Here is a 57671-nt window from a genome sequence, read left to right as displayed (position 1 = left end):
AATGTTTCCCCTTCACAAATAAAGGTGTCCAATGCATTGATAAGACTTGGTAACACATTCAATCTTATTTGAAAATTGCTATCACAACCTGCTTTACTGATTAAATTTATTGAATAAGTTCCCGTTTGATTAAATACCTGATTTCCTATTTGCAGTGAATTACCACCACAAAAACTAGTATCAATCAATCGATTGTAAACTGGATTGATTCCAAGATTAAGAATTAAAGTACTATCACAACCATGGCTGGATAATAAGTTAAACGGATAGCTGCCTGCTTGATCAAGAACTTGATTTCCTACTGCAAGATTTTGGCCATCGCAAATCGCAGTGTCCAGTATAATTGAACTTTTTTTAAAAACGCTTACCTGTATTTTGACCGTGCTATCACATCCGATAGCGGAGGACAGTATTTTTGAATAGCTGCCCGCATTTCTAATTGTGTCTTTTTCAAATAAATAATAGTTGCCTTCGCAAATGGCAATGTCCAAATTACTTTGAATTGGGTCAATGACTTGTAAATTTAAGGTTGTCAAACTATCACAACCATAGGACGTTTGTGTATGAATCGGATAGGTTCCGTTGGAATCATAGTCCTGATTGTTGATTCTGATTTTATCGCCTTTGCATATTGCGGAATCAATGGTAAATGTTTTTGGTTTGATTACAGTCAATTCCAGATTTACCAAACTGTCGCAGCCTTTATTGGTTTTTAATTGAACCTGATAAGTGCCAGAACTATCGAAGAAATTAGTTCCGACCTGAATGTGATCTCCAAAACAAATTTGTCTTTTAAGGTCGGTATTAAACGTATCAATTTTATATAAATAACTATTGCTTAATTCACAGTCATTTCCATCAGAAGCTCTTAAAACATAACGACCTTGTTGACCGGGAGGAATGATAAAATTTGGATCATTTGCACCTACAAGTGCTATTCCATCTTTATACCATTGGTATTTAATTTGGGTAACCAAACTTTTAGGCGATGCTAAGTGGATGGTATCTGCACAAGGATTGCCTGTGATGGCCAATTGAAGTGAATCAAATTTTGTTGTTTCTTCTAATAGTAACTCATCAATAAAAAAATAATATAATCCATCTGCCCGGGTACAACCAGGTCCAACAACTAATGCCTCTATGTTTTGGTTTGGTTTAAGCTTTAACTTCACTTTGACCCATTTACGGGTTCCGCTGGCTGTTACGGTCGTAAGTTGAAACCAGTTTGGATAATTTGTTGGGCAAAGCCACCCATTCGCTCCTCCAAAAGGCAGGTTCGCACATTTTGTTGTGCCAAAAATTCCTAAAGTCGTTATGGCCCTTGGCCCATAAGAATTTCCAGGATTCCCAAAACCAATCCAAAAACTGAGTGTGTACTCTTTCCCTGCCTGCATGATATTATTTAGACAAGCTCCGACATATTCTTTGTAAGTGGAGTTGCGTAAAGGATGATTCATCAAATCCAAAAAACCAACATATCCATTCCCTGCCGGCAATGGTTGAGGTGGACTGCCCCGCATTGGATCTTGTGAAAAACCGCAAGTATGAAAATAGTCTGATGTAGCAGCTGAAGCCTGAATCCAGTTTTTGGAACAATTCAATTGCATCAATCCCGTTGGGCAGCAATTATACTCTTCAAAAGAAGGATTGGGGATCAAAGAAGATGGAACAAACAGAGTGTCTTTAATTCCTTTGCATTTACAATCTGGATCGTTGAGATCAATAAATCCATCTAAATCGTCATCCAGGCCATTTGCACAATCCTCGGGAGCAAATTGGGAAAAGCCAGGCATGGCAATTGCCAGAAAGTAACTAATCAAAAGAAAGCTTTTAATCATTTGTGACGGATTCTTACAAATTTAAGAATTTTATTGAGCTTGAAACGATATTCTTAATTTGAACTATGGCCAAAGAGATTAATTGTAAGCAGTTTGATATATTTGCAAAAACCCTAATTTGAAAGTTTTTTCTACCATCCTTCTGTTAATTGTAGCAAATGTGTTTATGACCATTGCCTGGTATGGGCATTTGAAAATTAAAGAATTTCCCTGGGCGCAATCTTTTGGATTAGTCCAGATCATTTTGTTGAGTTGGGGAATCGCATTTTTTGAATATTGCATTCAGGTTCCTGCAAATCGATACGGTTATACCGGAAATTATGGACCTTTCAGTTTGGTCCAGCTCAAAGTACTTCAAGAAGCAATTACCTTGGTTGTTTTTTTTGTGTTTGCATTTATCTTTTTCAAACAAGAACGTTTTCAATGGAATCATCTGATCAGCGCTTGTTTTTTAGTTGGTGCCGTTTATTTTGCGTTTAAGAAGTAAGAATAAATGTTTAACCAATCACCAATTAAAAGATACGCTGAACTCATTTTTCCGCTTTCCGTAGCAGGTACGTTTACTTATGCCATACCGGAGGAGCTAGTGCCTGACTTAAAAGTAGGCTGTCGTGTTGAAGTTGAATTTGGCAAGAAAAAACACTATGCAGCATTGGTAAAAGTAATTCATGATACTCCAGCTTGGAATAAAACAAAATCAATCATAGCAATTATAGATCAGGAGCCTATCGTACGTTCAAAACAATTGGAATTCTGGGAATGGTTAAGTACATATTATGTGTGCAGTCTAGGAGAACTGATGACAGCTGCTCTGCCTTCCTTATTTAAATTAGCTTCAGAAACCCGGATATATAAATTAATAGAGGAATCAGACTATCCAGAATTCCTGGAAGATGATGAATACTTGATCCTGGAAGCGCTGGATGTGCGAAATGAGTTGAGTATTTCAGAAGTTCAACAAATTATTCAGAAGCAGTCCATTTTAAAATTGATCAACAGCATGGTGGATCGACGTTGGATTGCTGCGCGGGAAAAATTGGAAGACAAATCTGAGATCCCAACCATTTCATGGATTCGCATTCCAAATCAATTAAAGGAAGATCAGAATTTATTAAATGAGCTGCTCAATCAGATTCAGAAATCGGAACGACAATCCCGTTCGTTTTTGAATTATTTGCAAATTAAAAAGAATTACGATTGGATCAAGCGAGTGGAATTGCAACGAATCAGTGCCACAGATAAAAGCGTGACCGACGCTTTGATCAAGAAAGGTTTATACGAAGAATGTGTTTTGGAAAAATATGTGTATCCAAACCAGGATCAAGCATTTGTTCCACTGGAACTGAGTGAAAATCAAAACAATTGTCAATTAGAAATTAAAGCACATTGGATCAAACATCAAACCTGCTTATTACATGGCGTAACCGGAAGCGGAAAAACCATGATCTATATAAAGTTAATTCAGGAATATCTCGATAAAGGATTACAAGTTTTGTACCTGGTCCCAGAAATTGCATTGACGACCCAATTGGTGAGTCGATTAAAGTATTATTTTGGAGAACAGCTGTTGGAATATCATTCTGATTTAGGTTTAAAAACAAAATTTGCGGTTTGGAATGCAGCCATGAAACATACACAGGTTTTTATTGGTGCAAGGTCTTCCATCTTTTTACCATTTGATCGATTGGGATTGATCATTGTCGATGAAGAACATGATGCATCCTACAAGCAAAACGATTCGGCACCAAGATATCAAGCACGGGATTCTGCCATAATTCTGGCAAAATTATTTAATGCTAAAGTGCTTTTAGGTTCAGCGACCCCTTCCATTGAGTCCTATTACAATGCAAAGCAAAATAAATATGGTTATACTTTTTTAGATCAACGATTTGGAGAAAGTGAACTGCCTGACGTGACTACAATTTCTTTAAAAGAAGCCCAACAATTTGGCAGAATGAAAGGCTTGTTTTCTGAACAATTACTAAAAGAAATTCAACTCAACTTAGATCAGAAAAAACAAGTCATTTTATTTAGAAACCGAAGAGGCTACAGTCCTTTGTTGCAATGCGCCAACTGCAATTGGGAAGCAAGTTGCGAGCGGTGCGATGTACGAATGACTCTGCATAAACAACAAGAGAAATTAAAATGTCATATCTGTGGAAATTTTAAACCCATTCCAGTACGTTGTCCGGATTGTGGACAGGCAACTCTAAAAATACTTGGCTTTGGAACAGAAAAAATAGAGGAAGAATTGCAAACAAATTTTCCTGATCATATCATCAAGCGATTGGATCTGGATATTGCACGCACCCGTAAAATGCAACAAAAGATCATTGAAGAATTTCAAGATCGTGAAGTGGATATACTTGTAGGAACGCAAATGGTAACCAAGGGCCTCGATTTTGATGGGGTGAATTTAGTTGCAGTGGTTCAGGTAGATCAAATGTTGTTTTATCCGGATTTTCGAGCACAGGAACGTGCGTTTCAACTACTTACACAAGTGGGAGGTAGGGCAGGACGAAGGAAAGAAAAAGGCCAGGTTTTAATCCAGGGTTTTCAGATTTTTCATCCCGTAATTCATTTTGTGGTGAATCATGATTTGCAAAGTTTTTATACTCAAGAATTGTTTGAACGAAAAAAGTTTCATTATCCGCCGTATGTGCGTTTGATAAAAATTCAATTTTTACACACTCGATTGCCGGTGTTAGAAGATGCGATTGATGTTTTTTGCAAGCAACTTAAAGTCTTGTATGGAAAGCGGATTTTGGGTCCGGCCGAACCAAATTTATCTAAAATTAAAGGTTACTTCGTACGCGAGTTATTAATTAAAATAGAAAAGGAGTCTAAACAGATCACAACAATTAAAAAGGAAATCCTATTGAAAATTCAGGAACTTAAATCAAAAGCAGGCATGTCTAGCCTGCGAATTCAGATAGATGTAGACCCATAAAGCTACACGTGTTTTTAGCTTAATTGGACTGAATGACCTTTGCCAATTCATTGGCAGAAAGTACACCGATTGCCGCCATTTGACCTGACCATTTTTGAAGAGAATGAAGGTCGGGACCCCTTGAATTTTATAGGTTATGGCCGCTTGTGGATTCTTGTCCACATCAATTTTAAGGATTCGTGCCTGATCTCCAATTTTGGATTTTAATTCTTCTAAAATGGGTTTCATCATTTTGCAAGGGCCGCACCATTCAGCTGAAAAATCAACTAATACAGGCGTGTCGCTATTTATTAATTCTGAAAATGTTTGTTTCATTTGTTATTATTAATGAGTGTTCACAAATAATTGGTGCATTAACTACACATTTATTTTCCCTTTACTTCTTCGTATTTAATTTCTTCAATCAGGTTTTTTGAATCGCGATTGTTTTCCGGTTGACTCATTGCACCAAAGCAATTGCCGGAAGCACAACCAAATCCAAATAAACCCATCGATGCAAAATAAATACCCAGTGCCAAGCCGAGCCACTGATGGTCTAAGATGGATTGAACGACAATGTATCCACCAAAAAGCAGATAGATAAATCGTATGAAAGTCCAACCGCTTTGAATCCGTTTTAACATTTTACTTATTTTTAAATTTAAGAAACAACTTCAATCGTCGGGTTCATGGTAATTTTTGATTTAATGGAATTTGAGATCAGACATGCAGCTTCTGACTTTAACAAGATACGTTCTGCTTTTGCGCGATCTTGTTCGTTTTGAATGCTCACTTTTGGTTCCAGTAGTATTTCGCTCATGATGTATTTTCCATCAATCTGTTCTAGTTTCCCCTGGGATTTACAGCTAAAGCTTTTGAATTCAAGTTTGGAATTATCGGCTATTGCTAAAAAGGTAGTCATCAAGCAACTGCTGACGGCTGCTGTAAATAAATGTTCCGGTGACCATATACCAGGAATTCCTTTGGGAAATTCAGGTGGAGTGGCCACTTCAATGCAGCTAGCTGCATTTTTTATTAGTTCAGGAGAGCACATTACGCCTTTTCTGTCTGAACTCCAGTTGATATCTACATTATAAATATGTGCTTCCATCTTAGTTGATTTTATTTTGTAAACTCGTCCATCCACCACCATCATATACTTCTGTAAATCCTTTACTTACAAGAATGCTTTTTGCAGATGCACTACGCATTCCGGAAGCACAACACAAAATGATTGGTTTGCCTTTTTTGATTTTACTCGTTTGATTGGGCAATACTTGTAAGGGAATGTTTACAGATCCTTTGATATGTCCTTGTTGGAATTCTCCTGGTGTCCGAACATCAATAATTTGTGCTCCATTTTTATGCAATTTGTCAAATGCAGTTTGAGGAGCACTGCTAAATAATTTTTTTAGTGCGTTTAACATGTTGTTTTATTAATTGTGATTTAATGATTGTGCGTAATTGACATCCATCCAGGAACCCCCATTTAAGCAGTTGAATTCAAATTGACTTAAGAAGGTACAAGCCTGACTGCTTCGCATGCCAGAGGCACAACAAATTACTAAGGGTTGTTTTAGAGTTTTCAATTCTGCCATGCGTTGAGGTAATTCCTGAAGCGGAATATTTATAGATCCTGCAACATGTCCACCACTGAATTCAGCCGGTGTTCGGACATCGAGAATGCTTGCTTTTTGTTCTGATATAATTTTTGATAGATTCATGGATTTGATTTTTTAGTTTGAAACATGCTGATTAATAGCCAACCTACCACAGCTCCATAGAGCGAACTGTTTATTGGTCTGGATGTGATGATGCAACTGCCACTGGCACAACCAATAAAATGGTAGTATAAATAGCCAGCGAAGGCACCCAATCCAGTGCCGAGTATGCTTAATTTGTGATTTTGTATAAAGCTCATGATTGAAAATTTTTAACTGCGGTACTTAAATCATAGACTTCCGTTTGTGCGGGAATTAATGACCTGATGATGCTGCTTCCAACCGCACTTCTAAAGCCACCAGCACAATGCACCAGGATTGGTTTGTGGAGTGGAATTTCATTGGTGCGTTCTCTTAATTCGTACAGCGGAATGTGCATGGCATGTTCGAATATTGGTTTTGATTTTACTTCTCCCGGATTTCTAATATCAATGATGGTATAAGCATCTTCGTTTTTCTGTAAGGCGCTGCTATCAAAGAACTTAAAATTAGTATTGCCGGATTCCAGGGTGAAGGCCAATGCAATTTGATGTTCATATCCGATTTTTGCAATGCGGGCTATCAGCGTATTTAATTCCTGTTCGTTGGAAGCAATTAGATAAAAAGGTTCTTCCGGAAATACAATGCTGCCCAACCAGGTTTCAAATTTTGAATCGTTCATCAGGTTGTAGGCATTTTTTAAATGCGCCTGTTTAAACTGATCTTGTGGACGACTGTCGATTACTAAAACTGCCGGATCGTATGTTTTTATAAACTCCTCTGCTGAAATCTGAAGTTTGATTTGGATGTTTGAAATGGATTCGGCAAACGGAGCGGCTCCTTTTTTGTTTAAAGCCACATCGTAGGTAAAATACTTAGGAATAAAAGGTTGGTCAGAAAGCAATTCAGTTACAAAGTTTGCTTCACTTTGTTCCTGCAAGCTCCAATTGGTCAATTTTTCTTCACCCAGACTGCTGACACCCAGTTTGCTCAACTCTTTGCCACACAAACTTCCCGCTCCGTGTGCGGGATAGATTAATACCGTATCCGGCAAAACCATCAATTTCGTGCGCAAGGAATGGTACATTTGTTTGGCAAGGATTTCACGTGCAGCCGTAATAGCGCCAGCCTGTTCTCTTAAATCAGGTCTTCCGCAATCACCGATAAACAAAGTATCCCCTGAAAAGAGTGCGTGTTCTTTTCCTTGTTCATCGTAGGCAACAATGCTGATGCTATCCGGTGAATGGCCCGGTGTATTGAGCGCTTTCAAGCTTATTTTACCCAATACGATGGCATCTCCCTCGTCAAAGCCCGCATGTTCATATTCAGCGCCCAGTAGTTTGCTCACATAAATCGTTGCACCGGTATGTTGTTGAATTTCCAAATGACTGCTTACAAAATCAGCATGGGGATGGGTTTCAATGACTGCGGTAATTTTAGCTTGATGCTGTGCTGCAAAATCGTAATAATCCTGAGGATCTCTGGATGGATCAATGATGGCCATTTCGTGTCCACTCAAGATCGCGTAGGAATAATGTGCTAAATTCTTATCTTCAAATTGTTTAATAATCATAGTCTTGAATTCTAATGCAAAATTGCTACGAATCTCGCGTCAAAACGGTAACATTTGTTACACCCTGAATAGATTTTACTTAAATAATTGTTAATCGTCACGATTCCTTTAAATCGGAAGGTTTGGGATGGCCTGCTTGCATTATAGTTTGTCATTAGACTTTCTAGTGGAAAAACCGAAAGGCAAATACAATGGACAAAAACTAATGGTGCTGGTTATCAAAAATACAGCTCCAAGGATCAATAAGATTGTTGCCAGAAGCCCTGAAATCATATTGCCCAGATATAAGCCAACAATCAGTACAGCGATTACAATCCGAATCGTACGATCAATAAAACCCATGTTCTTTTTCATCTTTACTAGTTTGATTTGTTTAATTACCCAACAAAGATCCAACAGTAAGGATAAGCAATCTGTTACCAATGTTACACAAGGCAGGAAAAATTCTGCAATTCTGCGAAGCTACCATGTTGGAATGCTGCAACCTTGGAATACCAATGCCTCAATCCAGCTAATTTAATGCAATGCACTGTTTTTTCTTGCAACGCCTCAATTTTTTGGAGCCTGTGTATAACATCAAAAGCAGCCTAAAATGCGAACCTGACGATTTTAAATGCGGAATAGAGGAACTTGGGCCATGCTGAGATGTAAGTCCAGTAGAATCAACTATCTTCAATACAATAATTAATTTAATAAAATGTCAAGCTAATTAATGTAAGTACAACGGACAAATGCTCAATGAATAATGAGATTTTTCATTGAAAATTGCTCATTGAACATTAAAAAAACATACCTAGGAAAAATAATGCAACAAATAAAAAAAATCTAACATCATCATTACTTTCTTTAATTTAGTTAAAAAAGTCAAGTTATTTTAGGTGAGGACAATCTATCAACTACCAACTATCACCTATCAACGATCCTCTAATTCCCCAATCTTTCAGTATAGCTAAAGAATCTATTCTCCGTAGTTAGCAATAGGATCCCTCTAAGCTGAGCTTACAGGAAGCGGCTAGTATCCAAATTTTGATAGCCAGTCTGCCGGTATTTTACCCATTATGATGGGAATAACCCCGGGTCAGTATGGGGACAAGAGGGGGAGGGAAGGGGAATCACTCAGTGGTTAGAAATAAGTGGTCAGGAAACAGAGATGGAGGTTAAATTTAATTTTATTCTGACCGTCCCTCAAGTTTAAAGTTCGTATTTTTTAACTTAAATTCCAATGATTTATTAAATTAATTTATAGGGATTTTACTACTAAGAATTTAAATAACAATCATCTTGCAAACTGATTCTTAAGCCCTGATTTCTATTTTCTGAATCTGTCTGGTAGTTTAGTCGGTTTACCGGAATCATTAAATGATTTAAATAAATGGTTAAATTTGCAAAAAGGTGATGATTAGTTTCGCATAGCCTGACATTTTGATTTTAGAAAAGAAGTTTTTCAGCGGGTATAAACAACGTTAGTGGAGATTACATCAAATTTGCAATAAGTTTAAAAATAATACTAAAATATTTAAAATATTATACCTTTGTAATATGTCAACAACTGAAATCGTTTCAAGCATTTTAAAACTTTCAAATATAGAGAGACTAAAGATTATTGAATTAATTATTAAAACAATTCAAGATTCTGATAATGAGAAATTAGAGAAAGCAACATTATTAATGTTGGAGGACTATAAGCGCGATCAAAACCTTATAGATCTTACTGTATTAGACTTGGAAAATTTCTATGAGACGAGGGGAAATTTGGCTTCTTAGTCTTGATCCGACTGTTGGAGCAGAGATACAGAAAACTCGACCTTGTATAATAATAAGTATTGACCAACTTAACAAACTACCATTAAAAGTAATCATTCCAATAACTGAATGGAAAACTCATTATGAAGAAGTTCCATGGATGGTTAAACTTACTCCTGATGTCAATAATAATCTACAAAAAATGTCTGCAGTTGATTGTTTTCAGGTAAGATCTGTTTCAGAAATAAGAATTATTAAGAAAGTAGGATTAGTAAACATTGATCAGCTAGATAAAATTTGTACTGCATTAGCAATCGTCTTCGGTATAAATTGAAAGGAACGCAACCTCCACTAACATTGAACTTGCGATCATGCCGCCAAGCATTAGAAATTTTCACTTTTGGCTATTAATTGAAAAACTATTTCTTAATTTACGCATCCAGACAAGTGGCGGCACGTCGCAAGTACCGTCACTTGAACAAACCCTATAAGCATATTTGCATCAATTTGCATTTCTAAAAGCTTCACTCAAATTAATATGAAATAAATTGCAGCATTATTTCATCCCTTAAATTGAGTTCATATGAATTATTCTGAATCATTGTTGAGAGCGTATAATAATTTCATGGTATTAAGGAATTTTAGTCCTTGAACTTTTGCAACTCGTATGCAAATTGTGAAATGTTTTTTAAAATATTGTGACCTTTGCAGTCCTGTTTACTTCAGTGCATGAATCACTTCATACCAGCTTACAGCTTGCTAATACTTCCGGTCGTTACTCGGCGTAAAAGAGATTTTCACTCTTTAGATTTATTCTGTTTACTGCTAAACAATTTATTTGGATGAGAATAATTTATCTACTTCCGAAATATTAGATTTGAAAGAATACAACTTTCCCATTTTTGAAGACACCATTAAAACATTTCAAAACCCGACAGAACAAATTTTAGATTTTGCTGCCAAAATCAAATTGGCCGATGGAATTATAATTGGTACACCCGAATACAACGGTGGATTTCCTGCTAGTTTAAAAAATGTTATTGACCTTTTGTATGATGAATGGCACGGCAAACCAATATGCATATGCACGGTATCAGAAGGTATATTTGGTGGTTCGCAAGCATTGATTTCTTTACAATTTATACTTTGGAAAATAGGAGCATGGACAGTTACCAATATGTTTCCCGTTTCCAATGTTGCTAAATCTTTTGATGATAAAGGCAATGCTTTGGACAAAACAGCTACTGATAAATTAGCGAACGTTTTTTTGGCTGAATTATTTGAAAGTATTGAAGCCAACGCATTGTCCAATGCGGTTTTTAATTAATGTGATTCCCAACAAGTAAACTTATTTTATTGCGTCCCAAACGAACCAAACCCGCTGTTTCCATTTGTTTTAGTAAGCGAGAAATTACAACCCGCGCTGTGCCTAGTTCTTGAGCAAGTTGCTCGTGTGTGACATAAAGCGTCGAACTTTTTGTCAGTTCGCATTTTTTATTGATAAAGGAGAGCAGGCGTTCATCCATTTTCTTGAATGCAATCTCGTTGACTACATCCAGTAATTCTTCAAAACGTTTATGGTATAAACGAAATATATAATCAAGCCAGGCTGGATACTCTTTAATTAGTAAGCTAACTTTCTCAATAGGAATAAATAAAATGTCCGTCTCTTCTTCTGCAATGGCTTTTACTTTGCTGGTGTCATGATGCATGCCTCCTAAAAAGGACATGATGCAGCTTTCGCCGGCTTTGATATAATATAAGAACAATTCACGATCGTCTTCGTCATCGGTACGTATCACCCGGATGCTTCCACTGGTCACAATTGGAATCGACCGAATGTGTGCATTTTCATCCAATATGACAGCTCCTTCTGAAAAATGTTTGGCAATGCCATAAGCTGCAAGTTTTTCTTGCAATTCTTTAGATGACCTGAATTCCGATAAAGTATTTAAATCCATGGTGTTTTTGTTTCAAAGGAATTCATGATTACATCGGTATGAATTATTGTAAATCTTTATTTAGATGCTTCCTTTATTTAATGTGTGCGATCACATCCAAATTCCCTTTAACCAGTTGCTGAAGTTCCACCTTGATTTCTGCATTTAAAGGGAAATACAAATCCACCCGGGAACCAAATTTTATAAAACCAAAATCTTCCCCTTGTTTAGTGGAATCATTAAGTTGGGCATAGGAAACAATCCTTCGTGCCAATGCACCTGCAATTTGACGCATCAGAATTTGTGTACCAAATGCAGTTTCAATGACTACCGTGTTGCGTTCATTTTCTGTAGAAGATTTTGGATGCCAGGCAACTAAATATTTTCCGGGATGGTATTTTGTATAAACCACTTTGCCACTTACCGGATAGCGATTGCAATGTACGTTGAGTGGATTCATAAAAATACTCACCATTTTACGGGAGTCATTAAAATATTCAGGCTCAAAAACCTCTTCGATGACTACAATCTTTCCATCAGCAGCAGCATAGACCATGTGATCATCTGGTTGAGGAATTGTCCGAATTGGATTTCTGAAAAAATTGAGAATTAATAAGAATGGAATGCCTAAAAGAATGATCAGAATCCAATTGTATGCTGGAATGATATTTTGAAATAAAATGATCAACAGGATATAAACCAACAAGGATCCTATCACCCAAGCGCGTCCTTCTTTATGAATGTACATATTATTGATATTTAAATTGAGAGTACAAAAATACCTACAGGAATGATATAGAAAAAACTATCGAATCGGTCGAGGAAGCCACCGTGACCCGGCAATAAATTTCCACTGTCTTTAATGCCTGCAAGGCGTTTCATTTTAGATTCATACAAATCTCCGGTAATGCCTGCAATGCATACAGCCACGCCAAGTACAATTATTTTTTCAATAGGATAAGGCTGCTGAAACATATAGATATTAAGTAAATAAGCTGCCAGGATCCCAAAAGCAATGCCGCCTAAAGCTCCTTCAATTGTTTTTTTAGGTGAAATGGACGGAGCGAGGGGCGTTCTACCCAGCAACCTTCCAGTAAAATATGCAAAACTGTCATTACACCAATTGATAATTACCAATCCAAGAATAAGCCACCGGTTTGTCTCAAAATCCTGATTTAAAAAGTAGATTCCAGCAATCAGAGGAAAATAAATGTAAAAAATACCGCAATACCAGCTCTGTGTAAATTTCCAGTTTTTATTAAGGTATAAGGGAATTCCAAATAAACACAATAACAAAATTACACTTCCATTGAAATATGGGAGCCATTCATTTAGCTTATTTGAATAGCTTACCTGCTCGACAAAAATCAGAATGCAAAGACACACAAGAAAAAAAACAGTGTAAATGGTCTTGGTCAATTTTGATTCATTGATTAAAAAATTCTTTTGCCATTCTTGGTGTGAAAAAGCACAAATAATTACAAACAACATCAGACACGTAAAAAAGCTGTATAACATGCCAGATATCATAAACAAGCCTAAAACCAACCCGGTAAGGATACGTGTTTTCATTGTTCAGGAGTCGATTTTTTAAATAAATACCAGGCATTCAAAATGCATAAGACCGTGACAAGTAATACGAGACTTGCATGTGGTTTTTCCAGTTCACCACTCAGTTGTTTTTGAATTTCCTCTTGATTAAAATATGCCAGTAAAACCTGACTGCCATTATTAATTAGATGCAACAAGATGGGATACCAAAGGCTTTTTCCTATAAGATACACAAAACCTAAACTAAAGCCTAAGATAAATCTGGGTATAAACCCTTCAAATTGCATATGAATTCCGGAAAAGAGTGCAGCACTTAGAATCAAGCCAATCCATGGATTTTTAAGCCATCGAATCAAATAATTTTGGAGTATTCCTCTAAACACCCATTCCTCTGCAATTGCAGGAATAACTGCAATGACGATGAAAGCCATGATTAAATCTGAAAGCGAATTGAAGGTTAACAGTTTTTCAATAAATTGTTTAACCCGGTCTTCGTTTTGGATCATCCAATCAGGTAAAGGAATTAATTGATTGTAGTATGCAGAAAATCCAACCAGGGGTATGCTCAACAAAAAAAAACTTAAACAAAAGACAAATAGATTCAAGTTAAATTTCTTGGTTTGTAAAGCGGAAGCAAGTTCGGTATCCATTTTCATGTAAATCCAGGCAGGCAGGATCATGGAAAAAACCTGACTGCATAATTGCATAATCAATAATTCTGGTGCGCTCAATGCTTCAAAAAGACCGGGACCGTCCTCCAGAATAGAACTTAACTCAATGCCTTTAAGCCAAAAACCAAAAAACATCAATGCATAACTAAACAACAGGCCGCAAAGCACCAGGAGTACAAAATAAAATAAAAAGATCAGCTTACTTTTGGACATTTATCAAAATCATGGTGACCAGATTAAGTGTAAATATCAATAAAATTGCTTTAATCCGAAATTCCCGTAAAGGCAATTACCCCGATTTGATCAAGTTCGCACTGGATTGTGAGCGATTTGGAGCTGATGGAATCACGGTTCATCCACGACCAGACCAGCGACACATTGGGTTTGCCGATATTGGTGAATTAAAAAAAGTACTGAAGACCGAATTGAATATCGAGGGATTTCCTTCCACCCATTTTATTGATTTGGTCTGCACCCACAAACCTGCTCAGGTTACTTTAGTTCCTGATTCCCCTGAAGTCCTGACTTCCGATCAAGGTTGGAATATTGAAAGAAACCGCAAACTCCTTGAACATTGTATTGCTCAGTTTAAACGAGAAGGAATTCGGGTCTCTCTTTTCTTAGATCCTGATGTAGAAATGGTTCAACATGCCCGGGATGTAGGCTCAGATTGCATTGAATTGTACACAGGACCGTATTCCTGGACTTATACAAGCGATCGATTATCTCATATAAAATTGCATGAAGCAGCAGCAACAAAAGGCATCGAACTTGGCTTGGGGATTCATGCAGGACATGACCTGAATTTACAGAATTTAGCCTACTATAAATTGCAATTACCGCGTCTGGACGAGGTTTCTATTGGGCATGCACTCATTACAGATGCAATTTATTTTGGATTGGAAAATGCCATAGGGATGTATAAGAATTGTATCAAATAATTTAAAATCAACATAGTATAAATATTACTATTTGTAATATATAAATTTCTGAGAAATGCATTAAGAAATTAAGTGTTAAAATTTTTGGAATTTGTAAACAACACTATCTTTGGGGGTTAACAAAATATTAAGCAAACTAAATCTAACCAGATTATGAAGAAAGTTTTATTTGTTTTTCTGTCGCTTTTTTGCATTCTGGCTTCAGCGCAAGCACAGCGAATGGTAAAAGGTACAGTTACCGACAAGAAAGGTGATCCGGTTATTGGTGCAAACATTTTAGCCAAAGGCACCAATGTAGGAACCGTCACTGATCTAAATGGCAGTTACAGTTTAAATGTTCCGGCCGGGGTTTCAACCCTTGTAGTAAGTTATACCGGCTACAATACCCAGGAACTTACACTAGGCGTAAGCAATTTGCTTGACGTTTCTATGGACGAAGGTGTGTTATTAACGGAAACCGTTATTACCGCATTGGGAGTTAAAAGAAACAAAAGCGATGTAGTTTATGCCAATCAATCTGTTAATTCAGAGGATTTGAATTCATCTGCAAGTCGAAGCGTATTAAATGCTCTTCAAGGAAAGGTTGCAGGGGTTAAAATTGGCCAGGCTTCTGGAGCAGTTGGTGCTTCTACCCGGGTAGTTTTAAGAGGAGAAACTTCTTTGACCCAAGGGAATAATGCATTAATTGTTGTAGACGGAGTGCCAGTAAACAACAGCGCCACTTCAGGTGGAGGCGGTACCGGTAAAGATGGAGACCGTGATAATTATGTTGACTTTGGAAACAGAGGAAATGACATCAATCCCGATGACATTGAAAATGTTACAGTATTAAAAGGACCTGCAGCGACCACATTGTATGGTTCAAGAGGTGGATCCGGTGTAATCTTGATTACAACAAAAGCTGGAAGAAAATCAGAAAAACCAAATATTTCTTTCAACTCATCGTATAGTGCAGAACACGTATTGTTGCTTTATAAATATCAGGAACAATATGGTTCAGGATATGAATCTTGCAATGGTTGCGGAGGTGGAATTAATATTTTTATGGGAGAAAACTTTGCCTGGGGTTCTAAATTTGATGGACGTCTGATACCATGGACAGCAGCTCCTTTTGATGAAAATCACGAATTGATACCATTGTCTAATGGTAAACTCGAGCAATTGGTAAGGCCTTACAGTGCTGTAAAAGATAACGTTAAAAACTTTTTTGAAATCGGTCAAACCATCCGCAATAATTTTTCAATCAGTGGGGGTAGTGATAAATTTACCTATCTGTTATCTTATACCAATTTTAGCAATAAAGGAATTGTTTTAAATACCGAATTAAATAAACACAACATTCAATTGAATGTAGGTGCACAATTCTCTGATAAATGGAGGTCTGATTTTAAAATGAATTATTCCAAAATTAATCAAAGAGGTGCTACAGAAGGAGGTTACCCATTTGGATATTCCGCAGGAACTCCAGCAATGGCATTTGTTACGCAGACGCCATCCAACATTCCTTTTAATGAATTACGGGATTACAACAGTCCGTACCATGATTTCAAAGGTTTTTATGGACAATATTCTATCAATCCATATTACATCCTTGACAACCAGGATCTACGCAATTCAGTAGATAACGTGATTTCCAGTGCTTCCTTGACATATAAGCCAGCACCAAAATGGAGCTTTACAGGTCGTATCAGCACCAACTTTATTACAAGTTCAGTAACTGAAAAAGGACCAAAATTTGCTTACCATACTGCGTTTACTTGGGCAGATGGTGAATTATTGGATGGAGGAAGAACTCCTGAATCTGTATTCAGTTTGGGATCATACAAAGAATCATCAACAAGAATTACCGATCTTATCTATGATGCATATGGAAATTATGCTACCGGATTGGGTAAAGATTTTAAATTAAGCAGCACTTTGGGTTTGAATTCTATTGACTAGTCTTTGCGTCAAGTTTCTGGATCTACCGTGGGGGGGCTTGTAATCCCTGGATTTTATGACTTGTCTAACTCAACAGAACAAGCACGTGCAACCAGAAGAACAACTCAATACCGTCTTTATGGAATTTACTTTAATAATTCTTTGAGCTTCAGAGATTATGCAACGTTTGAATATTCTGCAAGACAAGATTATTCTTCAACCTTGCCAGTAGATAATAGAGGATTCTTTTATCAGGCAGTTGGATTTTCATTTGTTCCAACCTCGGTGGGTGATTGGAGTTTTGGTCCATTCAACTACTTGAAGTTAAGAGGAGGCATTGGTAGTGCTGGAAAAGATGCTCCATTGTACCGTCTAAATACGTATTACAATTTAAATCCATTGTTATTGGATTTAGGAGATGATTTCCAAGTGCGCTTTCCATTCAACGAACAAGCGGGTGCACAAAAAGGCAACAGCATTGGTAACCCAAGTTTAAAACCTGAGTTATCCATAACTTCAGAAGTAGGAGTTGATATTGGTTTATTAAAAGATCGTTTAGAATTAAACGCGACCGTTTATAAAATCAATTCTAAAAATCAAATCGTAGATGTAAACATTCCTTGGTCTTCAGGTTTTGCATTTGTTCCAGCTAACATTGGAAAGATGGAAAACAAAGGGGTTGAAATTGGTGCGACCATCACTCCGCTGCACACTAGAAATTTCACTTGGAAAATCAATGGTTCCTGGTCAAAGAATAAAAATAAAGTTATTGAAATCAATGACCCAAATATTGATGGGGAGGAATTAACTATTTACACCGGATTGGTGCACTTCACAGGCCATGGTTCATTAAACCTGGTTGCTGTAGAAGGACAACCATTTGGAACATTTAAAGGCACCGGATTTACTTATGACAACCAAGGACGTATCGTTGTAAATGCCAGTGGCAATCCACAAAAAAGTGCGGAGTTGGAATACTTAGGTAACTATCAACCTAATTTCCTTTATACAATTGGTACCGAATTTAAATTCTGGAATTTTACTTTAAATGCATTGCTTGATGGTAAAGACGGTGGTTTGTTTTATTCTGGTACTAAATTAAGTACCGAGTTTAACGGAACAGCCAGTACGACCTTGATCAATGATCGCAAAGCATTTGTTGTTGACAACAGTGTAACTTTAAATGGGGATGTAAATACAAAAGAAACCAGTGCTTATTCTTATTTCAGAGGTTTACCTGCAAGTGCTTATTTGTTGGATGCTTCTTATTTGAAATTCAGAGAATTGAGCTTGTTCTATAATTTCCCATCGTTTAAAGGTAAAAATGGATTCAGTTCACTTTCATTGGGAGTATTTGCCAAAAACCTAAAATTCTGGGTTGCAAAAGAAAATACGTTTGCAGATCCTGAAGTTGGTGGAGTAGGAGGAGCTTCTGATGCAGTGGGAATTGAAACAACCACTACACCTACAGCGAGAAGTATTGGAGCTGAATTAAGAGTAAGATTCTAATTAATTAGATTAAAATTTATAACTATGAATTTATTTAAAAACAAACATATACTTGCGACTATATTTTTTCTGAGTATATTTATTTCATCTTGTGACAATTATCTGGATGTCAATGTTGACCCAAATCAATCGGCAACATCTGATATCAATTTACAATTGAGTTCCGGACAATTATACACTGCTATTGGTTTTGGAGAACGCATATTTCCAATTATTGGAATTTGGGCCCAATACCATACAGGTGGACCTGGTGTATCCTTAGGCGATCCGGATCAACATATACTTTCATCTTCAGAAGGAAATCAAATATTTCGTTCTGTTTATCGGGCAGCAAATAATTTTAATTACATCATTAAAAATGCGCCTGAAGAAAAGTTTTATGTTGCCATTGCTAAAATCATGAAAGTGTATGGCATCCAGACTTGTGTGGATTTATTTGGAGACATTCCTTATACTGAAGCATTGAAAGGAGACATTTCAGATGGCTCTATCTTGCATCCAAAATACGATAATGCAAAGGATGTAATTTATCCAGCATTGGCAGCAGAATTAATTGAAGCTGCTAAAATATTACACGATGGAGGTTCTTTTAGAAAACCAGGTGCTGATGATTTGGTGTATGGAGGAGATTTGGCCAAATGGGAACAATTTGCAAATTCCTTATTGCTTAAATTGTATTTAAGACAAGGTGCTACTCAGAAAGTAAAAGATTTGGTAGCAGCAGATCCACCTTTCATTAGTGCCAATGCAGATGCAGCTAAGGTTGATTTCCCTGGAGGTTCTACAGGTAGCAATCCATTTTGGACAGCTGCAAGAAGTACCGCTTTGGGTAATTTTTATGTTGCCACTACAACTACTTTGGATTATTTGGAAAGTACCAACGATCCAAGAATTGATTATTTCTACGATCGCAACGATGCAGGTGACCATAAGGGAATTAATCCTGGAGATGTAGAAAACGCTCCAACAAGTTCTGCAACATTGTCAAAACCTGCAGGTGCTTTGAAAAAAGAAGGTGGATTAATTTTCAGTCCAACTGCACCCGTAGTTTTTATGACTGCATGGGAAACACATTTATTATTGGCTGAAGCTGCAGTATTAGGAGCTGCCGGCGATGCGAAAGCATCTTATGAAGCAGCAGTTAAAGCAAATTTTGCAGCTTTAGGTGTTACAGCTGGAGCAGATGCTACTTATTTAGCAGGTAAAGGTGCTTACGATGCAGCCAATCCAATGAAATCCATCGGGTTGCAAAAATGGGTTTGCATGAACGGAACACAACCAATTGAATCCTGGATTGAAACCAGAAGAATGGATAATGCAGGAAATCCAATATTTACAAGCGCAGGAGGGGGTATTCAAAAGCCCAACCAAAAATGCTTTAGGTAATGGAATCTATCCAAGCATTATGCCTTATCCGGAAAGTGAAGAAAGTTTAAATCAAAGCTTTATTGGTCAACATGCTCTTACAGCTAAAGTATTTTGGGATAACTAATTAAAACATACATCCAATTATGAAAAATATATTTTTTTATTTCGCTACGCTTCTATTTTTTGCACTTACTACAAACTCGTGCAAGGATGAAGCAATCGATTCAGTAGCAAAGCCAATTATTCTGCCTTTTATAGCAGAAAAATTGATGGCTGATTCTTATGTTTATGGTTTGGGCCAGGAAACCCTTCAAGCTGACTTGCCAAATGTAGTTGCCATTGCCGTAGATACTGTTTATGGAATGGTGGGAGGACATGGTGGCAAAACAGGTTTTGACTCTGTGGACATATTGAAATCAGAAGTATTAGCACTTCCAGATTTAACCGTGATAGGTGGATCCAGTATTTCATTTGAAAAATATAACAAAGGAGGTTATAAAGTTTCAACGAGCTCCAACATTGTAATAGCTGGACCGATTGCAAATCCCGGCCCGACTGCATTGGAAGGTAATTATGCCAGATTAAGCGCTACCACAGGTGCACCAACTGGTTACATTCTTGAAGTTAAAAAAGTGTTTAACGGAGTGTACATTATTGGTAATCCAGGAGGAGCAGCATCTGTTGCGTTCTTGCCTTATTTATTGTACAACTATGCAAATTCATCTGGAACTGATTCACTTGCATTTCCAATTCAAACAGATTTATGTGGAGGTGGACTCCGTTTAGTTTCACCAGCAGCTGCCGGTGGTCTAACTGCAGGGGAATACGATGCATTTCCTCCAAGTTTAACTTTAGGACCCAATACACTGAAATGGAAAGTGTTTGAGTTTCCTTCTGCAAATAATTCTGCCGTTCATCCAAATGAAGCCCTTTGCAACTGGGGTTTAGGGTTGAGGATTTTTGAGAAGCAATAAATAAACCTTGATTTAATTCAAATGAATTATAAAATAGCGGAATCTTTAATTCCGCTATTTTTTTTTAGTACTTGTAAATCCTGTTTTCTGTTATATCTTTGCATTCCAATTTTGATTAAATAAACCAAATTATGTTGATAATTGACGTCAAAGACGTAGAATCCATTGACCGGGCTCTTAAGAAATACAAAAAGAAGTTTGAACAATCACAAACTTTAAGACAATTAAGAAGCCGTAAGCATTTTACCAAACCTTCAGTGGAAAGACGTTCTGAAATTCTCAAAGCGATGTATCGCCAGGATTACATTTCAAAGAACGTATAATTTATTTCTCTAATATTTAACTAGTTTATTATCCATTCGTTAGATTTGTTCTAAGGATGGATAAGTTGGAATTATTTTCGCGTTATCTTCATACGCAAAAGAAGTACTCAATTCATACAATTGAGGCATACTCCCTTGATTTAAAGCAATTTAAAGAATTTCTAGCCCTTCAATACGAGCTAGATCTTAATCAGATTTTTGACATCTTGCATGTTAGGAGTTGGATGGCTTCAATGGGCAAAGCCGGTCTTGATAATCGGTCCATACGTAGAAAGCTTTCCAGTTTGAAGCATTTTTGTAAGTTTTTAATGCGGCGTAAGCTTTTGCTCGAAAACCCGATGATCAAGTTAATCAGCCCAAAAATTAAAAAGCGATTGCCGGTCGTATTGCGTGAGCAAGATCTAAACCGGCATCCCCAAACTGATTTCAACGGACTTGATTATAAAGAATGCTTGAAGGAAACCATTGTTTGGACCTTTTACGGATTGGGCTTAAGACGGAATGAATTGATTGAACTGAAGTTAAGCGATGTCCATTTTAAGGGAGCTCAGCTCAAAGTTTTAGGAAAAGGAAATAAAGAACGAATTCTTCCCTTTGGAAATGAACTAGCGGAAATTTTTCTGCGTTATTTAGAAGTGAGGAGTTTGTTCAAAATACCTGAAACTGAATATTTCTTTGTATTGCCAAACGGTAAAAAACTATATCCAAAAATGGTTTACTTGCTGGTAAACAATTGGTTAAAAGACAAAACCAGCATTTCGAAAAAAAGTCCGCATGTATTGCGACACAGTTTTGCTACCCACATCTCAAATCAAGGAGCGGATATTTATGCTGTAAAAGAACTTTTAGGACATTCTTCTTTGGCGGCAACGCAGATTTATACACACAATTCGATTGAACAACTTAAAAATGCATATCGCCTGGCTCATCCGCGAGCCGACAAATAAACATTATTTATAACCTTAATACCTAAATTTAACTTATGGTCACTACAATTCAATCAATCCACTTTAACGCAGATGAAAAATTGATAAACCTTATAGAAGGTAAGTTGAATCGATTAACCCATTATCTTCAAGATAAAGTGTTGGAAACCAAAGTAATTCTTAGATTAGAACAAGTGGGTCGTATTCAAGATAAGGTGGTAGAAGTAATCATTAATTTACCAGGACAACCCGTTGTAGCAAAATGTACAAGAAAGAGTTTTGAAGAAGCACTTTTGCAAGTAATAGCCAGTTTAAAAAAGCAGTTGCTACGTTATAAAGAAAAAATTCAGCAAAAACACAGCTAAATCCTAATGCTGATTTGAGCTATAGTCATATAAATCATTAACTGTCAGCGCATTATGATTTATTAAACAGATTAACAAATACTTGATATTTTTTTCAATCCATTTTTTTAAATAGTTATATCTTTGCAATCTCTTTTTTGGAGGGTATAACCGTATGCCCTTTTGTGTATTTTAAGCCAGTGTAGCTCAGTTGGTAGAGCAGCTGACTTGTAATCAGCTGGTCGGGGGTTCGAGTCCGTCCACTGGCTCGGTTGCTGTAGCAGGGGGGTGCGCCGGAGTGGGAGAGCCGGGCCAGACTGTAAATCTGGTGTCTTTGACTGAATGGGTTCGAATCCAATCACCCCCACAATTTTGCATGGGTTTGATAGGAAAAAACCTGTTAGAAATCCTAAAAATTGTGGGAAGACCTGTACAGTTATTCAATTTAAAATGCACAAAAATTGAATCCAAAAATGAAGAAATTAAATGTTAGAAAACGTTCTGACATTTTCAAACACACTGAAACACAATGTTCGAATTGCGGGAGTAGCTCAGTTGGTAGAGCATTAGCCTTCCAAGCTAAGGGTCGCGGGTTCGAGTCTCGTCTCCCGCTCAAAATTTTGAATTAGATTCAAGGATCGGACAGAAGTGTTAAGTCTAGGAAGAAAAAATTGATTTAAATTAAAACCAATTTGTTAATATGCTTTAGGCATTAAACTTATAGGTTTTAAGCGTTTCGGAATTTATAAACACCTGCAAACGAGTGGGATGTAATTAAGTACTGAAAGAATTTAGGAAGGTGTATTAAACTTGATCCTTCTATTTCTTAGCCAACGTAGCTCAGGGGTAGAGCACTTCCATGGTAAGGAAGGGGTCAAGGGTTCAATTCCCTTCTTTGGCTCATTAAAAATTGAAATTATCATTTAACCATAAAAGTAAAATTAGTCACCAATGGCAAAGGAAACATTTAATCGGTCGAAGCCTCACGTCAACATAGGAACCATCGGTCACGTTGACCACGGTAAAACAACATTGACTTCGGCTATAACATCCGTTCTGGCAGAACAAGGATTGGCTCAGAAAAAAGATTATGACTCAATCGACAACGCTCCAGAAGAAAAGGAGAGAGGTATTACCATTAATACTGCACACGTTGAGTACGAAACAAAAAACAGACACTATGCACACGTAGATTGTCCGGGTCACGCGGATTATGTTAAAAACATGGTTACGGGTGCTGCTCAAATGGACGGTGCGATTTTGGTGGTTGCTGCAACAGATGGTCCTATGCCACAAACCCGTGAGCACATTCTGTTAGCTCGTCAGGTAGGTGTACCTAGAATTGTGGTTTTTATGAATAAAGTGGACTTAGTAGATGATCCGGAGATGTTGGATTTAGTAGAAATGGAAGTACGCGAGTTATTAGATAAATACGAGTATAAAGGAGATATTTCTGTTATTAAAGGTTCGGCTTTAAAAGCATTGGAAGGAGAAGCATCCGGAAAACAAGCAATCTATGATTTAATGGATGCAGTAGATAAAGAAATTCCTGAGCCTGTGCGTTTGGTTGATCAACCATTTTTGATGCCTGTTGAAGACGTGTTTTCTATCACAGGTCGTGGTACTGTTGCCACTGGAAGAATTGAAAGAGGTGTTATTAAAGTAGGTGAAAACGTAGAAATTATCGGTATGATGCCTGCAGGTACTAAACCGTTAACTTCAACTTGTACAGGGGTGGAAATGTTCCGTAAATTATTGGATCGTGGAGAAGCAGGAGATAACGCAGGTATTTTATTAAGAGGTATAGAAAAAGATGATATCAGAAGAGGAATGGTTATTTGTGCTCCAAATTCAGTTAAGCCTCACATGAAATTTAAATGTGAAGTGTACGTATTATCAAAAGATGAAGGAGGGCGCCATACACCATTCTTTAAAGGTTACAGACCTCAGTTCTATTTTAGAACCACGGACGTAACTGGAGAATGTTTACTACCTGAAGGTGTAGAAATGGTTATGCCTGGTGATAATATTTCTTTGGATGTTACTTTAATTAACCCAATTGCGATGGAGAAAGGTCTTCGTTTTGCAATCAGGGAAGGTGGCCGTACCGTTGGTGCAGGTCAGGTAACAGAAATATTGGATTAAAATTATTGTAAAACTCAAATCAGGAAATTTCATTTGAATTTCTTGATTTGAGATTTACGGGCATAGCTCAACTGGCAGAGCGACGGTCTCCAAAACCGTAGGCTGAGGGTTCAAGTCCTTCTGCCCGTGCAAAAAGATGACAATGGATAAAATCTTATTGTATTTAAAAGAGAGTTACAATGAGCTAATGGAAAAAGTTTCCTGGCCCACAAGTCAAAACCTGGTAGATTCTGCTAAGGTAGTTGTGGTATCAGCACTTATGTTAGCCGTAGTTGTCTTTGCAATGGACTTTGTAGTAAACCAGATTCTGAGTTTTATCTACAGTTTATAAAACCAAAAGGATGAGCAACGATAAAAGGTGGTATTCCTTGCGGGTAATAAGCGGAAAAGAAAAGAAAATTCGCGAACGTTTAGAACTAGAAGTAAACCGTTCCGGATGGACTGAAATCATTTCGCAGGTAATAGTACCTTCGGAAAAAGTGTATAAGATCAGAAATGGCAAGAAAGTAATTATGGAACGCAATATTCTACCTGGCTATTTGTTGGTAGAAGCATTGCCTTCTAAATTAAGTGGTGAAATTGTTCAGCACATTACAAACATGCCAGATATTATTCATTTTCTTGGAAAGAATAATCCGATTCCAATGACTCAGGTTGAAGCCAACAGGATGCTAGGAAAAGTAGATGAATCTCAAGAAGTTGGAGAAACTATGATCGAACCATTTATCATTGGAGAAACAATCAAAATCATTGATGGTCCTTTCAATGATTTTGTTGGGGACATCAAAGAAGTAAATGAAGAAAAAAAGAAAGTAAAAGTAATAGTAAAAATATTCGGACGAGGTACAGAAGTCGAATTGAATTTTATGCAAGTTGAAAAAACGAATTAATTATGGCTAAAGAAATTGAGGGTTTTATAAAGTTACAAGTAAAAGGCGGACAAGCAAATCCAGCACCTCCGGTAGGACCTGCGTTGGGTTCCAAAGGAGTTAATATCATGGAGTTTTGCAAACGCTTTAATGCAAAAACACAAGATCAACCTGGCAAATTATTGCCTGTGGTTATTACTTTGTTTAAAGACAAATCATTTGATTTTGTTGTTAAATCACCTCCTGCTGCAATTCAATTATTAGAAGCAGCTAAACAGGAAGGTGGTTCACCGGAACCTACCCGTAAAAAAGTAGGATCTGTAAGTTGGGAACAGCTTGAAGCAATTGCAAAAGACAAAATGGTTGATTTAAATGCTTTTACAATGGAATCAGCCATGAAAATGGTTGCCGGAACTGCCAGAAGCATGGGATTGACGGTATCTGGTTCAGCTCCTTGGCAAAACTAAATTTATTTTAAGGGAGTTCGAATTACTTCGAACGCTATCACCTAAAACCAATTATAATGGGACAATTAACTAAGAAAAGAAAACAGATTAACGGGAAAGTAGATCCTAAAAAACTCTACAACATTGATGATGCTTGTGCATTAGTCAAAGAAGTCAATACCACCAAATTTGATGCATCCGTTGATTTACACATTCGTTTGGGGGTAGATCCTCGTAAACCAGATCAAGCGATTCGTGGCACGGTCACCCTTCCAAATGGTACCGGTAAAACGAAGCGAGTTTTAGTTCTCTGCACACCTGATAAAGAAGCAGAAGCAAAAGCGGCTGGAGCAGATTATGTTGGTTTGGATGAGTACATTCAGAAAATAGAAGGGGGATGGACCGATATTGATATCATCGTAGCAATGCCTACTGTGATGGCTAAACTTGGTAAAATCGGTAAGATATTAGGTCCAAGAGGATTGATGCCTAATCCAAAAACCGGAACTGTTACAATGGATTTAGCTGGTGCAATCAATGATGTTAAGGGAGGTAAAATTGCTTTCCGTGTTGATAAATTTGGTATTATCCATGCATCGATTGGACGGGTATCTTTTACACCTCAAAAGTTAAAAGAAAATAGTAACGAATTACTTCAAGCTATTAATAAGTTAAAACCATCTTCCGCAAAAGGTGCTTATTTTAGGAGTATCTCTATGGCTTCAACCATGAGTCCTGGAATTGCCATTGACACCAGAGAGGTTCATTAAATTATTATTTAAATTAGAAAGATCATGACGAAAGAAGATAAATCAGTAGCAATTCAGGAACTAAAAGAAAAATTTGCCAAAGCGCAGTTTTTTTATGTAACGGATTCTTCCACCCTGACTGTTGAAAAAATCAACCAGTTTCGGAGAAAGTGTTTTGAACAAGGCATTGAAATGCGAGTAGTAAAAAACACACTCGCTGTTAAAGCACTTCAAAGCTTGGAAGCAGAACGCGGATTTGCACCATTATTCAGTGCTTTTGAAGGACCATCTTCTGTTTTATTTACAGAAAATGCAGCTTCTCCTGCACGAATCATTAAAGAATTTCGTGAACATTCGGAGAGACCACTTTTAAAAGCTGCATACATTGATTCAGCTGTTTTTACCGGAGACGATCAATTAAAAGTGTTGGTTGCTCTAAAAACAAAAGAGGAATTAATCGGAGATATCATATTCATTTTGAAATCACCTGCAACCAATGTCATTGGTGCTTTGAAATCTGGCGGACAAAAAATTGCCGGTATCGTAAAAGCGCTAGAAGAACGTGCAAGTGCTTGATAAATAACAAACAAGGCTTCCAAGTATTAGACGCATATATTAATTAACAATTGTAAACAAGAAATCATGGTAGATGTAAATGCTTTAGCAGATCAGTTAGTAAACCTTACTATTAAAGAAGTAAATGATCTGGCTTCTGTATTAAAGGACAAGTACGGTATTGAACCGGCTGCTGCTGCTGTTGCTGTTGCTGCACCTGCTGGTGGTGGCGCTGCTGCTGCTGCTGCTGCAGAAAAAACTGAATTTGATGTAATCCTCAAATCAGGCGGTGCAAATAAACTTAACGTAATTAAAGAAGTTAAAAACTTATTGAATTTAGGTCTTAAAGAAGCAAAAGACCTGGTTGATGGAGCTCCTTCAACTTTAAAGCAAGCTGTATCAAAAGAAGAAGCAAATTCTTTGAAAGATACCTTGACTGCTGCTGGTGCTGAAATTGAAGTAAAATAATTTCAAAGCACGAGAGTATACCTTTGATAGTAAAAGGAATACATATATAAATCTTGACTTGAGTCACAGATCGCTGTGATTCAAGTCATGTATTTTTTTTATATATTATGTATAAGTGATTAAAGGGATTTTTGAATTTATACAATTTAATTTGATCATAGCGATCGTTTTTATTTGGGGAACGGGTTATAATAAATACTAAAAACACATGGCTTCAACTGCATTAAAACCACAACTGAGATCACGGCACAACTTTGGAAAAGCACCCCTACACGTACCTTATCCTGACTTTCTGGAAATTCAGCTCAAATCATTTAAAGAGTTTTTCCAGTTGGAAACTACACCTGATAAAAGGATTAATGAGGGTTTATTTAAAGTATTCAAGGAGAATTTTCCAATATCAGATGCCAGAAGCATTTTTGTTCTGGAATTTCTTGATTATTATGTAGATCCGCCTCGATATACAATCGATGAGTGCGTTCAAAGAGGATTGACTTTTTCCGTTCCACTTAAAGCGAGGTTGCGTCTATCTTGTAATGACGAAGAACACGTAGACTTTAAAACGATTGAGCAGGATGTATTTCTAGGAAACATTCCGTACATGACTCCAAAAGGCACGTTTGTAATTAATGGTGCGGAGCGTGTGGTTGTTTCACAGTTGCATCGTTCACCAGGTGTGTTTTTTAGTCAAACCTACCACCCAAATGGTACAAAAATATTTTCAGCACGGGTAATTCCTTTTAAAGGAGCCTGGATGGAATTTGCAACAGATATTAACCTGGTCATGTATGCTTACATTGATCGTAAAAAGAAATTTCCTGTTACCACTTTGTTGCGTGCAATCGGATACACATCTGATAAGGATATTTTGCATTTATTTAATCTTGCTGAAGAAATCAAAGCCACTCAAAAAGATCTAAAAAAAGCAGTAGGCCGTAAATTAGCCGCCCGGATTTTGAAGCGATGGACTGAAGATTTTGTTGATGAAGATACCGGTGAGTTGGTAACTGTTGAGCGTAATGAAATCATTCTGGAACGGGATACCATTTTAGATGAGGACAATATAAAAATGATCAGTGAAGCTTCTGTTGATAATATTATCCTTCAACGTGAGGATATCACTGAAGATTATTCTATTATTTATAATACATTACAAAAGGATCCTTCCAGTTCTGAAATGGAAGCGGTGATCCATATCTATCGTCAATTAAGAGGATCTGATCCACCGGATGATGATACAGCACGTGGAATCATTGATAAACTCTTTTTCTCAGACAAACGATACAACCTGGGAGAAGTAGGTCGATATAAAATCAATAAGAAGTTAAATCTAAAGGCATCTATGGATACCTTGGTTTTAACCAAGGAAGATATCACAGAAATAGTAAAATATTTAATCTCGCTGATTAACCAAAAGGCTGAGTTGGATGATATCGATCATTTAAGTAATAGAAGAGTACGTACAGTTGGAGAACAATTGTTTGCTCAATTTGGTGTTGGATTGGCAAGAATGGCTCGTACCATACGTGAACGTATGAATGTTCGGGACAATGAGGTATTTACACCTATAGACTTGATCAATGCAAGAACCTTGTCTTCTGTTATCAATTCATTTTTTGGTACCAGTCAATTGTCCCAATTTTTAGATCAAACAAATCCGCTTTCTGAAATTACACACAAACGCAGAATTTCTGCACTGGGACCAGGTGGTTTATCAAGAGAGCGAGCAGGATTTGAGGTACGGGACGTGCATTATTCACATTATGGCCGTTTATGTACCATTGAAACACCAGAAGGACCAAATATTGGGTTGATTTCAACCCTTTGTGTGCATGCAAAAATTAATTCCATGGGATTTTTAGAAACTCCCTATTGGAAAGTAGATGCTGGTAAAGTGAATATTAAAAACGGAATTCAATATTTGTCTGCTGAAGAAGAGGATTATGCAAAAATTGCTCAAGCAAATGTTCCGGTTGATAAAAAAGGAGATTTCCAAATACAAAAAGTAAAAGGACGAGAACATGGAGAATTTCCAGTACTCGAGCCACTTGAATTGGAATTCATGGATGTTGCTCCAAATCAAATTGTTGGAGTTTCTGCATCCTTAATTCCATTTTTGGAAAATGATGATGCGAATCGTGCATTGATGGGATCTAACATGCAACGTCAGGCAGTACCATTAATTCGCCCTCATGCACCGATCGTTGGAACTGGATTGGAAGCGAAAGTTGCACATGATTCCAGGATGTTGATTACTGCAGAAGGAGATGGAGCTGTTGAATTTGTAGATGCAACTAAAATTGTAATACGTTATGACCGGAATGATGAAGAAAATCTGGTTTCTTTTGAAGAAAACGTAAAAGAATATTCTTTAACAAAGTTTGCTCGTACCAACCAGGCAACTTGTATTAACCTTAAGCCAATTGTAAAGAAGGGGGATCGGGTTTCTTTGGGTACGATTCTTTCAGATGGATATGCAACTGAAAATGGCGAATTGGCATTAGGCCAAAATTTACAAGTAGCCTTCATGCCTTGGAAAGGGTACAATTTTGAAGATGCTATTGTAATTTCAGAACGTGTTATTCAGGAAGATATTTTCACATCGATTCACATTGAAAGTTTTGAACTTGAAGTTCGGGATACAAAATTAGGTGAAGAAGAATTAACGAATGACATTCCAAACGTAAGTGAAGAAGCTACTAAGGATTTGGATGAAAATGGAATTATCAGAATTGGTGCAAATGTTGAAGAAGGTGATATTTTAATTGGAAAAATTACTCCAAAGGGAGAAACAGATCCTACACCCGAAGAAAAATTATTGCGAGCCATCTTTGGTGATAAAGCAGGAGACGTTAAAGATGCTTCATTAAAAGTACCTCCTTCCATTGAAGGGGTCGTTATTGATAAGCAGCTTTATGCCCGTGCAAAAAAAGATAAGTTTCAGAAAGTTCAGGAGAAAGATTTATTGACGCGATTGGATGATAAACATGCGGTTGCTTTAAATGAATTAAAAACCATCCTGATTGATAAATTATTAAAGCTGATAAAAGATCAACTTTCATCCGGTGTTAAAAGCATATATGGTGAAGAGTTGATAGCTAAAGGATCAAAGTATACCAATCCGTTATTAAAGAAAATTGATTTCACAAAAGTTGATTATTTTAGTTGGACTAAAGACACTGAAAAAAACCAATCTGTTTCTAAATTACTTCATAACTATAATATTAAAGTGAATGAAGAAATTGGAAAATACAAACGGGAGAAATTTAATATCAGCATTGGGGATGAATTACCTGCAGGCGTTTTAAAACTTGCAAAAGTTTATATTGCAAAGAAAAGAAAGCTTAAAGTAGGTGATAAATTAGCTGGACGCCACGGAAATAAGGGGATTGTATCTAAAATTGTACGTGTTGAAGATATGCCGTTCCTGGAAGATGGTTCACCGGTTGATATTGTTTTGAATCCACTAGGGGTACCTTCAAGGATGAACTTGGGTCAGATATTTGAAACGGTATTGGGTTGGGCTGGAAAGAAATTAGGTGTTCATTTTGCAACACCGATTTTTGATGGAGCAACCATTCATGATATCTACGCACATATTGAGAAAGCAGAATTGCCTCAGTTTGGACAAACCTATCTTTATGATGGAGAAACCGGCGATCGTTTTCACCAGCAAGCAACGGTAGGGGGTGATTTACATGCTGAAACTTTCGCGCATGGTGGATGATAAAATGCACGCTCGTTCAATTGGACCATACTCATTGATTACACAACAACCTCTTGGTGGTAAAGCACAGTTTGGTGGTCAGCGTTTTGGTGAGATGGAGGTTTGGGCATTAGAAGCATTTGGTGCTGCTAACATCTTACGTGAATTATTGACTATTAAATCAGATGATATCATCGGTCGCGCAAAAGCTTACGAAGCAATTGTAAAAGGTGATAATCTTCCTGAACCAAATATTCCTGAATCATTTAATGTATTGATCCACGAATTAAGAGGATTGGTATTGGATGTAAAATTTGAATAACCGCTCTAATCAATAACAAACATGTCATTTAAAAATAAAGTAACTAAGCAAGATCAGGAGTTTGACAAAATCACGATAAGTTTGAGTTCTCCGGATGATATTCTGGAGCGTTCATTCGGTGAGGTTTTAAAACCTGAAACGATCAACTATCGATCCTATAAACCAGAACGTGATGGTTTATTTTGTGAACGAATTTTTGGTCCGGTTAAGGACTACGAATGTTATTGCGGCAAATACAAACGGATTCGTTACCGCGGAATTGTTTGCGATCGTTGCGGTGTTGAAGTAACAGAAAAGAAAGTTCGACGCGAACGTATGGGACACATTAAATTAGTGGTTCCAGTAGTTCATATTTGGTTTTTTAAATCATTACCAAATAAAATCGGTTATCTATTAGGACTTTCATCTAAGAAACTAGAATCAATCATTTATTATGAACGATTTGTTGTAATTCAACCAGGATTGGCTGCAGGAAATGGTTCAAATCTTTTAGATTTAATTACAGAAGAAGAGTATTTTGAAGTTTTGGATTCACTTCCAAAAGAAAATCAAATGCTGGATGATAAAGATCCCAATAAGTTTATTGCAAAAATGGGAGCTGAAGCAGTATTTGAATTGCTTATCAGATTAAAATTGGATGATTTATCCTATGACTTAAGACATCAAGCTTCAAACGAATCGTCTCAACAAAGAAAATCTGAAGCATTGAAACGCTTACGGGTTGCGGAAGCATTTCGAGAAGGATTGAATGAAAAAAATAACAAACCGGAATGGATGATTATCCAGTATTTACCGGTGATTCCTCCAGAATTAAGACCTTTAGTACCATTGGATGGAGGTCGTTTTGCCAGTTCGGATTTAAATGATTTGTACCGAAGAGTAATTATCAGAAATAATCGATTGAAACGATTGTTGGAGATTAAGGCTCCTGAAGTGATCTTGCGTAATGAAAAAAGGATGTTGCAAGAAGCTGTTGATTCATTATTTGATAATTCAAGAAAATCAAACGCAGTAAAAGCCGAAGGTGGTAGAGCATTAAAATCCTTAAGTGATATTCTAAAAGGAAAGCAAGGTCGATTCCGTCAGAATCTATTAGGTAAACGGGTGGATTATAGCGGTCGTTCAGTGATTGTTGTAGGCCCTTCTTTAAAATTGCATGAATGCGGTTTACCTAAGAACATGGCTGCGGAATTATTTAAGCCATTTGTAATTCGTAAATTAATTGAAAGGGGAGTTGTCAAAACGGTTAAATCTGCTAAGAAATTAGTGGATAGAAAAGATCCGATTATTTGGGATATTCTTGAAAATATATTGAAAGGTCATCCGGTCTTATTAAACCGGGCACCAACACTTCACAGATTATCCATTCAAGCATTTCAGCCAGTTTTAATTGAAGGAAAAGCAATTCAACTTCACCCGCTGGTTTGCGGTGCATTTAACGCGGATTTTGATGGTGACCAGATGGCAGTTCACGTACCATTAAGCAACGCATCTATATTGGAAGCCCAATTATTGATGCTTGCGAGTCATAATATGCTGAATCCACAGGATGGTTCTCCAATTACCCTTCCTTCACAGGACATGGTATTAGGATTGTATTACCTCACGAAAGAACGCGCAATTGACAAAGAACAAAAAATTAAAATATTTTATAGTAAGGACGAAGTTGTAATTGCATTTAACGAAAAGAAAATTGAACTGCATGATCCTGTTCAATTAAAAGTATTGGTTGAAAATGAAAATCTGGAACTAGAAAACAAAATGATCCGCACTACAGTAGGTCGCGTTTTGTTGAATGAAGTGGTTCCAAGTACAGTGCCTTTCTTAAATGAATTGCTTACAAAGAAAAACCTAAAACAAATTATTGGGGATATCATAGTCCGTACAAGTTTTGCAGTTACTGCAAAATTTTTTGGATGAAATCAAGGATTTAGGATTTTACTGGGCGTTTAAAGCGGGTCTTTCTTTTAATTTAGGAGACTTAATTACGCCATCGATCAAGCAAAAAACTTTGGACGAAGCGCAACGTGAAGTTGAAGAAATCTGGGATAGTTATAACATGGGTTTAATTACCAATAACGAACGATACAATCAGATTATTGATAAATGGACCTATGCAGATAACCGGGTTACTGATAATTTGATGAAAGAATTAGCAGCACATAAAGGCGGATTTAATTCTGTTTACATGATGTTGCATTCAGGTGCCAGAGGATCCAAACAACAAATTAAACAGCTTTGCGGACTGAGAGGATTGATGGCAAAACCTAGAAAGTCAGGAGATACAGGAAGTGCCATTATTGAAAATCCGATTCTATCTAATTTCCAGGATGGGTTATCAGTATTGGAATATTTTATTTCAACTCACGGTGCACGAAAAGGTTTGGCAGATACTGCCTTGAAAACAGCGGATGCTGGATACTTGACGAGAAGGTTGGTTGATGTTGCTCAAGATGTTGTAATCTCAGATGAAGATTGCAATACCCTTCGTGGAATTGAAACTACAGCTTTGGTTGATAATGAAAAAGTAATCGAAAACCTGGCTTCAAGAATCGTTGGTCGATTTAGTTTGCATAATATTTTGCATCCATTGACTGAAGACATCATTTTATTGGCAGGTGAATACATTGATGACAAGACAGCTCAAAATATTGAAAAGTTAGGAATCGAATCGGTTACCATCCGTTCTGTATTAACATGTGAAGCTAAAAATGGAGTTTGTACTAAATGTTATGGTAAAAATTTAGCTACAGGCCGGATTACAGAAGAAGGGGATGCAGTAGGAATTATAGCAGCACAAAGTATTGGTGAACCAGGTACCCAGTTAACACTGCGTACATTTCACGTAGGGGGTGTGGCTGCTGTATCTAAAGCAGAATCTGAAATCGTTGCAAAATTTGATGGGATCATTGAATACGACGGTTTGAAAGTTTCTGAACTTGTTGAAAATAATACAAAAAGCACGATTGTAATTTCAAGGTCAGGTGAAATCCGGATTTTGGATATCGAGAATAATAAAATCTTAACAAGTATGCACGTACCTTATGGTTCGTTCTTATTTGTAAAAGAAAAGCAAAAAGTAAACAAAGGGGATTTGATATGTAATTGGGATCCATTTAATGCTTTAATCATTTCAGAATTTTCTGGAATAATTAAATATGATTCCATTGAAGAAGGCGTAACCTATCGTATGGAGCGCGATGACCAAACTGGTTATTCTGAAAAAGTTATTATTGAATCTAAAAACAAGAAAAAGATTCCTGCAATTTCAATTGTAAATGCAGCTGGAGAAGAATTAAAAAACTATTCCTTGCCAGTGGGCGCGTATATAACCATTGACGATAACAGCGATATCAGTGCTGGACAGAAAATTGGTAAAATTCCAAGAAACGTAAGTAAGGTTTCGGATATCACAGGTGGTTTGCCAAGGGTAACGGAGTTATTTGAAGCAAGAAATCCTTCCAATCCGGCTGTAGTTAGTGAGATTGATGGAATTGTTTTTTATGGTAAGATCAAACGAGGAAATCGCGAAATCTTTGTAGAGGATGAGCGCACCGCTCAACGCAGAAAATATTTAATTGGATTGTCAAAGCATATCCTGGTTCAGGAAGGTGATTTTGTTAGAGCAGGTACTCCCTTATCTGATGGAACCACTGCTCCGCGGGATATCATGATGATTAAAGGTCTTTTTGCTGTTCAATCTTATTTGGTAAATGGGGTTCAAGAGGTGTATCGTTCACAAGGGATCAACATCAACGACAAACACATTGAAGTTATCGTCAGACAAATGATGCGATGGGTTCAAATTGAAGATCCAGGGGATACTACCTTATTGGAAGGCGAGCCTGTAGATCGTTGGGAATTCATTGAAGCAAACGATGATATTTTTGATAAGAAGGTTGTAACAGAAGCAAATGATTCTGCAAAATTGAAAGCGGGTCAGTTGGTTTCTATTCGACAATTGCGCGATGAAAATTCATTTTTGAAACGGAATGATAAAAAATTAGTAGAGTATCGGGATGCAACTTCAGCAACTGCGAGTCCATTGTTATTAGGGATAACCAGGGCTTCATTAGGTACCAGTAGTTGGATTTCTGCTGCTTCCTTCCAAGAGACCACAAAAGTATTGAGTTCGGCGGCTATGTCAGCAAAGAGCGATGACTTGTCGGGCTTGAAAGAAAATGTAATTATTGGAAAGAAAATTCCTGCAGGAACCGGACACAGAAAGTATAAAGACTTATTTGTTCGTTCAGCTAACAGCAAGAAAAATTTAGTAGAAGCAGAAGATTAGATACGAACTTAATTATAGTTCAATTGACAAAAAAATAAAAGGGCTTTCAAATTGAAGGCCCTTTTTACTTATATGGTATTTAGAAACTCCATATTGGAAAGAGTGGTTTCTAAATTTACAAATATTTAAATTCGCTTGGAGCGTAGTATATATTTACCAATAAGATCAAATTCAATATTTGCCAGAGCACCCTTTTCTAGATGTTTTAAATTGGTATGATCCCAGGTATATGGTATGATTACAACTTTAAAGGACTTGCTTTTTAATTTTGAAACCGTTAAGCTGATTCCATTGATCGTAATGGAGCCTTTCGAAATAATCAAATTCTCAAATTCTTTTTTTAGTTCGAATTCAAGTTCGGTGCTACCTGGCAGTTTTTTTATTTTTAAAAGCTTTGACGTACAATCTACATGTCCTGAAACTAAATGCCCATCTAATCTGCTGTTTAAATGCAATGCCCTTTCTAGGTTTATCAATCCACCTACTTTCAATTTAGATAAATTGGTTTTTTGCAAGGTTTCACTTACAACAGTTACAATATGGCTTGTTTTAAATTTTTTAATGACTGTAAGACATACCCCATCATGAGCGACACTTTGATCGATTTTAAGTGACTTTGATAGCGCACTGGTTATTTCGATCTGAAGATTGCCCTTGTCTCTTCGTATTGATTTAATGCAGCCTAGAGATTCAATGATTCCTGTAAACATTAATTAGGTTTGCCTCTTAATAATTCAATAAATCCTGTTAATTGGTCCTTGGCTTTTAAGTTTGCTTGAAAACCTGAATAATAAACTATGCAGGAATAATAATACACCCCATCTGGTAGGGGATTTCCAGATTCATCTTTTCCATCCCAGTTTATTTTAGGATCTGTGGTTTCGAAAACTTGTTTGCCCCAACGATTGATTAGCTTAAATTCAATTTTATCCACAAATCGAAAAGGGTATGGTTTGAAAATGTCATTTGACCCATCTTGGTTTGGTGTAAATGTATTTGGTAGTTTATAGATAGGACAATATTGAACACAAACCGTATCAATTAGAGTACATTCATTGTTTAATGAATCAAAAGAACTAATTCCATAACAGTTGGGTATAATATCAGTTAATGCATGTTCGAATTCTAAAGTATTTATATTATTAATTTCTGCAAGCAATACTTTTTTAGAATCAATATAATAATAAATACGATATCCTAAAGCATCATGGTCAGTACACGACAGATTTGGATTTGTCCAACTTAATTTATTTGAAATTGTTTCTTGATGTAACTCTTGATTACAAGGACCAACAACCTTTAGAATAGGGCAACAAGGAGGTTTTTTGTCTTCAGGCACAGCACATTGCTCGTTGGAATGATTTAAAAGTGGTTGTTCAATAGTAAGAATTCCATAGGTACCATATGCTTTAATTTTGTAACAATATAATTTTTGATTCTGCAACTGATTATCTGTATAGGTATTTAAACTGGTAGTTCCTATTGAATCAAAAGCTTGTGTATTTTCATTTAATCGAAGTATTATATATTTATAATTGGTCCAAGGGGTTTTAGCAAACCAATTTAATTGAATAGACTTGTCATTAGGTTGTAAAGTCAGATAAATTGTTTGAGCAGAGTCAGATCGATGATCTGATTGATTTGCAGGTAACAATTGCACTCTGTAATTGTGTTGATAGGTTTTTGTGTTAATATTTTGATGTAGAAACAAGGTATCCCAATTGGTATTAAAAAAATTGTAAGATTTTACACTTTCAGGTATGTTAATCCAGTTTGCATTGGCAATTTTGTGTTCAATTGCTATCAAGTAAGGTCCAGAATTGCGCATGGTATCAAAAGCAACGGGATCTGGTTTTAACCATTTAACGTTTACTTGCCCGCTTAGGCTATCTGTTCGTTGAACATCAGCATTCAACAAAACGGGATTTTCAATCGCAAGTGAATTGCACGTTTCATTTGAATGCAAGCTACTTTCGAAATTTACGGGATAGCCTGATGCATTGATTTTTGCAAATTCTCCTAAGACTCTATAACAGTAAAATTTGGATTTTTGAACCAGACTGTCGACATAGTAATATTGATTGCCTTGTGCATTTTTTGTAAGATATGCTATTTGTGTATATAAATTAGTTGGCAGTCCCGGATGACATGTGTCATGTACTAAAATGGTAGACTGTTCCTTTCTCCAAACCGAAAATCCGCGAAAAATATCGTCAAAGGTTTCACAGTCGTAGGGTTTTTGCCATTGAAGTCGGATTGAATTTTGTTCAGGTTTAGAGCTTAAATTTTCCGGAGCAGGTCCAACCACTTTAATACGAATGGTGTGCAAATATGCTAAACCAGTAGTATCAAGATAGTTGTCAGTTGCTTTAAGTACAATAAAATAATATTCTTTTCTAACTTGGTTACAAGTTGTTTGCCAACGTAGTGTTGCTCGAATAGGGGAATTTTGAAACTGATTGTGTTGGTCAATTTGTGCAGGTGGATCTGTATAAAAGGCGGCCCCGTTTGCTTCAATTTTTATTTTGGACTTTGGATTTAAACTATCAGGATCGAATGCAAAAACCGGAATTTCCAGTTTTGTCCCAGCAACAATACACGTATCTGTTATTGTTTGAATGAATGGGGGTTGATTGTCCTGGCAATCATTCCTGACAAAAATTTGCATATCCCGCATGGTACTGCTAATTCTTATTCCTTTCCGATATTCATGCACAATGATTACAATATTATATTCTCCAGCTTTTTGCGGGGAGGTCCATCTAAATGTACCATCTCTTGAATCTAAGCTGATATTATTGTTGAGTCCAGCTTGAATTTGATTTGGATAAAAATAATTTGGAACGATGACACCTTTAGCCATTAGTGGAATTCCTAATTCAAAACTTAGGCTATCTCCATCTTCGTCGTAAGCAGCAGGATTGTGAGTAAACGCTTTGCCAACACAAGCAAAATCTATAGGCGCTTGTAACAGTTGAACAGAATGATTGGGATATTGGAATAATAGATTTAATAAGCTGACACTGGTTTGGATATAAAATGGAATATTAACGCTATTGGGTGGGTCTATATTAAGGATGTTATCAACCCGATTTGGATCCTGAACACTGATCAGATAACTACCACGCCCAGGGTAGCTGTGTTCTGCGATGTATATATTCTTTTTAATATTATTTGGTAAGATTTGACCGTTACCATTTATTCTTACCACATTTGAAAAGCTTCCATCTCCCCAAGCAATTGAAATACTATCTCTGTCTGCAGAAACGCTGCTTGTTTTCGTATAGGTGGTGACGATGGCCCGAATGCTTAAATCGGACAATTGAGTATACGAAATTTCGCCGGCTCTGTTGTGCGTTGCAAAAATTTGACTTACGAAAGCTATGCTACAAATACTTATTGCAATGACCCGATTTAAATAGCAACTGGATATCATACCGCTGTTGTTATTTTATCGAGACATTTGTGAAGACTGGTTTTCCAATTTGGTATAGCAATTTGTAATTCAGTCTTTATTTTAGTGCAATCCAATTGACTAAATGCAGGTCGAGGTGCCAAAGCTCCAAATTCATTTGTACTTATTGCCTTTAATGAAACATTCAAGTTTAAATGTGAAAATATCTCATGAGCAAATTCATGCCAAGAACAAGCGCCTTCATTGCAATAATGATATATTCCTTCAATATTTTTTGCCGGTGTTAATATGAGCTTTATAATAACCTGTGCAAGATCTGCCGCATAGGTTGGCGAACCAATTTGATCATCCACAACCTGAATGGGTTTACCCAAATTTGCCAAACGAACCATGGTTTTAACAAAATTATGACCAAAACTACTGTACAACCAGGAAGTTCGGATAATAATATTTTTTGGATTGTAGTTCATAATTACATCTTCTGCTTTGCTTTTAGTAGTAGCATAAACACCTTTTGGATTCTTAGGAAACGTTTCAATTAAGGCTTTGTGAATAGTATTAAAAAATACATAATCACTTGAAATTTGAATGATTCTGGTTTTTAATCCATTGCATAATGCTGCAATTGTTTTAGGAGCTTCATAATTGATCCGATTGCAGATTTCAGAATTTGTTTCTGCCTCATCAACCTTGGTATATGCTGCAGTATTTACAACAAAATCGGCATGAGCATTGGTTAAAATCTTGTAAGTCAGCTTTTCATCTGAAATGTCCCATTCCGTTTTATTAAAAAATTCGAACGTGATTTCAGGATAGAAGCTTGCCAGGTGTTTTAATTCCTGAGCTAATTGACCCTGGGCACCAGTAACAAGCACTTTCATTTACCTTGGTTTTTCAACAATTTATAAAAATCCAATTGTTTGTCTTTGTCTGAAATGTTTTGCAACTCCAGTGGAATCATCCAATCGATGTTTAGATCTGGATCTAAAGGATGAATGCCAGATTCAGAATTCTTATCATAATAATTATCGCATTTATAATTGAAAATACAATCCGTACTAAGCACGGAATACCCATGAGCAAAGCCCCTTGGAATTAATAATTGTTTTTTATTGGCTCTGGATAAAATAATACTAAACACTTTTCCATAACTTGCACTGTCTTTTCTTAAATCAACTACAACATCCAAAACTTCTCCGTAGCTTACTCTAACTAATTTCGCTTGACTCTGAGGACCAATTTGAAAATGAAGCCCTCTGATGACTCCATAGCTTGACTCTGAGGCATTGTCTTGAACGAAATGGTAAGCTAATCTATTCTTGACAAACCACCGAGCATTATAGGATTCAAAAAAGCAACCGCGTTCATCTTCATACGAATCTGCTTGAAGAACGAACAATTCATTAATACCGGTTTCAAACAGCTGCATCTTATTTTTCCTTAAAAATTAAGCGAATTGGAGTACCGTTAAAATTATACAACTCACGCATTTGATTTTCTAAAAATTGTTTATAACTCCCTTTTATCTGGTCAGGATAATTTGTAAAAAATGCAAAAGCCGGATAGGGTTTTGATATTTGAGTTATGTATTTAATTTTAATCAAATGATTTCTATAGGAAGGTGGAGGTATTTTGGCAATGGCTTCAAGCATCTTGTCATTTAAATCAGATGTTTTAATTTCTTGCTTTCTGTTGTTGTAAACTTCTAGTCCTTTTTCAACAGCTTGAAAAATACGTTGCTTGTCTTTGGCGGAGATAAATAAGATGGGAACATCAACAAAAGGAGCAAGTTTTGCCCTGATTTTGGTTTCAAATTCTTTAGCTGTTTGAGTTGTCTTTTCAAGTAAATCCCACTTGTTAACCAAAATAACCAATCCTTTATTTCTTTTTATTACCAGGGATACCAATTCCATATCTTGGGCTTCAATACCAAGCGTTGCATCAATCATTAAATAACAAACATCACAATCTTCAATGGCTTTTATTGCTCGAATTACAGAATAAAATTCCAGATCTTCAAAGACCTTATGTTTTTTACGAATTCCAGCAGTATCAATCAACATAAATTCTTTTCCATATTTTTTGTAAATGCTATGAACAGGATCACGGGTCGTACCTGCGATATCAGTTACCAGATTTCTTTCTTCATCTAAAAGTGCATTTAAGAAAGAAGATTTACCAACATTTGGCTGGCCAATAACAGCAAATTTTGGCAATTCAGATGCAGGTTCCATGTCATCCGGAATCAATGCGGCAACTGCATCTAATATTTCACCGGTTCCACTTCCGGATTGGGATGAAAGACAATACAACTCATCAAATCCCAGACCCCATAATTCCTGAGCTTGTAAGAATCTTTGATTGTTATCTACTTTGTTGGCTATTAAAAATACTTTCTTATTAATCTTACGCAGCATGTTTGCCACCTGATTGTCTAGATCTGTAATTCCAGCTGTAGCGTCCGTCATAAACAAAATGCAGCTTGCCTCTTCAATGGCAAGTTCAACTTGTTTTTTTATCTCTTTTTCAAAAATATCTTCTGAACCAGTTACAAATCCACCTGTGTCAATTACTGTAAAATGTTTTCCGTTCCATTCACTTACATCATAGAGTCGGTCTCTGGTGACGCCACTCACGTCATCGACAATTGATTTTTTATGTCCAATCAGTCGATTAAAAAAGGTGGATTTTCCTACATTGGGTCTCCCCACAATTGCTACTGTAAAACTCATTGAAAAATACTTGATTTTGTAATAAATGATTCATTGTTTCGCCAGTCTTTGCGTAACTTAATGCTAAGACTTAAATATACTTTTTGGTTCAGGTATTTTTCAATTTCAGTTCTTGAGCGAATTCCAAGTTCTTTTAATTTACTGCCGCTCTTACCAATTAGGATAGGCACCTGAGATTGTTTACCCACATAAATATTTGCATAGATTACAGCCATTTCTAGTTGATCATCCACCCCTTTGCAACTTTCAATGGTTACAAAACAATGATAGGGTATTTCTGCGTCATATAATTTAAATAATTGCTCTCGAATTAACTCACTAATAAAAAAACGAATTGGGCGATTGCTGATAATATCATCTGGATAATATGCAGGGTGAACCGGTAGTATTTTTTTTACTTCGGCAAGCAGCGTATCGATCCCTAAATTTTTAATTGCAGAAATGTTTATAATCTTAGAATGTGGAATTCCAAGATGTTGGATGGTTATTTCAATTTCAGCAACACGTTGTGGGGTAGAAAGATCGACTTTGTTTAGACATATGATAATTGGTACTTTGATGGGGTGAAGCAACTTTACAAACGCTTCGGGTAATTCAAGGTCTTTGCTTGAGTCAATGACTAAAAGCAAACAATCAGCATCTTCCAATGCATTATAAACCTGAATATTCATGCTTAGATGAAGCGGGTAATTGGTCTGGTCAATAAATCCAGGTGTATCAGAAAATATAATTTGAAAGTCAGCTTCATTGATTAGACCAAGAATTCGCTGACGGGTTGTCTGAGGTTTTGGAGAAATTATAGCCATTTTCTCTCCGGTAAGCGCATTTATTAGAGTGGACTTACCACTATTTGGCAAACCAATCAAATTAACAAATCCCGATTTAAATTGACCGCTCATTTTAAGTTTTTGATGCTACAAATTCCATTAAGTCCATAGGATTCATTTTTCTCCAATTTATATCCTGAAAATCTGGACCTAGATTTACAAAATGTTGAATTCCAAATAATTTAATTTCATCCATCACAGGTTTTTGCATATTAATAAAGAATATACTTCCTTGTTCGTCTTTAATTTCCTCATACCACTCTTCATAATAACAATCATCTGAACCATGAAAATTAAACACATGCTCCCAGATTAATATAAAATTTTGAATGCCTTGATTTTCCAATGGCTCGATGATATCCCGCTTTAAAAACATAATATCATTGTTTATGCAATCATTCCATTCTCCAATAAATTCCAATATACAAAATCCTTCTTCATAATCTGCAAAAAGCAACTTAGCATAAAGCGTTTCTGAGCCAATTTCGTCCCATAATGGATGAATGTAATAATTATAAACTTTATTCCGATAATTAAATTCATCGTAAGACGCGTTAAAAAATGGACTTCGCTCGTCTTCTGAACTATTGTACAAATCCTGCCAGTTGTAAAAGGGTTCTATATCGTGCATATATTTGTAGGAAGGATGAACTTATTAACAGATGCCTTATAAAATAGTTGTTACAGGACCGGAATCATGCGGAAAAACGAGCCTTTGTAACTATTTATCAAGCACTTACAAAGGTAAGCTGATCCCTGAATATTCGAGGGTCTATCTGGCTAAAAATCCAGAATATCCTGATAAAATGGCTCTCGAATATATGGGGATTCAACAAGAGAATTTAAACAACCTGGCTTCAGAATCATGCCCTTTGGTTTTTTGCGATACCGATTCGCTTAATTACCTGATTTGGACTCAGGAGATTTATGGTAAATCCTCAAATTCGCTGGAATTACTTTTTAGTAAAAATAAAGCAAGTCTTTATTTGTTATGCTGTCCAGATATTCCTTGGGTCTATGATCCACTTCGCCAAAACCCAACAGACCGAGATCGGCTATTTAAATTGTATTGGCAGTTTCTTCAATCCAAGCACTTACCAATTTGCTTTGTTTCAGGTATTGGAATACAACGTTTTAAGAAAGCATGTTTTTTTATTGAAAATCATATTCCAGAAATCCGTAACTTTAAACGTTGATTTGGGGTGCCGCATATGCTATCTGCCGGCTGAGATTATACCCACCGAACCTGCTAGGGTAATTCCTGGAAGGGAGCGATAGAGGCGATTCCCCATAATTTAATTGAATCTTATGAGATTATGGTTTAGCTTTTATTTGCTTTTTTCACTCCTTGATTCCTATTCTCAAAACAGGATCTATGGGAATGTGATGGATGAAAACGGTCAGGCTTTTCAACATGTTAAATTAAGCATTGTCCAATTGGGATTAGAAAATTGGACTGATCAAAATGGGAAGTACGAATTCATCGATTTGCCAAATGGCGTCTTTGCATTAGCGGTAGATTATCTTTATGATATCCAATATTTTACATTGCCGATAAGTACAAAAGACTCTGTTTTCGATATCACCTTAGTTCGGAGAATTGAATTTAATGAATTATTGATTAAGACCTATCAATTTAATCCTTCAAACTATTCAAGTGTATCTAAATTAGATGAAGTTTGGATTAAAAACAATAGACAGGAAAAGGACCTTCCATTCTTATTAACCAGAGTATCTGGTATTGTAAACCAGTCTGATGCTGGGAATGGAGTAGGGTATACTGCACTTCGAATGCGTGGAATGGATCCATCTCACATTCAAATCACCTTGAATGGCATACCATTTAATGACAGTGAATCTTCTCTTAGCTACTTTGTTGACATTCCCGACATAAGTTCACATACCAATGAAATAACTGTTTTAAAAGGAAATGTTCCGAATCGACCCGGATCTGCATCATTTGGAGGAGCTATTGATATCAATACAAATAAATTAAGTTTTGATCCTTACCTTATTTTTCAAACCCAATTTGGTTCTTTTAATAGTGTGAAATATAGCATGCTTGCAAATTCAGGTTTGTTAGAAAATAAATATAATTTAAAATTTGGACTTTCTCGACAAAAATCAGATGGTTATATCGACCGATCCAGTTCGGATCTTAAATCGTTTCACATTTCATTGGCGCGTATATTAAAATCAAGTTCATTTCGAATAAATTTTTTTACACGGTAGCGAACAAACCAATCAAGCTTGGTTTGGTTTGCCGGTTCAGTTTATAGGTATTGACAGTTTGCGCACTTTTAATGCTGCGGGAACCCAGAAATCAGGAGATCCATATAGCAATGAAATTGACCAATACAAGCAAGAGCATATACAAGGATTCTACCAAAAACAGTTAAATCCAAATTTAAATTTAAACTGTATTTTAAATTATACATTTGGTAAAGGCTATTACGAGTCCTATATCGCAAATGCAACATTAGCAAATTATTACATTGAAAGCAGCACGATAAGCGAAGCTGATTTAATCCAACGCAAATGGTTAAAAAATCATTTTGGTCTATTTAGTACCAATTTGGTTTTTCAAATTAATAAAAAATGGAGTCTGACACCGGCCTTGAGTTGGATACATTATATTGGGGATCATTTTGGGAATGTCAATTGGGTTAATGTGGCGGATTACAAAGTATTGAAAAACAGATTTTATGATAACAATGGGATTAAAAGAGAATTTACAGGTTCAATTAAATCTAGTTTGCAAATTTCAAAGCAACTAAATATTAATGCAGATTTACAGTATAGGAATATTAAACATACAATCAAAGGCGTATTAGAAAGCAAAAAAGATATAAATCAAAGCCATAATTTTAATTTTATAAGCCCCAAATTCTACGCCGATTACCAATTGAATGCAAGCTGGATCTTTTCATCTTCCTTAGGTTATATGCGGCGTGAACCGTTTCGTGAAGATTTGTTAAACGCCGCAGATGCATTAAAACCAGAAAATTTAATCGATTTTGAATTGGGAGGAAAATTTAAATCAGAATGTTTTACGATCAAACTGAATTTGTATGAAATGGCTTACAGAAACCAGCTGGTACTTACCGGTGCTATTAATAATGTAGGGGAGTTACTGCATACCAATTTAAATCGATCCAACAGACTTGGATTTGAATTGGAAGCAGATTATAAATGGAGAAATCTAGCTACTTTTTGGACTGCCCTCAACTTTAGCCAAAATAAAATTGATAAATTTGAAGAGTTTATTGTTGATTATGATAATGAAAATAGATCCATCGTTAAAACACATAGCAATACAGATATTTCTTTCTCACCTAAATCTGTGATCCATGCTGGCTTACAATTTTCTATTTTAAAAGCTAAGAAAAAACGGCCAGGTTTGCAATTGGCTTTGCAATATCATAACATTGGAGCGATGTATCTTGATAACAGTGGTACAGGAACTGCATTGATTCCTAAATACCAACATTTAGAATTTAAATTAAATTTAGAGCAACAGGTATTCAAAAAATCAACCATTCATTTTTGGCTTGCATTGTATAATGTTCTTGATAAAGAATATACATCGCACGGATGGATTTCATCAAGATTTCACTCAGATCAACCAATCGATTTAAGTTCGGATCCTTATTTAGCCCAGGAATCTAATCAAATCTATTATTACAAAGCAGTTTACCCACAGGCACTGAGACATGTTAGCCTAGGTCTTCAATTTGAGTTTAGGTAGCAGTAATTATTAAAAATGCCAGGTGATCCCTGCTCGATACACAATAGGAATTCGAATCGAATTATCATCTTCCAGGAAGTCGTAGCTTACATAGAGTTCATATGCAATAGGTGCATTTGAGTGGTAACCCAGTCCAACTAAAAACAAATCCCTCCACTCTCTGGAAGTTACCAACTTGTTGCCATTTGTAGAGCCGTCTGTGTAGGTTTCATTTAATTCACTAAATTCAGTATGTGCAAAAAAGTTTTGCAGAAATTTCGCTCTGGCAAACAATCCGATTCCATAATCGATGCTGTTGTATTTGTAAACTCCGCTAAAATCACTAAATTTTGCTATAGTCCAGTCAAAACTGAAACGAGGACCCACAGATAGAAATGAATTTAATTTATATCCAGCCATTGGTGACAAACCAAATGTAAACACATTGGATTGTAAACCGTTATAATAACCAGAGTTGAAATTCAAATTGATTCCACCGCCTAACCAGATTTTATCAATAAATGGAGTTGTTTCTTTCTTTTTCTTTTTACTGGATTGAGCAGACAGGGTCGTAATACTTGATAAACAGCCAATTATATTAATTATAAGAAGCATGTATAAACTTTTGCAAACCTTTCTATTAACATTTAATTTAAACATATAGCATTCAATTTATTAGCAACATCAAAAATGGAATTTTTTTAATAATTTTACGGTCATATTAAAAGATATTATGAAAATCAGGGAAATTACTTTAAAACTTTTAATCATTTTCTTAGGGTTTATGGGCCTTCAAGCACAAAACATAAGCTTAAGTGAACTTAAACAATCTCAAAAATCACCTTTAAATCAAGTCTTTTATGATTATAAACTGGTCAAAATAGATTTTGATCAGCTCAAAGCAGGCATGACTTCAAGAGGCAATCAGCATTTTCTAACGTTGAAACATCCTGATTTTGTATGGAATCTTGAATTATTTGAGCACGAAGTATACACCTCAGACTATTTACTCAGAGTTGGGACGGATCGTGGAATCCAGGAATTTAGACGTCGTCCGGATATTCATTCATTAATTGGTTACCTTAAAGCGCCTAGAGGTGGTGATGTAAGAATGACCATTGCTGACCACTTTATTGCCGGGATGATTAAAGAAGGTGGAGCCACTTTTTTTATTGAGCAAGCAAATGGGATAGATCCTAGCTATTCTGATGATGTGCTGGTTATTTATGATAGTGAAAAAATCTTCCAAAACCCTTCTATCGAATGCGGTTTTGATACGTATATAAAAAATAAGCAACAACTCATTGAACAGTCAGAGGAGAAAGTAAACAACAGTCGGAGTCATTGTCTTCAGGTTGAAATAGCGATTGCAAATGACTTCTCTGTTTTTCAAAAAAGAGGGAGTGTTGCCAATGTTGAAAACTGGAATAATACCATTTTAACATTATTGGGAGAAAATTATGACAATGAGTTTCAACATGCTATTGAATTTGTTCAGTCTGCAAGTTTTGTAGCGACATCTGCCGCTACAGATCCATGGAATGGAATTAATAACATCAATACTCATTTAGATAAACATGTTAGTTGGGGAAATGGGGGTGGATATGGTGCTGGGTATGATGTCGCGACTGCCTGGACTACAAAATACACCAATGGAGCAGTTGGTCTGGCATGGCTCGGGGTAATTTGTAATAACCTGAGATACAATGTGTGTAGCGATTATGGAGGATCCAATAATTGCATTCGGCAATTGCAAGCACATGAGCTAGGTCATAACTTTAATGCGGATCATGATGGCAGTGGTCAGCCCTTTATCATGGCTCCTGCTGTGAATTGTACTTCTGCCTGGTCTTCCAATTCGATTTCAAGAATAAATGCACATGTAAATAGCAGAGGCTGTTTAAGTGTATGCTCTGGTGGCTCTGCGCCGGTTGCTGACTTTTATGGGAATCCAGTTTCGGGTTGTGTTCCATTCAGTGTTAACTTTTTTGATCTATCTACAAATGATCCAACGGGTTGGGCATGGACGTTTCCGGGAGGAACACCTTCTAGTTCAAACCAGCAAAATCCAGTTGTCACGTATAAGACTTTTGGCAAGTTCGATGTGACGCTTAGGGTAAGCAATTCTTTTGGATCAAACTCAGTTACGTTTTCAAAATACATTGAAGCGAATGATAAGCCAAAAGCTAATTTTAGTAAAGTCATCGTTTCAAGGACGGTTTATTTTACAAACCTGACCTTGTATGGCAGTACGTATGAATGGGATTTCGGAGATGGAGAAACCTCAAACGACCAGGATCCAATTCATGAATATCAAAATGATGGCGTTTATGATGTCGTATTGCGTGCAGAAAATGATTGTGGCGTCAATGAGTTTAAAATGAAAATAACCATCGTTACGGTTCCAATTGCTCTGTTCTCTGCAGATACTACTTTTGGTTGTACTTCATTCAAGGTCAAATTTATCAACCTTTCATCAACAAATGTTACTTCCTGGACCTGGACTTTTCCAGGCGGATTGCCCTCTACTTCATCCCTTTTTGAACCAATTGTTGAGTATAAAAACCCTGGTTCATTTGATGTTAAATTAGTCGCTAGAAATAGTAAATACAGTGCGACATCTGAAAAATTAAATTATATAAAGGCTGATTCAATGCCTGTTGCTGATTTTACTTTCCAGGAAAACGGAACGATCATATCGTTTACAGATAAATCAAAATTTTACAGGACAATGCATTGGGAATTTGGAGATGGGAAAACAAGTACAGAGCAAAATCCTACCCATGAATACCTACCCGGAATTTATCAGGCAAAGCAAATTATAGAAAATGCTTGTGGCAGAGACACCTTTTCTAAAGAATTAATCATCGGTACAGGATTAATTGCTGGATTTAGTTCTGATTTTCAAAAAGGATGCATTCCATTTGAAGTTCATTTTAAAAACACTTCTATAGGGGCATCAAGCTACCATTGGAGTTTTCCTGGTGGGACACCATCAAGTTCGTTTGATAAAGATCCTGTTGTGACGTATAATTCAGTAGGAATTTATGATGTAAGCTTGAAGGTAAAAGGCAATGGAGATTCAGTTACAATCAACAAGCAACAGTTTGTAAGTGTTGGAGACCTACCGGAAGCGGCTTTTCAAAAATCAATTACTGGATTTTCAGTATTTTTTAATGATCAGTCAAAATTAGGTGGAAGCTATTTATGGGAATTTGGAGACAGCAAAACGAGTGCTGAAGTTTCGCCAACCCATGTATATTCTGCTGAAGGAGATTATAACGTTCGGTTAATAGTGACAAATGATTGTGGTTCTGATACTACGAGCCAATTGGTCGCAGTTTATTTAGTTCCTAAAATCGATTTTATTGCTGATACCACATTGATTTGCGGATTTGGAGAGGTTCAATTTACTAGTAAAACTTCTGCTGATGTAAATTCCTGGTCTTGGATATTTGACGGTGCTTCACCAGATACTTCATCAAGTAAAAACCCAGTGGTTTATTATGATAAAAAGGGTACTTATTCTGTTAAGCTGACCGTTCGGAATTCAAATGGCGAAAATAGTTTAATCAGACAAACCTATATTCGTGTGATTTCACCCGTGTTGTGTCCGGAAAATATTATCTACAAGAATTCAGAATTAAATGGTGATATAATTTTTCCAATAAAGAAACAAGATTCAGAAGGCTTTAAAATTTTCCCAAATCCTTTTAATGGTATTCTAAATATTTCAGGATTGGACATACAGGATAAAAACTTGATTAAAATTTATAATTACTTGGGTGAAGCGGTTTATTCATATGTAGCTGTTCCTGATCAACCAAGTATTAAGTTAAATCTAAATGACTTGAAAGCTGGATCCTATATTATAAGTATTGAAAATAAAAAGAGCACAATTACAAAAGCGATCTTCTTATCAAGATAATTCAAGCTATTCTGCTGGAATCATGGGTGATATATGAACTAAGCAGAATGAGCGTTCTAGTCAAGACAGCAGTAGTTAATTAACTGTAGATCATAATGGTTCTGCAGGGAATAGCTTGCGAACTAGCCAGAATTGATGTGTTCTGGGTAATTTGCACGGTTTTTGTATATATCATGTTTTGGAATTATTAAAATGCACTATCAGAATAAATGGATCATAATTGCATTCTTTGGCTTGTGGCTAACGGAGTTAAGTGGTCAGTGGTGCTGTGTTGACTCAACGGTTTTAATTAAAGATAAATCAACTGCCGCCCTTAAGTTATTAATAAGTTCGGCACTCAATAATGATTTAGCTAATCCTGGGCAAGGTGTTTGTGGAGTAAGGATCCAATTCGAACATGAGTTTATTGGAGACCTCACAATGGATCTCATTTCTCCCTCTGGGCAAAGACTTCGATTGGTTGGACCCATCGGGAATTCCGGAATTTCAGACTTTTCTCATTGGGCCGTTACATTTATTCCATGTGCTGATAAATCCAATCCCGATAAAGGCTTTAAAATGAAATGGGATAATCAGCAAGCCTGGGGAATTTTTGGTAAATTCTATAACGGCACATATTACCCTGAAGGAGGATGTCTCGAAAGTTTTAATTTAGGTTCTGTTAATGGAATTTGGACACTCGAAGTCCACGATGACGAACGATTTTATGAAGGCAAAATTGAGAGTTTTTGTTTGTTGTTTTGTGATCCCTCAGGAATTAATTGTATGGATTGTAGTCCAAATGGAGGCGTTTTTATAAATGATCATTTAGATTATTGCGTCAATGATCCTCAGCTTTTAATCCAGGAGCGGATTACGTTTCCAGTTTATAAACCAGATTCTACACTATATTCCTTTACCTATTTAGTAACAGAGAATGATACGCTAATTTATATCGGAGATAGTTTGGATTTGAGGAGTTTTAAAGTAGGAGATTATGTTATTTGTGGAATTTCTTTTCTGACTTCAGATTCATTAAAATTACCGAAACTAGGAACAACGATCTCAGCATTTAAGAATGATTTAGTAATAAATCTTAACAGCTTTTGTGCTGAAATTTCAAAAAATTGTTTGGAAGTTTCAATTCACCCTAATTATACCCAAGTTCAAGATAGCTTTTTCTTGTGCCGGGGCGATACACTTCATCTCGGAACACTCAAATACTACGATGAAGGACGCTATACCATTCCTTTAAGATCAACTTTTGGTTGTGATTCGACACTGGATCTTCAATTAAAAGTGGTGGATATGAAGATTGCATTAACAAAGAATGATACCATTACTTGCAGCAATCCAGTGATCCAATTGGATATTTCGAAGTCCATTAAAACAAGCCGAACGCGAATTAACTGGTCTACAACTGACGGAAATTTTGTTGATTTAAGGGATTCGTTAAGTGTAAGTGTAAATCAAGAAGGAACCTATAAAGTAGTATTTGAGGATGGCTTTTGTAAAGATTCTCTTGAAATTAGTGTATTAAAAAGAGATAAAATTCCAGGCTTAATTGTATCGTCAGACACTATAAATTGTTTTCATAATAGAGCAACATTAAAAGCAGCAACAGATGCTATAAATCCAATTTTTAATTGGTCTGATGGAATCAATATGATCGGTGTTGATTCTGTGATTCAGGTTAATCAACAAGGCTTTTATTATGTCACAGTAACTGACGATGCAGGATGTTCTAATATTGGTTCCATTGAAGTTTTATTAGATACATTTCCCGCGGAATTGGTCTTATTTGCCGATGATTTAAGTTGCAGAGACAGCATCAGTATCTTGCGTTTTAATTCTAACAAATCATTGTTAAATTTTATGTGGACGGGTCCGAATTTTTTTCAATCAACTAATTTGGATCCCAGTATTAATATTCCAGGATTTTATACACTTACAGTTACTGCGGATAATGGGTGCTCAAACAGTGGGTTTATCAGGGTATCTAGTAGTATTCAGAAACCCGATTATAATGTGAAACCCGACACGTTGAATTGCCTGAATAATTTTAATGTTCAAATAAATGCAAATTCCAATTCGATATTAGATTCTATTAGTTATTCTAATGGATATGGTTTTAAAAGCAATCTGTTGGATCCAATTGTTCAAGATTCAGGTTTTTATATTGTATACTTAAGAGATTCTGCCGCATGTGTATTAGATACTGTGATTTACATTCATCTGGATAGTTTAAGACCCCAATTTAAATTGCAAGCTGGAATTTTAGATTGTTTTAAAGATAGTATTCAGATCGCACTTATAGATACATCTGGCTTACCTGGTTTGGTCTATCATTGGACGGGTCCTATTGGTTTTAACGAAATAAAATCCAGCCCATTTATTAAAGAAGCCGGCATATATAAAATTCAGGTAACAGGCATCAATGGATGCGCCAGCTTTGACAGTATTGAAATCAAACAAGACACCTTAAAACCAGTCATTCAATTTTCAGGGGAGCAACTTACCTGTTATAAACAGGTGGTCCAAATTAACGCGACGGTTTCTATTAGTTCGAACTACCAATGGTCAGGACCCGGGATGTTTTCTTCCATGTTGGAAGATCCTGTGGTTTCAGACAGTGGCTTTTATAAATTAATTGCTACCAGTGTAAATGGTTGTAAAGCTGAAAAGTCAATTTATATCGATATGGATAGATCTCCTCCTATACAATCAATTCAAGGAAATGATCTTAGCTGTATATATAACCAGGCAAAAATTTTAATTAAATTAAATCAGGGAGTTGATACATTGCATTGGTCCGGACCTCAATTCATTAATTCTATTGCAGATTCTATTTTAGTTTCCACTCCGGGTGTGTACTCCGTTTTCGTTCGCGGGATTAACGGATGCACTGATTCAGCCAGCATCCGTATTTTATTAGATACACTTCCGCCCAGTTTGCAGTTGCAAGCGGATACCATAACATGTGCAAGGACGAATGCCCGTGTCATTTCGAGTTCTCCGGACTCTATAGTTAACTACAAATGGCTTAACCCATTGCAGGATTCCTTTTTAACAAAAGACATTACCAGCAATTTGCCTGGTTGGTATTTATTGAAAGTTACGGCAAAAAACGGATGTATGGCATCAGATTCCATTTTGCTTATTGAAAAAAGGAATTTGCCTTTATTTCAAGTAGCAAATGATAGTTTAAGTTGTAAAGATTCTACAGCATTATTGCAGATTATTAGCAATGAAACTAATTTAAGATATCATTGGGAAGGCCCTGGGCTATTAACATCTGATAGTGCGATAATTCTTACCAATTTAGAAGGATTTTATAAGTATACCGTGACAAATTCTTTTGGATGTAGTTTGACAGATTCAATTCGATTGCAGGCATTCAAACAAGCTCCAAAAATTAGCTATTCAGATAGCATCATCAATTGTGCAACCAAGTCAAATCCAGAGTTGTGGGCATTTTTTACGGATAGTTTGATGTTTTATGAATGGACCACACCTTCAGGATCTGTTTTATTGAGAAATCCGATACCAGTTAATGAAGCTGGTTATTATATTTTCAGAGGCATCAATGAATTTGGTTGCATTGGGATTGATTCCATAAACATGCGTTTTGATACGTTGCCCCCAATTATACAGAACATTCAAGTGGATACCTTGAGTTGTAGTACAAATCAATTTTTTCCATTAGTAGAAGTACTTCCTGCAAACGTAAGGTATCAATGGAACGGACCGTCAAACTTTAATTCAAATCTTCCAAATCCTGCTATTCGATTGCCAGGGGTCTATCTATTAAGTTTGACTGCACCAAATAATTGCATGGTTGATACAACGATTACAGTTCTGAAGGATTCATTGTTACCAATAATTAATGCATTTGGATCTGTTTTAAATTGTTCGTCAGACAGCACGCAAATCCGAGTCCAATCAAATGATAGTTTGATCAACGTGTTCTGGCAAAGCCCTACTGGAGTTTTTATAAATGAGCGGAATCCTTTCGTGAAAGATTCCGGTTGGTATCAGTTAATTGTTGAAGGAAAAAATAACTGTTTGCTGTTAGATTCGGTTTATGTTGGTTTAGACAAGTCATTGCCAGTGTTTGTATTGCAGGATACTTTATTAAATTGTTTAACAGATTCTGTTCAATTGAATCTTCAGACGAATGATTTGGGTTTAAGTTACACCTGGTCAAGACATGGAAGTTTTTTATCAAATTCAAAGAATCCATTTGTAAAAGATACGGGTTTTTTCAATGTGCGCGTGAAAGGATTGAATCATTGTGAACATTTAGATTCGTTGTATGTGCGCGACCAACGACAAAAACCAAATTTATCGGCTTTTACGGATACATTAAATTGCATTCAGGCCAGCGTTCAATTAAATCCTAATTTTGATACCATATCAAATCGGTTTTTTATGGACCGGGCCTTTCGGATTGGATTCAACGCAAGTAAATCCAAAGATTTCAATTTCCGGATTTTATACATTGGCTATTACAAATCAATATGGTTGTGTCCATGATACCACATTGTATGTGCCGATTGACACCAGTACACCTTCCATTCAAATAGCAACACTGGATTCATTGATTTGCGAACAAGATTTAGCAAAACTGTATATTCTTGCAGGATGCAATCAATGCGATTATACCTGGAGCACCATGGATGGCAGCATTCAATCTGGAACAAAAGGGGATACCATCCTTATAAAAGGTTCGGGCACCTATATGGTTAATATTGTGAATAAACAAACCGGCTGCATTGGAAATGAATCTAGAATTCTTAGAAAAGATACAGTTGGAATTACAGGAATTCGCTTAAATGTTGAGGATATTTCATGTTTTGGTTTAGACAATGGAGCCATTGAAATTTTGGAAGTGATCAGTAAATTTCCTCCTGTTACATTTTCAACGGATGGAATTCAATACAATCCAATAAGTAAATTGCAAAATTTACCTGCTGGTGTGCAGCATTTATTTTTTAAAGATCGTTTCGGATGTTTATTAGATACTTTGGTGCAAATAAATGAGCCCCCTCAGGCGTTTTTGGAATTGGGACCAGATACCAGCATTGTATTGGGATCTTCCTATTTTATAGATACACAAACCAATCTAGATACCAACTTCATTCAGTTTCTGGTTTGGGATCCATCAACAGATTTGGCTTGTATAGATTGTATTAAAGTAAATGCAAGCCCCAAAACCGATACCCGATATACATTAAAACTTATCGATCAAAATGGTTGTGAAATTATAGATGCAATTACAATAAGGGTATTAATAAATTCGGATCTGTTTATACCAAATGCTTTTACACCAAATGGAGATAACATCAATGATCTGTTTTCTATTTTTTCCCCTAAGGGATCTTTGCACATAAATGCACTTCGAATTTTCGACAGGTGGGGAAACCTGGTTCATACTTTGGAGAATATTAACTTTTCAGGAGAATTCCAGGCATGGGATGGCCGAATTGGGGATCAACCAGCGCTTCCAGGAGTTTATGTTTACTTAATTGAGCTTCAAAATCCAAAAGGAGTTGGCTTGATATTTAAAGGGGATTTGACGCTGGTACGCTAATTTTCTTATATTTTGATCATTTTCCAGGCTAAAACCTTATTCAGAAGGATTTATATATATTTTTTTGAGTATTGAAGAAGCGAAAAGACAGGTCGCAGGGTCTTATGATTGCCTGAAGATTTGGAATTTAGAATAAACAATGAATTCTCGTAAATGAGTAAATTTAATAAATTGTACAACGGTACGGTTTTTGAAATTCCAAACTTTATTTGTGAAAATAAATCTAATTAATGTTAAATAAAACATTAATTTTATTTGATAATCCAAGGTAAGTATATTATTTTTTGTAATATTTAAGAAAAACATTTACAATATGTATCGAATTTTACTTTTTTTAATATGTGTTTTTAGTCTAGTTGGAACTACCCAACTGATCGCACAATGTACCCCTCCGATGGCTGAAGAGTGTGAACTCGCCAATGTGTTGTGTTCATTGGATGAGGTTAACGGCTATGCCTGTAATAACCCAAGTACAGTTGCCAGTCCATGCCAACCCTTATGTTCACAAGGGGGTGTGGGTCACAATACCAGTTGGTGGGCTTTTGTGTCTCAGGGGGGAAATGTGACCATCACATTAACCATCGGGAATTGTACAAGCTCACAAGGTATTCAATACGGAATTTGGGGAGATTGCAATTGTGGCCAAGAGGTCGTATGTCGATCAATCCCATGTATTCCACCAAATAGTACATCAACGGCAACTGCAACACTTATTCCTTGCAAAACTTATTATCTATGGGTAGATGGTTGCAGCGGGGATATTTGTGATTTTACGATTAATACTTCTGGTGGAGGGCCACCTTCCTTAGATCCATTAGGGTTTATTAATAATATAGCCAGTAAAATTATTCAACCTGTTTGTGTTGGTGCATGTAATGTTCGATTTTTTGTAAATCCACAATCAGGTGGCTGTGAGCCAACCTATGTATGGACTTTAGATGGCGATGAAGTTGGAGGCAATTCAAATGAAGTGCGTTTAGATTTTCCAGATGAAGGTGATTTTATTATTTGTGTTACAGCATATATTGGTAACCCTTCCAGTGGTTCTATTTGTTCACAGGAAGGTCCACAATGTGCTACCGTAAAAGTTAGACCCATTGCTGATAAAATGGGACCTCCACGATATATTTGTTATGAATTAGCAAATCCTGGAGGTTACAAATGGCATTCTCAACGAATTTTCCAAACGGGGGAATACCGGGAGCAATTCACTGATGCCAATTGTTGTAAATATGACTCTATTGTACAATTTTATGTTTTAGACAAACCGGATCCACCGGATGTATATTATATAACGTGTGATGGCGAACCTTATATTGATATTCTAGGCCGTGCTCACGTACCTTGTAAGCAACAATTTGAAGTTGCTTTGCCTAAAACAACCGATCCCTATCGTTGCGACAGTGCAATTCTATTAACCGCAGTTTCTGTTGATTTTGCTCCTAATTTCCGAGTACAGTGTATTGGTGGACAAGTCGAAATTTCTCCTGGAGTTCGTATAATAAAACCATGTAGTGTTGGCGAAACGTATCAATTTGAATACCGTTGGTATAAGAAAAACGATCCAGCGAAGAAAACAATCAGTCAAGATGAGAGACTTTTAGTAGATGCCGTAAAGGAAGATTATTGTGTAGAGGTAAATGTAAAGGTTGAATTAGCAACTGAATTT

The 57671-nt window shown here is 36.3% G+C and carries 48 protein-coding genes, 5 tRNA genes and 2 pseudogenes (2 of these 55 only partly in view); 34 read left to right on the top strand and 21 right to left on the bottom strand.

Annotated features, from left to right (window positions below):
- Positions 1-1820, bottom strand: partial view of a gliding motility-associated C-terminal domain-containing protein gene (locus IPK91_03790; protein MBK8296399.1) — the 5' portion only. 1564 nt of this gene lie to the left of the window's left edge; only the first 1820 of its 3384 coding nucleotides appear in the window; the start codon lies at positions 1818-1820; the stop codon falls past the left edge of the window.
- Between the two features lie 136 nt (positions 1821-1956).
- On the opposite strand from IPK91_03790, the gene IPK91_03785 reads away from it, so the two are divergent.
- Together IPK91_03785 and priA are read left to right on the top strand one after the other, a co-directional pair.
- Positions 1957-2325, top strand: coding sequence for a DMT family protein (locus IPK91_03785; protein MBK8296398.1), 369 nt, complete (start codon positions 1957-1959; stop codon positions 2323-2325).
- Between the two features lie 6 nt (positions 2326-2331).
- Entirely contained in the window at positions 2332-4788 is a 2457-nt protein-coding gene (gene priA / locus IPK91_03780; protein MBK8296397.1) for a primosomal protein N', read from the top strand.
- Between the two features lie 19 nt (positions 4789-4807).
- Here priA and trxA read toward each other — a convergent pair.
- The 8 genes and pseudogenes from trxA to IPK91_03740 all read right to left on the bottom strand — a co-directional run bounded on the left by trxA (position 4808) and on the right by IPK91_03740 (position 8394).
- Positions 4808-5103: pseudogene (gene trxA / locus IPK91_03775) on the bottom strand (thioredoxin).
- A gap of 50 nt (positions 5104-5153) precedes the next feature.
- Positions 5154-5411, bottom strand: coding sequence for a hypothetical protein (locus tag IPK91_03770; GenBank protein ID MBK8296396.1), 258 nt, complete (start codon positions 5409-5411; stop codon positions 5154-5156).
- 17 nt (positions 5412-5428) lie between these two features.
- Positions 5429-5878, bottom strand: coding sequence for an OsmC family protein (locus tag IPK91_03765; GenBank protein MBK8296395.1), 450 nt, complete (start codon positions 5876-5878; stop codon positions 5429-5431).
- A gap of 1 nt (position 5879) precedes the next feature.
- Positions 5880-6194, bottom strand: coding sequence for a rhodanese-like domain-containing protein (locus IPK91_03760; protein ID MBK8296394.1), 315 nt, complete (start codon positions 6192-6194; stop codon positions 5880-5882).
- Positions 6195-6203: 9 nt separating this feature from the next.
- On the bottom strand, positions 6204-6491 hold the full coding sequence (locus IPK91_03755; protein ID MBK8296393.1) for a rhodanese-like domain-containing protein: 288 nt from the start codon (positions 6489-6491) through the stop codon (positions 6204-6206).
- Complete coding sequence (locus tag IPK91_03750) at positions 6488-6691, bottom strand: hypothetical protein (GenBank protein ID MBK8296392.1); 204 nt, start codon at positions 6689-6691, stop codon at positions 6488-6490. The genes IPK91_03755 and IPK91_03750 overlap by 4 nt, the downstream gene beginning before the upstream one ends.
- Positions 6685-8040, bottom strand: a complete 1356-nt coding sequence (locus IPK91_03745; GenBank protein MBK8296391.1) for an MBL fold metallo-hydrolase — start codon at positions 8038-8040, stop codon at positions 6685-6687. The genes IPK91_03750 and IPK91_03745 overlap by 7 nt, the downstream gene beginning before the upstream one ends.
- Positions 8041-8181: 141 nt before the next feature.
- Positions 8182-8394, bottom strand: coding sequence for a DUF2892 domain-containing protein (locus tag IPK91_03740; GenBank protein MBK8296390.1), 213 nt, complete (start codon positions 8392-8394; stop codon positions 8182-8184).
- Between the two features lie 1185 nt (positions 8395-9579).
- Between IPK91_03740 and IPK91_03735 the strand changes: the two genes are divergently transcribed.
- From IPK91_03735 to IPK91_03725, 3 genes are all read left to right on the top strand, one after another.
- Complete coding sequence (locus IPK91_03735; protein MBK8296389.1) at positions 9580-9804, top strand: hypothetical protein; 225 nt, start codon at positions 9580-9582, stop codon at positions 9802-9804.
- A complete protein-coding gene (locus tag IPK91_03730) occupies positions 9776-10117 on the top strand; it encodes a type II toxin-antitoxin system PemK/MazF family toxin (protein MBK8296388.1) in 342 nt (113 codons plus the stop codon). Before IPK91_03735 ends, IPK91_03730 begins: the two co-directional genes overlap by 29 nt.
- A 498-nt stretch (positions 10118-10615) precedes the next feature.
- Positions 10616-11110 (top strand): NAD(P)H-dependent oxidoreductase, encoded by a 495-nt coding sequence (locus tag IPK91_03725; protein ID MBK8296387.1) that lies wholly within the window; start codon positions 10616-10618, stop codon positions 11108-11110.
- Here IPK91_03725 and IPK91_03720 read toward each other — a convergent pair.
- The 4 genes from IPK91_03720 to IPK91_03705 form a co-directional block, all read right to left on the bottom strand.
- Positions 11103-11744 carry a Crp/Fnr family transcriptional regulator gene (locus IPK91_03720; GenBank protein MBK8296386.1) on the bottom strand — a complete coding sequence of 214 codons (642 nt, stop codon included), beginning with the start codon at positions 11742-11744 and terminating at the stop codon, positions 11103-11105. The two genes, IPK91_03725 and IPK91_03720, sit on opposite strands and share 8 nt — an antisense overlap.
- A gap of 73 nt (positions 11745-11817) precedes the next feature.
- On the bottom strand, positions 11818-12471 hold the full coding sequence (locus IPK91_03715; protein MBK8296385.1) for a phosphatidylserine decarboxylase family protein: 654 nt from the start codon (positions 12469-12471) through the stop codon (positions 11818-11820).
- An 11-nt stretch (positions 12472-12482) separates the two neighbouring features.
- A complete protein-coding gene (locus IPK91_03710) occupies positions 12483-13295 on the bottom strand; it encodes a phosphatidate cytidylyltransferase (GenBank protein ID MBK8296384.1) in 813 nt (270 codons plus the stop codon).
- A complete protein-coding gene (locus tag IPK91_03705; GenBank protein MBK8296383.1) occupies positions 13292-14158 on the bottom strand; it encodes a CPBP family intramembrane metalloprotease in 867 nt (288 codons plus the stop codon). The genes IPK91_03710 and IPK91_03705 overlap by 4 nt, the downstream gene beginning before the upstream one ends.
- A 14-nt stretch (positions 14159-14172) precedes the next feature.
- On the opposite strand from IPK91_03705, the gene IPK91_03700 reads away from it, so the two are divergent.
- The 23 genes and pseudogenes from IPK91_03700 (at position 14173) to IPK91_03590 (ending at position 35801) form a co-directional block, all read left to right on the top strand.
- The gene (locus IPK91_03700; GenBank protein MBK8296382.1) at positions 14173-14886 is read left to right on the top strand and encodes a pyridoxine 5'-phosphate synthase; all 714 of its coding nucleotides are present in this window, start codon (positions 14173-14175) and stop codon (positions 14884-14886) included.
- Between the two features lie 153 nt (positions 14887-15039).
- On the top strand, positions 15040-16827 hold the full coding sequence (locus tag IPK91_03695; protein ID MBK8296381.1) for a TonB-dependent receptor plug domain-containing protein: 1788 nt from the start codon (positions 15040-15042) through the stop codon (positions 16825-16827).
- Positions 16828-16830: 3 nt separating this feature from the next.
- Complete coding sequence (locus tag IPK91_03690; GenBank protein MBK8296380.1) at positions 16831-18315, top strand: TonB-dependent receptor; 1485 nt, start codon at positions 16831-16833, stop codon at positions 18313-18315.
- A gap of 24 nt (positions 18316-18339) precedes the next feature.
- Entirely contained in the window at positions 18340-19701 is a 1362-nt protein-coding gene (locus tag IPK91_03685; GenBank protein MBK8296379.1) for a SusD/RagB family nutrient-binding outer membrane lipoprotein, read from the top strand.
- Positions 19702-19826: 125 nt separating this feature from the next.
- The gene (locus IPK91_03680) at positions 19827-20657 is read left to right on the top strand and encodes a hypothetical protein (protein ID MBK8296378.1); all 831 of its coding nucleotides are present in this window, start codon (positions 19827-19829) and stop codon (positions 20655-20657) included.
- A 131-nt stretch (positions 20658-20788) separates the two neighbouring features.
- Complete coding sequence (locus tag IPK91_03675; GenBank protein ID MBK8296377.1) at positions 20789-20980, top strand: 30S ribosomal protein S21; 192 nt, start codon at positions 20789-20791, stop codon at positions 20978-20980.
- A 56-nt stretch (positions 20981-21036) separates the two neighbouring features.
- Positions 21037-21927: a tyrosine-type recombinase/integrase gene (locus IPK91_03670; protein ID MBK8296376.1), complete on the top strand. Its 891-nt coding sequence runs from the start codon at positions 21037-21039 to the stop codon at positions 21925-21927.
- A gap of 35 nt (positions 21928-21962) precedes the next feature.
- The gene (gene raiA / locus IPK91_03665) at positions 21963-22271 is read left to right on the top strand and encodes a ribosome-associated translation inhibitor RaiA (GenBank protein MBK8296375.1); all 309 of its coding nucleotides are present in this window, start codon (positions 21963-21965) and stop codon (positions 22269-22271) included.
- Positions 22272-22446: 175 nt separating this feature from the next.
- Positions 22447-22519, top strand: a tRNA-Thr gene (locus IPK91_03660).
- 15 nt (positions 22520-22534) lie between these two features.
- Positions 22535-22617 (top strand) — tRNA-Tyr (locus IPK91_03655).
- A 173-nt stretch (positions 22618-22790) separates the two neighbouring features.
- A tRNA-Gly gene (locus tag IPK91_03650) sits at positions 22791-22863 on the top strand.
- A gap of 216 nt (positions 22864-23079) precedes the next feature.
- Positions 23080-23151: transfer RNA gene (locus IPK91_03645), tRNA-Thr, on the top strand.
- A 50-nt stretch (positions 23152-23201) separates the two neighbouring features.
- A complete protein-coding gene (tuf, locus tag IPK91_03640) occupies positions 23202-24395 on the top strand; it encodes an elongation factor Tu (protein MBK8296374.1) in 1194 nt (397 codons plus the stop codon).
- A gap of 56 nt (positions 24396-24451) precedes the next feature.
- A tRNA-Trp gene (locus IPK91_03635) sits at positions 24452-24524 on the top strand.
- A 13-nt stretch (positions 24525-24537) separates the two neighbouring features.
- Positions 24538-24726: a preprotein translocase subunit SecE gene (secE, locus tag IPK91_03630; protein MBK8296373.1), complete on the top strand. Its 189-nt coding sequence runs from the start codon at positions 24538-24540 to the stop codon at positions 24724-24726.
- A 10-nt stretch (positions 24727-24736) separates the two neighbouring features.
- The gene (gene nusG / locus IPK91_03625) at positions 24737-25285 is read left to right on the top strand and encodes a transcription termination/antitermination factor NusG (protein MBK8296372.1); all 549 of its coding nucleotides are present in this window, start codon (positions 24737-24739) and stop codon (positions 25283-25285) included.
- A gap of 2 nt (positions 25286-25287) precedes the next feature.
- The gene (rplK, locus tag IPK91_03620; protein ID MBK8296371.1) at positions 25288-25731 is read left to right on the top strand and encodes a 50S ribosomal protein L11; all 444 of its coding nucleotides are present in this window, start codon (positions 25288-25290) and stop codon (positions 25729-25731) included.
- A gap of 56 nt (positions 25732-25787) precedes the next feature.
- The gene (locus IPK91_03615; protein ID MBK8296370.1) at positions 25788-26480 is read left to right on the top strand and encodes a 50S ribosomal protein L1; all 693 of its coding nucleotides are present in this window, start codon (positions 25788-25790) and stop codon (positions 26478-26480) included.
- 24 nt (positions 26481-26504) lie between these two features.
- Positions 26505-27035 (top strand): 50S ribosomal protein L10, encoded by a 531-nt coding sequence (locus tag IPK91_03610; protein MBK8296369.1) that lies wholly within the window; start codon positions 26505-26507, stop codon positions 27033-27035.
- A 66-nt stretch (positions 27036-27101) separates the two neighbouring features.
- The gene (rplL, locus tag IPK91_03605; GenBank protein ID MBK8296368.1) at positions 27102-27482 is read left to right on the top strand and encodes a 50S ribosomal protein L7/L12; all 381 of its coding nucleotides are present in this window, start codon (positions 27102-27104) and stop codon (positions 27480-27482) included.
- Between the two features lie 208 nt (positions 27483-27690).
- Positions 27691-31510, top strand: a pseudogene (gene rpoB / locus IPK91_03600) (DNA-directed RNA polymerase subunit beta).
- Between the two features lie 21 nt (positions 31511-31531).
- Complete coding sequence (locus IPK91_03595) at positions 31532-33430, top strand: hypothetical protein (protein ID MBK8296367.1); 1899 nt, start codon at positions 31532-31534, stop codon at positions 33428-33430.
- Entirely contained in the window at positions 33423-35801 is a 2379-nt protein-coding gene (locus tag IPK91_03590; protein MBK8296366.1) for a hypothetical protein, read from the top strand. Before IPK91_03595 ends, IPK91_03590 begins: the two co-directional genes overlap by 8 nt.
- A gap of 125 nt (positions 35802-35926) precedes the next feature.
- Here the strand turns inward: IPK91_03590 and IPK91_03585 are convergent, their stop codons facing one another.
- Genes IPK91_03585 through IPK91_03555 form a run of 7 tightly spaced genes read right to left on the bottom strand, consistent with a single transcriptional unit; the run spans position 35927 to position 43406 of the window.
- Complete coding sequence (locus IPK91_03585; protein MBK8296365.1) at positions 35927-36511, bottom strand: riboflavin synthase; 585 nt, start codon at positions 36509-36511, stop codon at positions 35927-35929.
- Positions 36511-39237, bottom strand: a complete 2727-nt coding sequence (locus IPK91_03580) for a gliding motility-associated C-terminal domain-containing protein (protein ID MBK8296364.1) — start codon at positions 39235-39237, stop codon at positions 36511-36513. The genes IPK91_03585 and IPK91_03580 overlap by 1 nt, the downstream gene beginning before the upstream one ends.
- Positions 39234-40097, bottom strand: a complete 864-nt coding sequence (gene rfbD / locus IPK91_03575; GenBank protein MBK8296363.1) for a dTDP-4-dehydrorhamnose reductase — start codon at positions 40095-40097, stop codon at positions 39234-39236. The genes IPK91_03580 and rfbD overlap by 4 nt, the downstream gene beginning before the upstream one ends.
- The gene (rfbC, locus tag IPK91_03570) at positions 40094-40645 is read right to left on the bottom strand and encodes a dTDP-4-dehydrorhamnose 3,5-epimerase (GenBank protein ID MBK8296362.1); all 552 of its coding nucleotides are present in this window, start codon (positions 40643-40645) and stop codon (positions 40094-40096) included. The genes rfbD and rfbC overlap by 4 nt, the downstream gene beginning before the upstream one ends.
- 1 nt (position 40646) lies before the next feature.
- Positions 40647-41948 (bottom strand): ribosome biogenesis GTPase Der, encoded by a 1302-nt coding sequence (gene der, locus IPK91_03565; GenBank protein ID MBK8296361.1) that lies wholly within the window; start codon positions 41946-41948, stop codon positions 40647-40649.
- Entirely contained in the window at positions 41945-42847 is a 903-nt protein-coding gene (gene era / locus IPK91_03560) for a GTPase Era (protein ID MBK8296360.1), read from the bottom strand. Before era ends, der begins: the two co-directional genes overlap by 4 nt.
- A 1-nt stretch (position 42848) precedes the next feature.
- Entirely contained in the window at positions 42849-43406 is a 558-nt protein-coding gene (locus tag IPK91_03555; protein MBK8296359.1) for a hypothetical protein, read from the bottom strand.
- Positions 43407-43437: 31 nt separating this feature from the next.
- Here IPK91_03555 and IPK91_03550 point away from each other — a divergent pair, with 31 nt between their 5' ends.
- From IPK91_03550 to IPK91_03540, 3 genes are all read left to right on the top strand, one after another.
- On the top strand, positions 43438-43971 hold the full coding sequence (locus IPK91_03550; GenBank protein ID MBK8296358.1) for an ATP-binding protein: 534 nt from the start codon (positions 43438-43440) through the stop codon (positions 43969-43971).
- A 112-nt stretch (positions 43972-44083) separates the two neighbouring features.
- Positions 44084-45007: a TonB-dependent receptor plug domain-containing protein gene (locus IPK91_03545; protein ID MBK8296357.1), complete on the top strand. Its 924-nt coding sequence runs from the start codon at positions 44084-44086 to the stop codon at positions 45005-45007.
- A 28-nt stretch (positions 45008-45035) separates the two neighbouring features.
- Positions 45036-46523: a TonB-dependent receptor gene (locus tag IPK91_03540; GenBank protein ID MBK8296356.1), complete on the top strand. Its 1488-nt coding sequence runs from the start codon at positions 45036-45038 to the stop codon at positions 46521-46523.
- 9 nt (positions 46524-46532) lie between these two features.
- On the opposite strand, the gene IPK91_03535 is transcribed toward IPK91_03540, so the two are convergent.
- Positions 46533-47117 (bottom strand): hypothetical protein, encoded by a 585-nt coding sequence (locus tag IPK91_03535; GenBank protein ID MBK8296355.1) that lies wholly within the window; start codon positions 47115-47117, stop codon positions 46533-46535.
- A 118-nt stretch (positions 47118-47235) separates the two neighbouring features.
- Here IPK91_03535 and IPK91_03530 point away from each other — a divergent pair, with 118 nt between their 5' ends.
- The 3 genes from IPK91_03530 to IPK91_03520 form a co-directional block, all read left to right on the top strand.
- Positions 47236-50430 (top strand): PKD domain-containing protein, encoded by a 3195-nt coding sequence (locus IPK91_03530; protein MBK8296354.1) that lies wholly within the window; start codon positions 47236-47238, stop codon positions 50428-50430.
- 192 nt (positions 50431-50622) lie between these two features.
- The gene (locus IPK91_03525; GenBank protein MBK8296353.1) at positions 50623-54945 is read left to right on the top strand and encodes a proprotein convertase P-domain-containing protein; all 4323 of its coding nucleotides are present in this window, start codon (positions 50623-50625) and stop codon (positions 54943-54945) included.
- A 1370-nt stretch (positions 54946-56315) separates the two neighbouring features.
- Positions 56316-57671 carry the start of a gliding motility-associated C-terminal domain-containing protein gene (locus IPK91_03520; GenBank protein MBK8296352.1) on the top strand. The gene runs 4371 nt beyond the window's last position, so 1356 of the gene's 5727 nt are visible here — the first part of the coding sequence; it begins with the start codon at positions 56316-56318; its stop codon lies beyond the right edge, outside the window.

The organism is Saprospiraceae bacterium, from assembly GCA_016712145.1.
In the GTDB taxonomy this organism is placed as follows: domain Bacteria; phylum Bacteroidota; class Bacteroidia; order Chitinophagales; family Saprospiraceae; genus Vicinibacter.
The sequence above is the reverse complement of the archived record's forward strand: the minus strand, read 5'-3'. Positions and strand labels throughout refer to the sequence as shown.

What these genes read in the sequence shown, in the direction of transcription:
- priA (MBK8296397.1), top strand. Translation starts at nt 2,332, where the DNA reads ATGTTTAACCAATCACCAATTAAAAGATACGCTGAACTCATTTTTCCG.
- IPK91_03770 (MBK8296396.1), bottom strand. Translation starts at nt 5,411, where the DNA reads ATGTTAAAACGGATTCAAAGCGGTTGGACTTTCATACGATTTATCTAT.
- IPK91_03765 (MBK8296395.1), bottom strand. Translation starts at nt 5,878, where the DNA reads ATGGAAGCACATATTTATAATGTAGATATCAACTGGAGTTCAGACAGA.
- IPK91_03760 (MBK8296394.1), bottom strand. Translation starts at nt 6,194, where the DNA reads ATGTTAAACGCACTAAAAAAATTATTTAGCAGTGCTCCTCAAACTGCA.
- IPK91_03755 (MBK8296393.1), bottom strand. Translation starts at nt 6,491, where the DNA reads ATGAATCTATCAAAAATTATATCAGAACAAAAAGCAAGCATTCTCGAT.
- IPK91_03745 (MBK8296391.1), bottom strand. Translation starts at nt 8,040, where the DNA reads ATGATTATTAAACAATTTGAAGATAAGAATTTAGCACATTATTCCTAC.
- IPK91_03740 (MBK8296390.1), bottom strand. Translation starts at nt 8,394, where the DNA reads ATGAAAAAGAACATGGGTTTTATTGATCGTACGATTCGGATTGTAATC.
- IPK91_03735 (MBK8296389.1), top strand. Translation starts at nt 9,580, where the DNA reads ATGTCAACAACTGAAATCGTTTCAAGCATTTTAAAACTTTCAAATATA.
- IPK91_03730 (MBK8296388.1), top strand. Translation starts at nt 9,776, where the DNA reads ATGAGACGAGGGGAAATTTGGCTTCTTAGTCTTGATCCGACTGTTGGA.
- IPK91_03720 (MBK8296386.1), bottom strand. Translation starts at nt 11,744, where the DNA reads ATGGATTTAAATACTTTATCGGAATTCAGGTCATCTAAAGAATTGCAA.
- IPK91_03715 (MBK8296385.1), bottom strand. Translation starts at nt 12,471, where the DNA reads ATGTACATTCATAAAGAAGGACGCGCTTGGGTGATAGGATCCTTGTTG.
- IPK91_03710 (MBK8296384.1), bottom strand. Translation starts at nt 13,295, where the DNA reads ATGAAAACACGTATCCTTACCGGGTTGGTTTTAGGCTTGTTTATGATA.
- IPK91_03705 (MBK8296383.1), bottom strand. Translation starts at nt 14,158, where the DNA reads ATGTCCAAAAGTAAGCTGATCTTTTTATTTTATTTTGTACTCCTGGTG.
- IPK91_03695 (MBK8296381.1), top strand. Translation starts at nt 15,040, where the DNA reads ATGAAGAAAGTTTTATTTGTTTTTCTGTCGCTTTTTTGCATTCTGGCT.
- IPK91_03685 (MBK8296379.1), top strand. Translation starts at nt 18,340, where the DNA reads ATGAATTTATTTAAAAACAAACATATACTTGCGACTATATTTTTTCTG.
- IPK91_03680 (MBK8296378.1), top strand. Translation starts at nt 19,827, where the DNA reads ATGAAAAATATATTTTTTTATTTCGCTACGCTTCTATTTTTTGCACTT.
- IPK91_03675 (MBK8296377.1), top strand. Translation starts at nt 20,789, where the DNA reads ATGTTGATAATTGACGTCAAAGACGTAGAATCCATTGACCGGGCTCTT.
- IPK91_03670 (MBK8296376.1), top strand. Translation starts at nt 21,037, where the DNA reads ATGGATAAGTTGGAATTATTTTCGCGTTATCTTCATACGCAAAAGAAG.
- raiA (MBK8296375.1), top strand. Translation starts at nt 21,963, where the DNA reads ATGGTCACTACAATTCAATCAATCCACTTTAACGCAGATGAAAAATTG.
- tuf (MBK8296374.1), top strand. Translation starts at nt 23,202, where the DNA reads ATGGCAAAGGAAACATTTAATCGGTCGAAGCCTCACGTCAACATAGGA.
- secE (MBK8296373.1), top strand. Translation starts at nt 24,538, where the DNA reads ATGGATAAAATCTTATTGTATTTAAAAGAGAGTTACAATGAGCTAATG.
- nusG (MBK8296372.1), top strand. Translation starts at nt 24,737, where the DNA reads ATGAGCAACGATAAAAGGTGGTATTCCTTGCGGGTAATAAGCGGAAAA.
- rplK (MBK8296371.1), top strand. Translation starts at nt 25,288, where the DNA reads ATGGCTAAAGAAATTGAGGGTTTTATAAAGTTACAAGTAAAAGGCGGA.
- IPK91_03615 (MBK8296370.1), top strand. Translation starts at nt 25,788, where the DNA reads ATGGGACAATTAACTAAGAAAAGAAAACAGATTAACGGGAAAGTAGAT.
- IPK91_03610 (MBK8296369.1), top strand. Translation starts at nt 26,505, where the DNA reads ATGACGAAAGAAGATAAATCAGTAGCAATTCAGGAACTAAAAGAAAAA.
- rplL (MBK8296368.1), top strand. Translation starts at nt 27,102, where the DNA reads ATGGTAGATGTAAATGCTTTAGCAGATCAGTTAGTAAACCTTACTATT.
- IPK91_03595 (MBK8296367.1), top strand. Translation starts at nt 31,532, where the DNA reads ATGTCATTTAAAAATAAAGTAACTAAGCAAGATCAGGAGTTTGACAAA.
- IPK91_03585 (MBK8296365.1), bottom strand. Translation starts at nt 36,511, where the DNA reads ATGTTTACAGGAATCATTGAATCTCTAGGCTGCATTAAATCAATACGA.
- IPK91_03580 (MBK8296364.1), bottom strand. Translation starts at nt 39,237, where the DNA reads ATGATATCCAGTTGCTATTTAAATCGGGTCATTGCAATAAGTATTTGT.
- rfbD (MBK8296363.1), bottom strand. Translation starts at nt 40,097, where the DNA reads ATGAAAGTGCTTGTTACTGGTGCCCAGGGTCAATTAGCTCAGGAATTA.
- rfbC (MBK8296362.1), bottom strand. Translation starts at nt 40,645, where the DNA reads ATGCAGCTGTTTGAAACCGGTATTAATGAATTGTTCGTTCTTCAAGCA.
- der (MBK8296361.1), bottom strand. Translation starts at nt 41,948, where the DNA reads ATGAGTTTTACAGTAGCAATTGTGGGGAGACCCAATGTAGGAAAATCC.
- era (MBK8296360.1), bottom strand. Translation starts at nt 42,847, where the DNA reads ATGAGCGGTCAATTTAAATCGGGATTTGTTAATTTGATTGGTTTGCCA.
- IPK91_03555 (MBK8296359.1), bottom strand. Translation starts at nt 43,406, where the DNA reads ATGCACGATATAGAACCCTTTTACAACTGGCAGGATTTGTACAATAGT.
- IPK91_03550 (MBK8296358.1), top strand. Translation starts at nt 43,438, where the DNA reads ATGCCTTATAAAATAGTTGTTACAGGACCGGAATCATGCGGAAAAACG.
- IPK91_03545 (MBK8296357.1), top strand. Translation starts at nt 44,084, where the DNA reads ATGAGATTATGGTTTAGCTTTTATTTGCTTTTTTCACTCCTTGATTCC.
- IPK91_03535 (MBK8296355.1), bottom strand. Translation starts at nt 47,117, where the DNA reads ATGCTTCTTATAATTAATATAATTGGCTGTTTATCAAGTATTACGACC.
- IPK91_03530 (MBK8296354.1), top strand. Translation starts at nt 47,236, where the DNA reads ATGAAAATCAGGGAAATTACTTTAAAACTTTTAATCATTTTCTTAGGG.
- IPK91_03525 (MBK8296353.1), top strand. Translation starts at nt 50,623, where the DNA reads ATGCACTATCAGAATAAATGGATCATAATTGCATTCTTTGGCTTGTGG.